This is a genomic window from Halorientalis sp. (genome assembly GCF_028275115.1).
In the GTDB taxonomy this organism is placed as follows: Archaea; Halobacteriota; Halobacteria; order Halobacteriales; family Haloarculaceae; genus Halorientalis.
Genome location: NZ_JAQCNH010000092.1, coordinates 1 through 57,671, shown reverse-complemented (window position 1 = coordinate 57,671; position 57,671 = coordinate 1). Strand labels below are relative to the sequence as shown.

The window sequence follows — 57,671 nt, the reverse complement described above, 5'->3', positions numbered from 1 at the left end:
GTCGTCGACGACGAGTTCGTCTCTGGTCTCGGTGCCCGAATCGGCGTGGTCCAAAAAGTCCCTACAGGCCGGGAACGCCTCGGAGACGTGCATTCCGAGGGCGTCGCCGGACTCGTCGAGCACGTCCCGAGCGGCGGGATTCAGGTCGACGATCCGGAGTTGGTCGTCGAGTATCATGTACCCGTCTCTGATGTTGTCGAGGACGGTGTCGCGGGCGACGGGGACCAGATCGAGCAACCGGTAGCGAAAGAGCGCGATGCCCCAGACGAAGCCGAGAAAGCCCAGCGTCAGCGGCGTGTAGTCGACAGACGTCAAGCCGAGCACCCAGGCGATGTTCGCCATGAAGGCCGGCACCGCGCCGGCGAGCAGAGCGGTCCCCTGTAGACGGTAGTGCTGGCGCGAGTCCAGCGCCATCCGGAGACAGAGAACGAAACCGGCCACGATCAACGCGTAGTTGTACGTCGTGTTGACCCAGTACCACGGCCCAAAGGAACGAGTGAGGACGGCGATCGAGCCGAATTGTTCGGCGCCGACTTCGGTGTAGATCAGGTGATGGAGCGAGTTCGTCGGTGTGAGGACGACGGCCACGAACAGCGGTTCGGCCGCCAGCAGGGCGACCGTCCGGCGCGTGGCCCACTCGCTGTACCCCGTGTACGTCAGCATGAACACTAGAAAGCCGACCGGAACGAGATTGTGACCGACGTACCCGACGGTCCGCCAGAGCAACATCCACGTGAGGTCGTCCGACGCGAACTGGAGCGCGTGCGCGCTCGCCCAGACGGCGGCCGCCAGCATCAGAAAGGTGAACTCCCGAACACTGCTCTCCTGGCGGCTCTGTCGGGCGACGACAATTAACCCGACCGACAGCGCCGCCGAGAGCAGAAGAAGGGGGACGATGAGTGTCTGGAGCACCGGCATTGCGTAGCTGTCGGCAGAAAAACGGAACAGAGTATCAAAAAGCTACGTACGGTTCGACGGGTCGATATCTGCGACGCTGGCGGCTCAATCCGTCACGTCGACGAGTCGCATCAGCGGATACCCGTCTTCCATCTCCATCCGGGTCCGGACGGCGTGGCCCTCATAGTCGATACGCATCTCTACGTCGAGAAAGCGCCCCGTGAGTTCGGTGTAGTCGGCCGGGCCGTCCGCGAGGGTGCGTTCGAGTTCGTCGGTCAGAATCTCGACCGTCACCGCCTCACAGTGCGGTTGGTTCTCGATGGATGCCTCCATAGCGCGGGCGAGCGAGTCGGCGCTCTCCGGACTCAGCGGCGTGCCCGCGAACTGATGATATAGGGAGCCGAACTTGATACCTGCCTCGAAACAGGCGGCCTGTGCGTCGGTCGGGTCCATACCCAAATCGGGGGCTGGCGTAGGGAAGTGTGTTCCGGGAGGCGACCGGCAGGTTCACAACCGGCGGTTACGGAGGACCAAGGAGAAAGCCCCGCCGTTTATTATGAGGATGAATCCGACAACTCTGAAGCCAGCCACCACTCGATGGCACAGCCGGATATTCCGCGCTTGAATCCATTCTTTCACGTATTGTCTACATAGGTTACGTGTGGCGAAACAGGTCGTCACACGCACCTACACTGCTTCCACACAGAATCAGCAACAGGTGTTTGACGGCCTCGATTCGCTCGGGTTCTCAGCCTCGAAACTCTGGAACGTCGGACGGTGGACAATCAGCCGTGTTTGAGATGAAATCGACTACATCCCCGAACGCGACGAAATCACCGCCTACCTCGAGTCGCACGAGGGTTATGATGACCTGCAGTCTCAGTCGAGTCAGCGAGTTTTGCAAGAACTCGCTGAGGCGTTCAACGGCTGGTAAATAAACGACGCAACGGAGACACACGGGCGAACCCGCCCGGCTACCGCAAACACGGAAACGACCACCCGCGTTCAACGGTCACGTGCAAGGACAAAGGGTTCAAACTCGACACTAAGTATAAGCGAGTCCGACTCAGCAAAGACTCGAACCTGAAAGAATACTGGTCAGAGTTTATTCTCTGCGAGTTCAATAATCTCGTCGCGGGGCGATCCTCGTCTGAGAGTCGCCAGTCGATCCGCTCACGGTCGGTTCCAACTTCATCCAGACGGTCCACAGCGCCGCGGACGAGAAACTCACCGTGACTCGAGTCGCTGTCCTCGGCCACGGAGTGAAAGAACGTGATCGACGCGTCGTTCACTCGCATGACACTCGCAAGCAGCGATACGATCCGTTCGAGATTCGTATCATCGCGCACCGGGACGAGAGCCGTTTCGATACGCTCGACCTCACATAGCGTCAGAATGGCATCACAGCGATACTCCTTAGCGACGCGGTCGATACTCTGCTCCCGGTCGTGTGTGAAGACGAGAATGTCGGTTAAGTCGATACCACTCGCACGAAACGTGTCGGCTGTGTTTTCCAGTGTCGCTGTTGCATCGGATTCGTGATCCTGCCTGAGCTGTGCAGAGGCTACCTGATCGGTAGTGTTCAGATTAGCTGATTCCATGCGAGGGCGGACGATTGGAGCCAGTCGTCGGCTGTGTCTCGCTCGGCGTTGCTGAAACAGTTTGAGAACGAAGAGGTACGTCTTTTTACCCTATGAAAAATACGTTCGACACTGTTCCGATTTCCGTGGCGTTCGTGTCTGAAATCGAGGCCGTGTCGCTGGCAGGCGTCTTTTACCGGTGCTGCGCCATCGACGAGAAACATCGCATCGTCCACGTCGTGTTTCTCGCGGAGTTCGCCAAAGAACGCGTGAGCGAGCGCGTTCGTCCTCACCGGTTCAAGCTTTGTATGGAGTAATTCGTTCGCGTCGGGATCGACCGCAGCGTACAACCAGTAGCGCTCGTCGTCGAGTTGGATCACGGTCTCGTTAATCCAACGTGATCCGGACTGCATCCAGTTTCGGGCTGTAGATCTGCTTTGTGAACCCAATTATGCACGGTGGATCGCGCTCGGTCGACACCGAATATATCAAGAACGAAAATGGTATTCGAAAGCGAGAGTCCGGCGAGATGCAACTGAGTACCGAGCTTCATCAGCAGTCGCGGTGTCGCCTCGCGTTCAACAAACTCTACGTCGATCTGGTCGATACTACCGCCGAGACGTGTGTTTTCGGGCATGGACACGCAGAAAACACACCGCCTCGCTATCCATCCTTATGTGAACACCGCCGGCTGGACAGAGCTTAAATATAATTGGGCAAATAAAACGTATGGATCGACGACGACTACTTGTTGCAGTCGCCGGCGTCACATTCTCCGGTGTCGCTGGATGCGCCGAGTTGGAACCGGGCGACAATACGACGACGGCAGAGGTGACCGACACGCCAGCGAGTGAGCAGGCGGACATCAAAACGGAGTCACAATCCGAAGAGGAGTCGACCGACGACGAGACAGGGGATACCGATGTCGGTGAGACAGAACCAGCTGCTGTCGTCGACCAAGCCAGGGTCGCACTCAACGAGGCAGACGTCGACACGTACAACCAACTCATCTACGGCGACGGCCCACTCGACCCGATCAAGCCGGATGAGTTCGATCCGGCAGAGAACTTAGAGTCCATCGAACTGACCATAGAGGAGATTAGCCCATCGACCTACGAGTCACGGACGGGAGAGACGTTCGATCAGCAACAGGCCGAAACACGACTCACCGAGATTGGTGCAGACGAGTTCGCAGTTGTATGGTGGGAAGAACAGTACCGAGCCGGCCAGGATGTCCCAATCGACTCGCTGGCCGTCTATCTCCTCTATCGCGTCGACGCCGAGTGGCTCCTGTACGCTTCAATATCTAATTCGGAACAGATTGCAGTCGAGGACATCAACGAACCGACGCCACCGTTCGCGAACTCCCCGACCGGCGTTGTCGAGCAGTTCTATGTCAGCGCGCTCACCACTGGCGATGCGGACGCAGTGAACGAGGTCCTGTACCCCGAGTCACCACAGGAGCAAGTCACCGACGACGATGTCCAGGAAACCGACCGACGTGCACTCGTCGGGGCCGAAGAGCGGTCGGTCGAGAGGGCTGCCGAAGCAGCGTCGTTCTCGGACCCCGAGGACCTCGAGATGGCTGGCCTACTCGCACAGGATCGATACGGCGTTGAGTGTCAGTTTGTCGTCGTCTCGACTGTCTCCGAGGGAGATAGATTTGTCAAGCGGTTCCCCGTCCTCACCGTGATGGACGATGGGGACTGGTTCGTACACAGGATTGATTTCGAATAGTCCGGACAGTCGACGGCTTCTACATCGCCGTCATTGATGACTAAACCGAGCACACACCAGACGTTTCCGCCACTCATATAACGAGCAAATGCAGTACATGATAGCCACGTTGTGCAAGATACGCCTGCTTAGTGAACCGTGTACCCCCCGTTTCTCATTCTGAAACACGGTTATCGGGATTAATATACCTGCTACAACTCATTAGTTATGAGCACATTCGGAACGATTGTAGCCACGCTGTTTTATTTTGGAGTGGGTTGTTTCATTTTGTTGTGGTTCCTGAACGGAAACGATGGCCTAAGCAGTGAGTGGCGGAGGTGATGTCAAACTTCCTTGCACTATTCTCCCGCTGTCGATCGACTCGAGCAGCACTGATTTCGGCACCTCACAGTGACCGATACGCGCGATGTATGCAGCGAACCTCACTCTACATCCATCGTAGCTGAGAGATATTCGCGGACGGAACCACACTCTGGTCCGACGCCAGCAGATTCGGAACAATCGGTGATTGATTACCTCTTTCCCCGGCGTCGGTCGGCAGCGAAGGCACGAAGACGGTGGCTCGCGCCCACAAGCTGGAGGCACGCCGACGAGCCGGTATCAAATCAAATCACGTATGAGAAACGCACGAGTGCCCTTGCTTGGCCTGACTCAATGGAGTTAATAATTCTGTCATGGGCCCTGGCGGATTTGAACCACCGGCCGCCCGGTGTCTCACAACCCTGACCGAAATCAGTTGGTTGGTATGAGCCGGGTGCTCTAACCAGACTAAGCTAAGGGCCCTGTATCCGGTGATTTCTCGCGCCTCGTCTTTAGCTTTCGGAATCACGCTCCTGGAGTTTGTGTCGGAAGGCTTTCAATGCGTTCTCACCGGTCTCGGTGAGGGTGGTCTGCTTCTGGCGGCCGACGGACTCCACGCGGACGTACGATCGTTCGACGAGCGGTTCAATGATGTTGGCGTTCAGTAGTGCGAACTTGGCCTTGTCGTTGGCGGGGTCGGCTTCGGTCATATAGGACAGCTGTTCCGCTTCGGAAAACTCGATGAGGTCGGATTTTTTCGGGGTGTAGGCCTCGGTCGTGATTCGCTGGATGTGGTCGAGGATGGCGACCTGGTCGGTCGTCGGCGTCTCGACGGGATAGGAGGGGAGCACTTCCACGTCGGCGACACCTTCGGTCAAGGGTTCGCGTTCGAGCGGCGGGACGTGTGATTCGGGATGGACGTAGTAGGCGGTGGCGTCGGTCGCCATGCAGGCGATGGCACAGCCGATGTCGGCGAGCTTGGCCCCGCTGGCGACGTTGACACGGACGATGTCGTCGTCGTGGTCGGCGGCGATCGTCGTGACGATTCCTAGTACCGCGTATACGTCGTCCAGGTCGACCGACCGTCGGGTCACGTCGACGCCCTGGCCTTCAAGTTGCTCGATCAACGCCTCGTGGTAGCTGGCGTGGTCGGCGGCGTTCTCGGCGGCCAGCAGGTACACCTCGTCGGCGTCGTATGTCCGAATCGGCTCCAGTATCCGGTCATGCTCGTACCCCAGCGGTGCGATGTGAATCTCCCGTATCTCGCGCATGGACTCACCGACCGCCGGCGGCGAGCCGTCGGTCGTTCGTGTCGTCAGTACAGAAAGTAATGAGAGTATCGATACTATTGTTCGTACGAGTAGTAGCCGGCCAGTAGCTAATACCCGGGCCCGGGTAGCTGTGCGTGCATGCCGGGTGACGTTGACACAGCGACGGCATGCACGGCCGCCCACCGCTGACGCGGGTGGGTCGGGGGTCGGGACGCCCCGAACCGCCGACTCACCGCTCTCTCTCGGGAACACCGTCGAGCACGGCTTAACGAGCCCCCGGTCACGGCCCCGGAGACGCCGCAGAGCACGGCTCTCCCCACGACCGGCGTGACGGGTCCGCGCCGCTCATCGCGACCGGCTCGCCGCCGACCGCTCTGCGCTCGACGCAGCACCTCTGCACGCTCGTTCGAGCGTTCCCGAAGGCCGTGACTCGTGGACCGGTGTCGAGAGAAAAGCGCCACCGCCAGGGTTCGAACCTGGGACAACCTCGTTTCTGCGGTGAACAGGCGTGACCTCCACACCGTAACAGCGAGGTGCTCTACCAACTGAGCTACGGCGGCACGTTCGCAAGCACTCCTGAGTAGCCGGAGTTATTTAATAGGGCTTTCGCTTTCGGGCAGCATCGACACGCTTTCACGGGGTCGCCGGATACGGCCCTGCATGAGTGCGGAGTTCGACGCGGTCGTCGCCGCCGTCCACGACCGCGTCACACCCGACGACGACGAGCGCGCGCGACTCGAGGCGGTCACCGAACGCCTCACCGAGCGCACCGAGGCCGCCGCCGCCGAACTGTCCGTCGAGACCGACGTGGTGCTGGTCGGCTCCACCGCCCGTGGCACCTGGCTGGCCGGCGACCGCGACGTGGACCTTTTCGTCCGCTTCCCCGCCGACCTAGAACGTGAACGCCTCGAGGAGTACGGCCTCCGGATCGGCCGCCAAGCCCTCCCCGAGGGCCGCGAGGAGTACGCCGAACACCCCTACATCGTCGGCGAGTTCGAGGGCTTCTCTGTCGACCTGGTGCCCTGTTACGATGTGGCCAACGCCACCGCCATCCAGTCGGCCGTGGACCGCACCCCCTTCCACACTGCCTATCTTGAGGAGCGACTGGACGACGATACCGCTGCCGACGTGCGCGTCGCGAAAGCCTTCCTGAAGGGGGTTGGCGTCTACGGCGCCGACCTGAGGACCCGCGGGCTCTCTGGCTACCTGACGGAACTGCTCGTGCTGGAGTACGGCGGACTCCACTCCATATTAAAAGCCGCCGCCGACTGGCACCCGCCGGTCGAACTCGACCCGGCAGCCCACGGGGAGGCGACGTTCGAGGACCCTCTCGTCGTCATCGACCCCACCGACCCCGAGCGCAATGTCGCCGCCGCGCTCTCTCCCGCGAACGTCGCCCGTCTCCAGCATTACGCCCGCGAGCTGCTGGCCGACCCTCGCGAGGACCTGTTCGAACCCGACGAGCCTGCCCCACTCGATGCCGCTGCTGTCCGCGAGGCCGTCACCGCCCGCGGGACGACGCCGGTCGCCGTCGCCTTCGACGCACCAGCCCTCGTCGACGACCAGCTCTGGCCACAGCTCCGAAAGTCCCGCCGGGGCGTCGTCGCCGAACTCGACCGACGCGGGTTCGACGTGTTCCGTAGCGCCGCCTTCGCCGACGACCGGGCAGTCCTCTTTCTGGAACTCGCCGTCGCCGAACGGCCCACAGTCGAGCGCCACGACGGCCCGCCAGTCCACGTTCGCGACCACGCTCGCGAGTTCTACGGGAAGTACGCCGCGGCCGGCGCCGAGACGGACGACAGCAACCGGACGCCGCCGAACGGGACGCACGAGGAACCGCCGTACGGTCCGTTCGTCGCCGACGACCGGTACGTCGTCGAACGAGAACGAGCGTTCACCAGCGCCCGTGACTTCTTGACGAGTGATGCGGTCTTCGAGGTCGCGCTTGGCGCACGCATCGGGAACGCGCTGGCGGACGGCTACGAGGTGCTGGTCGGTGACGACGTCGCGACACTGGCCACCGACTTCGGGACGGAACTCGCCCGTTACTTCTCGCCGAAACCCTGATAACGCAGGTCCGCAAACACCGTTTTCGCGCGGTCTTTGACCTCCTCGTCGGTCGTGACCGGTTCGCGTCCGTCGAACACCTCGTGGACCATCGTGACGCTCTCAGCGAGCGTATCGAGGCCGTAGCCCCCCTCCAGCACGAACCCGAGGCCGGCGCCGGCCTCGTCGGCGATGTCGCGCATCCGGGCAGTGAACGCGCCATACCCCTCCGTCGAGACGCGCATCCGCGAGATTGGGTCGTGACGATGGGCGTCGAAACCGGCGCTCACCAGGATCAGGTCCGGGTCGAACGCGACGAACTCCGGGCCGACGAACTCGTCGATGGCGGTGCAGTAGTCGGCGTCGCCACAGCCCGGCAGGAGCGGCACGTTCAGTATCGTTCCGTCACCGTCGCCCTCGCCGGTCTCGTCCACGTCGCCGCTGCCGGGGTAGAGCCCGTCCTCGTGGATCGAAGCGTAGTACACGTCGTCGACGTCGTAGAAGATGTCGTGGATACCGTTGCCGTGGTGGACGTCCCAGTCGAGGATGGCGACGCGGTCGGCGTCGCCGTCGTCGGTGGCCGCCCGCGCGGCGACGGCAGTGTTGTTCACGAAACAAAAGCCCATAGCATCGGTTTCGACGGCGTGGTGACCCGGCGGGCGGCCCAGCGCGAAGGGCGTGTCTCGGCCGTCGTCGCCGGCCAGTGCGCGCTCTCCGGCCCACACCGCCTGGCCGGCCGCGGCCAGCGCGGCGTCCCAGGTCGCCTCGACGGCGACGGTGTCGTCGTCCCAGTCGCCGCCCCCGTCCTCGCAGAATTCCTTGATTGCGCTGACGTAGCCGGCATCGTGGACGGCGGTGACGGCCGACTCGGGAGCGGGATCGGCGGCGACGTACTCGACGCCGTGCTCGCGTGAGAGCGACCGCCGGATCGCCCGGAGACGGTCGGGGCTCTCCGGGTGGCGGTAACCGGTCTGATGTTCGAGACAGTCCTCGTGATAGCCGAAGTTCATCCGAAATACTGTGCGAGCTCGAAGTACGTCTCGACGTCGTCGGCCTTGACGGTTCGACGTTCGGCGTGGCGAGCCAACGCGGTCGCGGCGGCGGCCACGTCGTCGGCGAACGACTCCAGTCGATCGGCCAGCGCGATCCGGGCGTCCATCGATACCCGATAGGAGTCGTCGATGTCGAGCCGCGCAATCCGGTCGACCGGTGCGATAGGGAGCTCGAGCGCATTCTTGTCTGGCACAGACGAAACGCCGAAATCCGACGCCATCAACGTCTTCCGCCCGTCGGCGGTCGCTCGCTCGGCGGCGTCGATGGCGAGGCGTGCACCCCGTTGCTGGATCCGCCGCGCCAGTTCCTCGGCCGCCTCGGCGCTGACCCGAAGCGTCCCTGCGTTCCGTCGGATGACCGTATCGACCGGCGCGAACGGGAGCTCGACGCTCATACCGCATACCGGGACTGTCGCAGTCTTAAGACTTTCCGTGAGTCAGTTCGCGCCCGCTCAGCCACTAGAACACGTCGTCGGCGTCCAGTCGTCCGTCCGATAGCTGGCCGCGCGCGGTCACTTCCTGTCCGAGCTGAAGCGTCGCGCCCGTCTCGACGCTCATCGTCTGCTCACCGTCGTCGAGTACGACCGGCTCACCCGTCTGGACGACCGTCCCGGTGAACTCGACGACCTCTCCGGCGTCGCTCGTGTCGTCGCCCGCGTCGCTCCCTGCTGCCTCGAGTGTGGTCGCCGCCGTCCCGCCGTCGCTCTCGGCCGACTCTCCGTCGGCGAACGCGTCCAAGCCGGTCTCGGCAGCGCCCTGTTCGGCTGCGGCACCGCTACCGCTTGGCTTGGTCGTCGCCCCGTCTTCGAGGACGACCACCGTCGACCGCCAGTTCGCGGAGGCCTCGAGGTCGTCCTGCCAGCCGTCGTCGATTTCCACGTCTGCGAAGAAGACCTCGTCGCCGGGCTGAATCTCCTTGTCGGCCTTGTCGCCCCACAGCGCCACGCGGATGTCGCCTGTCTCGTCCTGCACGCGGACGTTGCGAACCTGCCCCTCCGAGCCGTCGTCGCGGTCGAAGGTCCGCTTGGGGTCGGCACTCCGAATCACGCCGCCGATATCGACGGACTGTCCGATCTCGATGCTGTCGATAGGTGCCGTCTCGGGCGTGAACTCGACGGTCTCCTCGACTACCTCGACCGCGCCACGCTCGCCGACGTGCAGTTCGAGGTCCCCGTCACGCTCGCGGACGTAGCCGTCGACGACCTCGACGGCCGTTCCGGCCGATAGCTCCTCGGCACGGTCGGCTCGCTCGTCCCACAGCGTCACGCGGATTCGCCCGGCCTCGTCACCCAGCGACAGGTTCGCGACCCGACCCTCCGTGCCGTCGTCGCGGTCGAAGGTACGGACAGACTCCGTATCGAGGACGAGACCACGAACGTTCACGTCGGACTGGCCCAGTGTCAGCGCCTCGATATTCGTCGTTCCCCCCGGCTGGACGTCGATTTCCTCGTCCTGGTCCGGTTCGGCCTTGTCGACGCTGACTTCCAGCCCGTTGTAGCCGTCCGTCGGTCGGCCTTTGATCCGGAGGACCGAACCGACTTCGAGCTGGCCCTCGTCGACAGAGACGGCCTCCGCATCCCAGAACGAGAGGGTGATCGAACCGGTCTCGTCCGCGACCTCGACGTTGATAACGCGACCGTCCTCGTCCTCACCGTCGCGCTCGAACGTCCGGAGGTCGCCGACGGCCATCACCTTCGCGATAAACTTCACCTCGTCCATCCCGGGTTCGATGTCCGCGACCCCGTTTACCTCTCCGTCCGCGAGCTCGTGAGCGATGAGCATGGCCGCGGTCTCCTCGTCCGCGAGGCCCCCCATCTGTTCGATCTTCTGCTCGACGGCCTCCCGGAACTCCTCCTCGGATACCTCGTCGGTCTCCAGATCCGCGTAGATGTCCTCTAGCGCGCCCATCTGTCTGTCCCAGTGCACGGCTGGACTCCGTTTAAGCGTTGCCGTCGGCGTCTCGACCCGTCTCCCTCCGGCGGTTTCGACATGCTCCGAGCCATATCGAAGACTGCCTCGCGTTCGGATTTAAATCTACGTCTGGCACCGCGCGGTCACTCCGTGGTAGTCGTCGGCTGGACGGTCGCCGACACGCTCGAACTCTCGTGGGCCGCACCCGCGACGACCTGCCCGTCGTGGCTGACCGTCACCTCCGACGGGAGTTCGCCGTCGACCTCGAAACGTCCGTCGTAGTCGATACCGACGAGGGCCTGTGCGCCCGCCTCACAGCCCTCGATGTCCGTGGTCTCGACGCTGACCGTGAGCTCTCCCGCCGACTCGTCGTATTCGAGCGAGCCGAGAGCCGCCCGCCTGCAGCTGTTGTTCCCACTGACCGTCCCGTCGACGAGCACCTCGCCGGCGTCCGTGTCGAAAGTGACCTCGGCCACGTCTCGATTCTCGCCGACCGCCGGACTCCGTGAACTGAAACCGTAGGTGACGCCGTCTCTGCGGCCACCGCCCCCCCAGGCCTGCTCGCTCGCACCCCCGGCGCCGTCGCCCTCGCCGCCCGACGTTTTCGTTTCGGGCGTGTCCGTCTCGGTTCCGCTGTCCGTCCCCTCCGGTTGGCTCCCCGGCCCGCCGTCACCGGGACCCGTCTCCGTGCCGGCGTTCCCGCCTCTGTCACCGGACTCCTGTGTACAGCCGGCGAGACCGAGTGCGGTTGTGGACGCGGTCACTGCGAGAAATCTGCGTCGGTGCATAGCTGTCCCGTCGCTCGCCCAGAAAAAGGGTATTGTGGAGGCTCAAACGCGCGTTTGTGTCACTGGCTGGTGACCGTCCAGTCGCCGTTCCCGTCGACCTCGACGACGGCGTCGAACAACCCGCGGACCGTCTCCAGCGTCTGCTCGTCGTGCGCCTCGGGGTCGAGGTGGTAGTGTCCGACGGCGCCGGCGGACCTCACCCGGCCCGTCACGACGTGGAGGAACTGGAAGGCACGCTCCAACTCCACGAACTGCAGGAGGGCGGTCAGCGAATCGAAACAGAGCCGCTGGCGCCTCGACTGCTCGTCCGTCGTGAGGTGTTGGCTGAGCGTGACGCCGAGTGCGGTCAGGTCGCCGGCATGCTCGACGGCCTCCAACGTCCACTGACTCGCCTCCGCCTCGGTCTCGGCACCCCAGTCGCCGACGCTGATGACTGTTCCGTCGGCGGGCGGCGTCCCCCTGTCCCGCTCGTAGTCGGCCGCCCACTTTCCCGGCGACTGCGTGTACGTTAGCCCGAGTACCGACGTCGCTGCTGGGTCGTCACCGCCGAGAAAATCGACGCAAACGCCGGCCGCGCCGTCCGGAAACGACGGCGCCATCACCAAGATGTTCGACGCGTCGGCCAGCCGTTCGGTGACCGACGTTACACCCTGCCCCGCGACCTGTCTGGTCATATCAGAGTTCCAACTTCTAGTTTCATAAGAATGCTGATTTCCAGAAGAAATGCACCTTCTCACGGCCACCGTGTGAACCCGAGTCCGCGACGAACCGGACGATGGGTGAACCGTAACCCATTTATTCACAACTACGATATTAAAAAGTGAGTCCTGGTAGGGTAGTGGACTATCCTCTTGGCTTGCGGAGCCAGGGACCGGAGTTCAAATCTCCGTCAGGACGTTCACTCCTCGCGATTACTCACCCGGTGAGCGCTCGTTCCGTTGTTTACGTACTGACGGGCCCCGCCCGCTACGTTTGCGGAGACCCCCTCAGGACAGTTTTGATGCAGTGTAGTATGTATCGCTCTATACTTCGGAGTGCCAAACGTAGTCTAAAATATAAGAATTACAATATGTTTATCTGGAATCAGAAATCAGGATACGGTGATGCTCTACCGGAGCGCTCCGGGGCCGACCCTGGCACGACTCGACGGGCCGACAGCCGCGAAACCGACGAGTCTCGCGGTGTTGGCGGATCCGCACGTGACGCCGTGGGCGACGGGGACGTGGAAGGTCTTCCATCGGACCGTCGAGCGACTCCGGACGGCTCTCACGGCGGCCAACCGGCTGGACGTGGACGCGGTCGCTGTCGCAGGCGATCTGACCAAAGATGGGGCACCGCAGGAGTTCGACCGAGCCGCGGCGCTGCTCGACGAGGCGAACGCACCGGTCCTGGCGGTCCCGGGTACGCACGATTTGCCACGACCCGAGGACGGACACCGAACGCCGCCGGTCGGGACGTTTGCCGACCGCTTCGCCAACAGTCGATACCCGTTCGTCGAGCGTGTGAGCGGGGTCGACCTCGTGGGTATCGACACCGTGACAGCTGGGGCCGACCGCGGCTTCGTCTCCCCGACGCAGCTCGACTGGCTCGAATCAATCCTCCCCGCGCTCGAACGGCCGGTCGTCCTCTGTCACCATGCGCTGACTCCCGCTCCGGGCGACGACCCGCCCGTGGCCAGGCCGACCGGGAACGCTCAAGAGTTGGCACGCGTTCTCGAGGCGGGCGGTGTCGAACTGGTCGTGTCGGGTTCACGCCACTGGCCAGGGACCGGCGCACTGAGTGGGGTCCGTGAGGTAATAGCCCCTGCGGTCTGTTCGCTCCCACAGGCGTTCCTGCACGTCCGGGTCGGCGCCAGCGGCACGACCGTCGACTTGGTCCCACTGGCGGACCGCACTGGATTCGAGGAGGCTTACGCCTCCGCCAACGACGGTGACAGCAAAGGGCAGTGGGTCGCCGACCGCGCCGATCGCGGCGCGTTGAGTCGCTTTCCGCTCGTCGACGACCGGTCCAGTACGACCGCTGCCACCGGCGAACGAGCGTCCCCCAACCAGTGAGATGTCGGGGACGACCCACCCGCTCGAACCGCTCGACGATGCTCGGCACCGGCTCCGGGTCCGCCGTCGTCACCTGGTCGACGAACGCGACGCCTTCGACCAGTTCTGTCGGCGCGTCGAGACGCTGCCGACCGTCGAAGCCACCGACGCGCCCGGCTCCGTCCTGTCGATGACGGCCCGAACCGAACCCGGACCGCCGGCGCTCCGCGCCGCCTACGACGGAACCGTCATGACAGTTCCACACGCCGAGGAAGACGACGCGTCGGTCCCCGCCTTCGACGACCTGCTCCCCCGGCCGACCCGGGCCGAAATCCGGTGGGCGGCCCGCCTCACGCCCGCGCTACAATCGGCGGTCCTCGACGCCGCGACCACGGCCCACGAGCACCGCGTCGACCGAATCGAAGCCATCGACGCGGAGCTGGCGACGCTGGACCGGACGGAAGCCGTCGCTCGTGACCTGCTCGCGGTCGAATCCAGCACCGACGAGGCTCGACTCGCGTCGCTCGACCGGCGCTGTCGTCGCCACGCCGCCAGGCGACGAGCGACGCTCGCGAACCGGGCAGAGACCGACGCGCCGGCGCTCCCGGCAGACCTGTACACCGACATCGAGGTCGAGGATCCGGTGTTGTCGGCACTCGAGGCCGTCCGCGACCGCCTCCCGCGGGACACCGAGGAGGCCGACTGACCGGCGCCTCCCCGCTAGCGGTCGGGCCCCCCGACTCAGTCGAAGTCGTCGACGACCCGGTCGAGACAACCTTCTCGTCCTGTGAGTAACTGTAGTGGTTCGCGACCCGGCCGGCAACGTCGTGGTCGCTGTAGCTGTCGGCAGTCGGTCCACACGCCCCGTCGACGCCCAGTGCCCCGTCGCCGAACTCGGCCGGTCGGTACAGCACGTACGCACCGATGTTCTCGTGTATTGATAGGTCTGACCGGCTTCACACCGGCGCGCAGGCGGAACCGAAATACCCTTTTTTTGTTTGTGCGAACGCCCGGATATATCGGTGGACGGTCGTAGAAAAGAGTAAAATAGTTTTAAAAATATTTATACGAGCGAAGATAAGCCAAACGCTTACCAGAGACGAAATCCACGGCGACGTATGGAGACGGCGCTCCGTGCCGGCGTCGCGATTTTCAACGCGGGCGATTACCACGAGGCTCACGACGCTTGGGAAGACCACTGGCTCGCTCTCGACAGCGGGACCGACGACGAGCGGTTTCTCCACGGTCTCATCCAGTTTACCGCCGCCGTTCACCACGCCAGCGAGCGCAACTGGCCCGGTGTGACGGGGCTGACCGAGAGTGCCCGCGACTACCTCGCCGGACTACCGGCCGACTACCGCGGCGTCGACCTGGCCGGCGTCCGAGCGTACCTGCAGGCGCTGGCCGCCGACCCGGAACGGATCGAACGCGCGCGGCCGCTCGAACTGACCCACGAGGGCGAGGCGCTCGCCCTCTCGGAGCTGGACTTCGCGGAGAGCGCCGCCGCCGCCGCGGTCTACGCCGAGGACGGCCAGTTCGACGAGGTGGTCGTCGAGCAGGGAATCGAGTACGCCCGCGACGCCCTCGACGACGGTGCAGGAACCAGCCCGTTCGTCACGTTCGTCATGGACTTCGCTCGGGACCCGGCCCACCGTGGTATCATCTACCAGCGACTCTCGGAGCACATCCAACGACGACAGCGGCGAGAGTCGGACGTCGACGGCCTCTTCTAAACGGTACGTTCGTAGTCGGCGACGTGTTCGTCGCCGTCCCACTCGGCGGAGTTGTCCTGCGGGTCGTAGCCCAGCGCCTCCTCGGCGCGTTCGATGGAGTAGTACTTCCGGTCGTTGTCCGAGATACCGTAGACGGTCTCGTACTCGTACTCGGCCTCCAGCGTCCGCTCGTGAAGGTGGGCACAGTCGGGGTAGGAGAGCCACATCGCCTGCCCGCGCTCGTAGTCGACTGGCGGGTGGCCCTCGGTGAGATTGCCGATCCGGACGTTACAGACGTCGATCCCGTGTTCGTCGTGGTAGTACCGGCCGATGACCTCGCCGCTGGCCTTCGACACGCCGTAGAGGTTCCCCGGACGCGGCAACTCGGTCCCGTCGAGTCGGTGGCCGTCGTCGGCGCGGTACATCTCGGGGGTACGCTCGTCGGTCTCGAACGCACCGACGGCGTGGTTCGAGGAGGCGTAGACGAACCGCTCAACGCCGGCCTCGACCGCGGCCTCGTACATCTTCTTGGTCCCGTCGATGTTGTTCGAGAGGACGCTCTTCCAAGGTGCGGATGGCCGCGGGTCGCCGGCGAGATGGATGATCGCCCCGACGCCGCCGACGGCCGCCCGGACCGTCTCCTCGTCGATGACGTCGCCGACGAGATACTCGTAGTCGGGTTCTTCGCCCGGCGGATTGTGATAAAGGAGCCGCCAGTCGTACCGCTCGCCGAGGCCCTGCAGGATAGCCTCGCCGACGCGTCCGCCAGCACCCGTGAGCAAAACCGGGTCGTTCATTCGAGTATACATCAGCGACGGCGCGAGTAAGTAAGATGCGGTTCGCTACCCCTCAATCAGGTAATTAATTCTGCTCGAGAGGGCGGCCGAGAAACGACGGCTCGTGACCCGTCGGGGGATTACTGCACCGGTCGAGCGAAAGCCAGCGTCCCACTGATGTTGTCGATGTAGACCTGCACTACGTCGCCCTCGCTGGTACCGGGGACGAAGATGCGGTACTTGCCCTTCTCTGCGACGCCGTCGCCCTTGCGGCCCATGCCGGTAATTTTGACCTGGTACGTCTCGCCCTCTTCCAGCGTGGCGGTGCTGGTTTCCGTGTTAGTTTTCGTCGAACGGTTGTCGACCGGGCGGAAGGCACCGCAGGCCTCACACCGGAGCATCTGGGTCCGGTCCTCTGTAGTGAGTTTCGTGTCCGGGAGGCCACACTCCGAGCAGACGACGTACTCCTCGGAGTAAGCATCCAACACGGCCTCGAAGTCCGCGGCGGAGAAGGTTCCGTTGTAGCGGCTCCGGTCGCCGTCGAACTGCCCGTTTGTCCCGAACTCCCGCTGGACGTAGCGGTGGACGTGTTCGGGGTCGCGGGACAGGGCGTCCGCGATGGATTTGAGATTCGTCAACCGGGTGAAAGCACCGTCTTCCTGGGCGGCGGGGTCGGGAATCTGGAGTCGCTGCTGGCTCGCTGTTCGCTCGGGCAGGGCCTCGTAGGCACGGTCGAGCGCGACGTCGTAGTCCATACATACCGGAATCAGCCGACACCGAAAAGCGTTCCGTGCTGAACCATGGCTCGACATCCTCCCCGCGCTGAGGGGCGAGGATTCCCGATTGCCGTTGGGATAGTGTGGTTTAGGACGTAGCCTGTTCTCGCGGTGTGAAGCATCCGCTCTGTAAACTACCCCTCCCTACTCCCTCGGCGCATACGCGCCTCGGTCCTTGAGGGAGGGGCTTTGATGTGGACTCCCGGCGATCAACTGTCGGCAGTTGGCCGATAGCCGTCGCTGTTCAACATCCCACTATTTATACGCACGTCTACTGGTGCGTCTGCGCTCCCCGACGTGGGCGAGGAACGCAGTCCGTGTTGTCGCTTCCGCATGTACCGCAATCCGACGTTTTTCGCGCCGTTGTAGTCCGCGTTGATCTCGTATCCACACTTCAGACACTGGAACTGCTCGCCGTCGCGGTTATCTTCATGGGTGAAGCCACAATCGGTGTGCGAGCACCGCTGGCTCGTATGCTCTGGCTCGACCTCCTCAACCGCCACACCCTGTTCAGGAGCCTTGTACTCGACGTATTCGTACAGGCGACGGAATGCCCAGACGTGATGCCAGTTAGCGTGGGGCAGCCGCTCTCGAATATCAATCAAGTCCTCGAATACGATCACGTCGCACTCGTGGGCAACCGCTTCGGCAACAATCTCGTTGGCGACTGTGTGGATATACTGTTTCCGCCATGCTCGCTCTCGCTTTCCAAGCCGCAACAAGGCGTTGTGAGCAGCTTGTGTCCCACGCTGTTGCATCTCTGCGCGGCGCTTCTCAAACTCCTGTATCCAGTGGTCGTACTCGTCACCACTCCAGAACGTGCCTGTTGACGAAACAGCAAGGCTGTTCACGCCGAGGTCGATCCCGAGGACAGTTTGATGCCCGGTATCGTCCGAACCCTCAAGTTCAACAGCCTCGCCTTCGTCGTCTACTTGCCGCGTTTTGACGTGGAAGTAGAACTCGTCAGTCGCTTGGTCGTACTGGAGTGTACTCGTCCGAAGCTCGTAGTCGTCGGAAAGCACGTACTCCTCGTATGGTGTTGGACTGTCCGCTGGCAACTCAAACTCACACTCGATGCGCCCGTTCACCGTCGAAAGCGAGATCTTGTTCCGGTAGAACGTCGCACTCCGCTTGTCGTAGACCATACTCCACGAGGTGAACTCTGGTTTGTTCGTCCGTTTGCCTTTTTTCCAGCGGTCAACACCACTATCGACGGCGTGGACGGCACGCCGAATGGCTTCTTGAACGAGATTCGCTGTCAGGTCTGTTTCCTCGCGGAGTCGGTCGTACAACGCATCTCTGGCTGTCACGTTCGAGGTGACGCAGTCTTCGTAGTCGGCGTTGTCCCAGCAGTAGTCACTCGCCTCATTTGCACAATAGAGGAACTGGTCGGCAGTTTCGTGGAGGTCGTCGTGGTATTCGTCGGGAACAACGAGTTTGACCGGCGCGGTACGCCTAACCTCCATATTTCAGGTGTGGTTCCAGCGGTACTTAAAAACTTGAGAGTCGGTCGACTACTGTCTCGTGGTTTGCGTCACACTGTGTCGGCTTCCTCCCCGGCCTACTCGCGTCGTGCTTCCGACCAGTCGGAAGCCCTCGCTCCTTGAGGCCGGGGGCTCCGCCTCGAAACTGCTGAGGCACTCGGCACGCGTGTTCACACGATTGGGTCGACGTACTCGGTGACGGTCTCGACGCGGTCGATGCCCTCTGCTCCCGGGACGAGCGGCACCTCTCGCACCGCTGGCTCCAGCGACCCCCGCGCTTCGTCGAGGGCCGCCTGCTGGTTCTGGTGGCGCGGCCAGCAGGTCGGACAGTCTTCAGAGGGGTCCTGCAGCACCTTGTTGGCGAGGACGTGGTCCACCGTGATTCCCGACGACCCGAGTTCGTCTACCAAGCGTTCGGTCTCGGTGATGGCCATCGGTTCGGGTATCGTCACGACCCGAAAGCCCGTTCGAGAGCCGTCACGCAGGCGGTCGGCAACGTCTTCCATCCGGGTCTGGAGCGTATCCATCTGCTCGGAGTAGGAGGTGTCGGCCTCGTCGTCGTCGCGGCCGAGCATGCTGGTGATAGAGTCCGTCACCGAGCGCAACTGCTCCCGCATATTGAGGAGCGTGCCCATGGTCGAATCCATCACGTTCGGAAGTTCGAGCAGGCGGAGCGTGTGGCCCGTCGGTGCCGTGTCGAAGACGACCACGTCCCAGTCGGGGTGGTCGTCGTACTCCGCGAAGAGATCCACGACCGCGATCTCGTCGGCCCCGGGGACCAACCCCTGTTCCGTCACCGACTCGACGCCCGCCTCTCCGAGGTTCACGCCCAGTGATTCCACGTCGTCGAGCATCCGCTCGAACACGTCGCCGTAGCGGCGCTCGAACCGTTCTCGCGGGTCGATCTCCATCGCGGAGAGGGGGGACTCCTCGACTACCCGTGTCGGCGTCTCCTCGACCGGCGACTCGTAGGCATCGGCGATGCTGTGTGCCGGGTCGGTGCTGACGACGAGCGTCCGTGCGCCCTCGCGAGCGGCCCGCATCCCCGTCGCCGCCGCCAGCGTTGTTTTTCCAACCCCACCTTTCCCCCCGTACAGCACGAACTCCGTCATAGCCTTCTGTTAGGGCTCCTCGTATATACCCGATTTCGTCTCGCCGCGGGACTCGGCCTGAGAGTGACGCCTACCGGGGTCCGCGTCCGAGTCGTCCAGGCGGGGGTGGAGTCGGTGTCCAGAGTGGCGTCCACGGGACGCCTCTCGTTCACGATTGCACCCAGACGGTTCGACTGGCAGAGGGCTCGTGAGTGGGGGGCGGAGGCCGTCTCGTAATGTCATTTCGGCTCGGTCGACTGCGGCCACGCGTTCGCGTGTACTGGTTCGACGACGGGTCGTGGTCGGCGGGTGCGGACATCCCGGTTTCAGTCGGTACCGTGGCGCGCTCGGTGGAGAGTGACGGTGAACACGCTGCCCTCCGGGTCGTCGTCCTCGAGGTGAACGTCGCCATCGTACATGTCGACGAGGGTGTCGACGAGGTACAGTCCGATTCCCGACCCGGGGCTCTGGAGCCCCATCTCACCGCGACCGAAGACCTCGTCGCGCTGGCTCTCGGGAATGCCCGGACCGTTGTCAGCGATGCCGACGGTGACTGTCTCCGGTTCGACTTCGACGGTGACCGTGACCACGGGCTGGTTCGAGTCGTTGTGTATGACGGCGTTGTTCAGGAGGTTGCGAAAGACCGACGAGAGCAGTTCGGTCGCAGCGACGTTCAGGCCGTGCGGCAGGTCGCCGGTCACCGAGACAGTCGCCGACTCGTGTGCGGACCGGGTCTTTTCGATTTCGGTCTCGAGGAGTCGTCCGAGGCCGATAGGCTGTAACTCGGGTTGCTTGTCGCCTTCGAGAATCTCGAGGAAGTCCCCGACCGTCTCGGCGATGCCGGTGATGTGGTCGCCGGCACTCATCATCCGCTCGAGGTACGGTTCGCCGGCCGGGTCGACGTGCTCCCGGAGGCCGTCGCCCCAGCCGAGGATGACCGTCACGTCGTTTTTGATATCGTGACGCACGATCTGGTTGAGAAGCGCCAGTTCCTCGTTACGCCGCTTCAGTCGTCGCTGCTGGCGCTCGCGCTCGACGGCGTACCGGACCGTCCGCTGGAGGAGTTTCGGCGTGAGGTCGTCCTTGACGAGATAGTCCTGCGCACCGCGCTCGACGGCATCGACACCGACGCGTTCGTCGTCGAGACCCGTGAGTACGACGACGGGTTCGTCGACGGCGGCCGAGAGCATCCGCTCGAGCGTGTCGAACCCGGTGCTGTCCGGGAGTCCCAGGTCGAGCAGCACGAGGTCTGTGTCGTCGGTTCGTGCCTCGATGGCGTCGACCAGTCGGTCTACTTGGGTAATCGTCGGCTTCCCGTCCAGTTCCGGCCATGACTGTTCGTCGACGTACTCTTCGATCAGGCGCACGTCGGCTGGGTTGTCCTCGACGAGCAGGAACCGTTCGGGCGGGGTTTCAGTCATCCGTCTCGGTCACCCCGGGAATCCAGAACTGCACGGCGGCGGCGACGGCCTCGATGTACTCGTCGGGGTCGGCCGGTTTCGTGACGTACGCGTTCGCGGCGTGCTCGTAGACGCCCCGGACGTCGTCGGGATTCTCGGAACTCGACACGACGATGACCGGCACGGTGTCGAACTGCGTGTCGTCTCGAATCGCCTGGAGGACCTCCAGTCCGGACTTTCCCGGCAGGTTCAGATCGAGTAGCACTAGATCGGGATGGTCGGGTGCAGGTCCGCCGTCGCCGGTGAGCCGCTCGATAGCCAGTCTGCCGTTGTTACACACGTGTAGCTCGAGGCTCGCGTCGGCGGCTCCGACACCTTCTTCCAGGAGTCGGACGTCGCCAGGATTGTCTTCGACGGCTAGCACCTGTGCGGCGGACGCCTGGTGGGTCCCGTCAGTCACGTGTGTCCACCTCTACGGGCAACGTGATGAAGAAGATTGAGCCCGTGTCGAGCGACGATTCGACCCGGATGTCGCCGCCGTGACGGTCGACGATCTTTTGACAGAGCGAGAGGCCGATGCCGGTGCCCTCGAACTCCGCACGGGTGTGGAGTCGCTGGAACACCTCGAAGATGTCCTCAACCTGGTCGGGCGCGATGCCAATGCCGTTGTCCGTGACGGCGAACTCGAGCGCCTCGTCGTTGCGTTCGACCGATACTTCGACCCGCGGGTCGTCCTCGCTGTACTTGATACCGTTCTCGACGAGGTTCTGGAACAACTGGACGAGTTGGCTCTGGTCGCCGACGACGGTCCCTGCGGCCTCGTCCTCTGGAACGTCGACGGTCGCGTCGGCCTCCTCGATAGTCACCGACAGGTTCCGCGTCACCGCCTCGAAGACGGTAGCCATGTCCGTCGGCTCGAACGCGTCGCCGCGCGTCCCGACACGTGAGTACGCCAGGAGTGCCTGTATCATCTCCCGCATCCGGTCGGCACCGTCGACGGCGATGTCGATGAACTCCAGCGCGTCCCCGGAGAGGTCGTCCCGATGGCGTCGTTCCAGCAGTGTGAGATAACTCGAAATCGTCCGCAGGGGCTCCTGGAGGTCGTGGGACGCCGCGTACGCAAACTGTTCCAGATCCTGGTTCGACTGGGTGAGACGTTCACGGGTTTCCCGTAACACCTGCTCGCGCTCGGCTCTGTTCAGCGCGTCCTCAACGGTCGCCGAGAGGATTTCGAGCAGTTCCCGGTCGGTCTCGGAGAACGCCCGCTGTTGTCTGGAGCCGCTGATCAACACCCCGTGTTCACCGAGGGGGACGATGACCTCGGATCGCATGGGCGTCTCCTCGTTGTACACCTCGTCGGCGGCGTGTACGTCGTTGTACAGTCGTGTCTCGCCGTCGGCGAACGCCTCCCAGGCCAGTGAGCCACCACCGTCGAACGTCGGCTGGGTGTCGATTACCGCCGCGGCCTCGTCGGTCATGCCTGCGGGGACGAGCGCGTCGGCCGATTCCTCGTACCACCAGACGCCCGTTATCGGCAGGTCGAGTACCGCACTCGCGCTCTCGGTCGCGGCCGACCCGACCTCGTCGGCGTCACCGGTCGCCAGCAGTCGCTGTGCGGTCTCGTTGAGTTCCCGGAGTTTCGTCTCGACGGCGTTGCTCTCGAGTTCGTAACTGAGCCACTGGACGAGTAACTCGACGAAGGCTCGCTCTGTCTCGTCGAAGGTCTTGGCACGGCTATCGTCGTCCGCGAAACAGAGTGTCCCGTACACGTCGCCTTCAACGATGATTTTGCCCCCGATGTAGCAGCCAAGCTCGAACGCACCGTGGGCAGGGTCGTCCTCCCAGCCCCCAGCGGCGGCGTCGGCGATGTCGAGCACCGTGTCCTGCTCGATCGTATTCCGGCAGTACGTCTCCGAGAGCGGAGCCGATTCGCCGGGCTGGAGCCGTGGGTGTGTTCCCGTCGCTTCGACGACGTGCTGGGTGTCCTCGTCGATCCGGTTCAGAAATCCGTACGAGAGGTCGAGTCGCTCACAGCCGAGTTCGAGGATCGCCTCCAGTTTCGGCTGGAACGCACGCTCCGTGTCCGAGGCGATTTCCGTAACCTCGCGGAGCGACCGTTCGCTGTCGCGGAGCGACTGTTCGAGTTCTTTCCGTTCGGTAATGTCGATGAGATAGCCGAGATAGTGTGTGACCTCCCCGTCGTTGCGGATGATCTTGGTGTGGTCTTTCACCCACCTTACCGCTCCTTCGGCGGTGACCATCCGGTAAGGGTCGTGACCGAACCGTTCTGTCGTCTCGTCGCTGTGTCCCTCGACTTTAGCGGCGACCCGCTCGAGGTCGTCGTCGTGGACTAAATTCATGTACGGTACGTCGCCCGATTCGAGTTGGGCCGGCGTGTAGCCGAACGTCTCGGTGACGTTGTCCGAGACGTACTCGATGGGCCACCCGTCTGCATTCTGCCACTTGAAGACGACAGCCGGCCCCTGTGCGAACATGTCTCGCTCCTCTTCGAGGGAGGTCTCTGTCTCCTTCTGGTCCGTGACGTCGAGGTGGATACCGACCGCACGGACTGGCTCATCGTCTGCGTCCCGTTCGACGACCCTGCCGACGTCTCTGATCCACTTCCAGTCCCCGCTTGCAGTCTGCATCCGGTGTTCGCAATCATACAGCTCCGTCTCACCGGCCACATGTGCCTCGAGTGCCGCCTCGACGCGGTCCGTGTCGGCCGGGTGGACCCGCTGTTTCCACGTCTCGAACGTCGGTTCGATGTCGTCCGGCGAGAGCTCGAGCATCCGCGCCCACTGCTCGTTGAAAACGATGGCGTCGGTCTCGACGTTCCAGTCCCAGACACCGAGGTTCGCACCCTCGACGGCCAAGTCGAGTCGCTCCGTGAGTTCTCGCAGGTCCTGCTCACGTTCTTTGCGCTCGGTGATGTCCTGAAACGTGCCGAGAGCGCCGACGACCTCGCCGGCTCCGTCGAACTGTGGGTCACCGATCGTTCGCACCCAGCGCACGTCGTCGTCGGCAGTGACGACTCGAACCTCGAGGTCGTACGACTCGCCCTCGGTCCGCAGTTGCTCGAACGCCGTAGTGACCGTGGGTCTGTCCTCGTGATGGACGTACTCGAACCCGTCGGCTAGCGTGGGGTCGGCGTCGAGTGGCAGGTCGTGGATGCGGTAGACCTCGTCGGTCCACTGCAGGTCACCCGTTCCGAATTCGATCTCCCACCCGCCGATTGCGGCGCTTTCTTGGGTCTTTTCGAGGAACTCACGGTTGCGTTCGAGTTCCAGTTCGCGAGTCTTCCGCTCACTGATGTCGCGGGAGACCGCGACGAATCGCGGCTCGTCGTCGACCTCGGTCTTGGCAATCCAGACCTCGACCGGACAGACGAGGCCGTTCGATTGACGATGTTTTCCCTCTGTTTTGAGTGTCTCGCCAATACTCATGTCGGCCCACACGTCACGGAGGTCCGCTCGACTCAGGCCGACCTCGAACTCCGACACGTTCATCGAGAGCAGCGTTTCCCGGTCGTAGCCCAGCATCTCGACCTGTGTCTCGTTCGCGTCGACGATGGCACCGTCGGCGTCGTGAACGATGATGCTGTCGGGCGAGTCGTCGAACAGTGCCCGGGTTCTGCTCCGCTGGCGCTCGAGTTTCCGTTCGCGCGCTCTACGTTCCGTGACCTCCCGGGCGACGACGACCGCCTTCCGCCTGCCGTCAGAACGGAACGACGACGGCTGGTACTCCATAACCGCCGTCCTCGTCGGGAGATCTAGCGCCACCTCCAATCGGTCCGGCGCTGTCCCTCCGTCCAGAGTCGCCTCGACTGCCCCGACGAGTCGGTCCGGGTCCTCGTCGTTCGTCGTCATCTCCTCGGCGAGCGTCTCTATCGACCGACCGGCGAGGTCGTCGACTGTCGCTCCCGTGTACGAGGCCGATGCCTTGTTTGCGTACTCGATGCGACCATCGCTGTCGACGACGAGTGCGGCCTCGTCCATGCTCTCGACGAGTGCCTCGTACCGTTCGAGTTCCTGCTCACGCTGTTTGCGCGCGGTGATGTCCCGGTTCGTACAGATCAGTTTGCCGTCGTCGAGCAGCGAGAGTGTGATCTCCTGGTAGACTGGGCTGCCGTCCCGTCGCATCCCGACGGTCTCGCCGCGCCACTCGCCCGCACGTTCGAGCGTCGGGAACGCCGTCTCCTCGATCCGCTCGACCTCGTCGGCGTCGTAGAGCCGTCGCCAGGAGCTGCCGATGAGGGCCGCCGGGTCGTAGTCGAACACGGCGGCGTGGGCCTCGTTCATGGAGATGTACTCCCCGTCGGTGTTCAGGATCGAGATGCCGTCCATCGACGCCTCCATCGCCGCCGACTGGACCTCGAGTTCGACCTCACGTGCTTCGCGTTCGGTAATGTCCGTCGAGACGCCCAGTACGGCGTGACCGTCCGCATCGACGGGGTCGTAGGGAATCTTCGTCGTCTCCAGAACACGCCGCTCGCCGTCGGCGGTGGTCAGCGATTCCGCTGGAATGTGTTTTGGCTCCCCGGACTCGATGACCGCACGGTCGTCTCGACGGAACTGGTCGGCCTCCGTCTGGGAGTCGGCGAAGTCGGCGTCCGTGCTCCCCTCGAGGTCGGCGACCGTCGTGCCGTAGGCCTCGGCGACGGCTTCGTTCGCCAGCAGGAACTCGCCGGTCTCCTTCTTTGCGAACACCAACTGTGGCAGCATGTCGATAATCTGGCGCAACCGGCGGCGACTCGCACGGGCCCGCTCTCGCTGGCGGCGACGACTCAACTCTTTGCCGACCCACTGTGCCAGCACGCGGGCGAACGTCTCGTCGCTTTCGGTGAACGGTTCACCGCGTGGCGTCGGCCGAGAAAAGCTCAGTGTCCCGTAGCGGTCACCGTCCACGACCACGGGCGCACCCAGATACGACTCGACGCCTCGGTCCTGGCACGCGGTGTGGTCCGTGACCTCGCCAGTAGTCACACCGTCGAAACTGACGACACGGTCTGCGTCGACGACGAACTCACAGAACGTCTCGTCGAGCGTGACCGCGTCACCAGGCGCGGACGAATCGCCCGACGAGACGGACGCCTCGACGGTGTACTCGTCGTCGTCGACGGCGACGAGACGACCGACGTCGAGGTCCAGGTGGTCACAGCAGAGTTCCAGCACCGCCGTCAGTCGTCGCTCGAAGGACCGCCCGGAGTCGGTCGTAATCTCGTGGAACGACCGGAGTGCCGCGTTGCGCTGCTGCATCCGTTCCTCGTATTCGATACGGGCGCTCACGTCTCTGATCGAGGTCAGGAACGCGAGCGCCTCGCCGTTGGGTCCGTCCAGCGGCGTGGCGACTGTCTCACCCTCGAAGGTCGTACCGTCCGCGCGCTGGTACTCGGCGACGTGGCTGTCGCGCCGTTCGCCCCGGCGCTCGTACTCGTTCTCGTCGGCGTACAGGAGTGACAGACTCTCGTCCTGGGTGTCGACGTCGTCGTAGCCGAACAATCGTTCCGCAGCGGGGTTGAGCTCGGTGAGCCGACCGTCCGGGTCGGCGATGACGAGCGCGTCGTCGGTGTCCTCGAAGACGGTCTCGAACAGTCGTTGTTTGCGCTGCAACTCGAGCTGTTGACCCCGTTCGTCGGTGACGTCGTAGAAGCAGATCGTAATCCCGTCCGCGTCGGGATAGGCCCGAACGGAGTACCACGCGTCCCACGGTTCGTACTGCATGTCGAATCGCGCTGGCTCACCGGTGTCCATCGCGTCGCGGAACGTCTCGTACGCCTCGGTGTCGGCGACGGCTGGGAACGCGTCCCAAATCGTCTCGCCGAGCAGGCTGTCGGGGTCACGTTCGAGTATCTCGGCTGCCCGGTCGTTGATGTACTCGAACTGCCAGTCGGTGTCGAGTGCGTAGATAGCCTCGTCGACCCGGTCCAGTACCGCTGCCGGCGAACTGTTCCGTATCGCGCCGGTGTCCAATTCGGAGCTCATCGGGACGGGTCCACCCCCAGCCGGTCCAGTGTTGGTGCTTCGATGTCGTCGTCCTCGTCGACCTGCTCGCGGGCGTCTTCGAGCCGCGCTTCGAGTCGGCTGTACTCCTCGCTCGCCGCGAGTTCCGGCTCCGGATTCTCGGCTTCGAGCACCGCGAGTTTCGCCTGCAGTGCGAGGAACTGTCTCACCTCGCGGTCGTACTCAGCCCGGTCGAAGAGGTCCGAGACCACCGCACGGAGGTCGTCTTTGAGGATTGGCTTGGCGACGTACTCGTCGAACCCGAGGGCGACGGCGTCCAGGTCCGGCTCCTCGGAGGTGACGAGGGCGACCCGGCAGTCGTACCCCTGCGACCGAATCCAGTCGAGCACCTCGTCGCCGGAGAGCCCCGGCATTCGCCGGTCGAGGACGACGACGTCGACGCCCGTATCGAGTTCCCGAAGCGCCTCTTCGCCGTCGTGTGCGGTGTGGACGGTGTACTCGTCTTCGAGCCAGACCGTGTGCATCTCCGCGATGCGTCGGTCGTCCTCTGCGACCAGCACCACCTGTTCCTCGTCGTCGGGCGCGAGATACTGTTCGCCCCAGTCGGCCAGCGAGTCGATGACAGCTGCGAAGTCCTGCCCCCGCTCGGTCAGCGTGTAGTCGACGCGGAGCGGCTCCTGGCGCACCTCCGTGCGGTCGAGAATCTGGTGGTCTCGCAGTTCCTCCAGTGCGTCGGTCAGTACTTTCGCCGAGATGCCGTTGAGTCTGTTTTCGAGGTCACTGAACCCGAGACCGTCCCCGGCAGCGACACATCGCACGATCGCCGGATGCCACTTCTTCGACAGGAGCGCCGCGCTCTCGACCAGATAGTCCGGCACACCGGAACTGTCGGCAGAACTGTCGAACGAATTCATAACAATCTCACGCTCCATCGACAGATAACAGTTCTGGCGGAAACGTCGCCCACTCGAACCAGAAGGCCGCCAACCGCTCGATGCCGTCGACGTACCGCTCGACGTCGTCCGGTTTGCTGAAATGGGCGTTCGCGCCCAGGTCGTAGGCCCGTTCGGCGTCGGTGTCCGTGGCCGCAGTGTGCTCGTCGCTGTCACTCAGCGTGACGACTGGGACCAATCCAAGTCGCGGACTCGATTTGACCGCGTGGAGAATCGTCTCGGCGTCGAGGGGTCCGATGGCGAGGTCGAGGACGATGAGACGTGGGAGTCGGTCGTCGGTTCGCTCGTCGCTCGCGGTCGAGAGTCGCTCGATTGCCGTTCGCCCATCCGGGGCGACATCTGTGGTCACGGACTGTCGTTGGAACCCACACGAAATCAGTCGGGCGTCGGCCGGGTCCGCTTCGACGAGCAGGACATCCGCCCAGTCCTGTCGGCCGCCGCCGTCGTCGTCTGTCACACCCATTCTCTCCCCCAGCACGGCGGATACACTCTGTCGTGGTCCATGCTACGCTCGTTATTTGGTATCGAATAAGAAGACTCGCTAACGAGGCCGATAGCCGCCGACTTACCGGCTGGTAAGCCGGACTTCGGCGCCGTAGCGCCACTCGACGGTGTCGGTCAGTCGGCCCGACTCCCGGTGCGATAGACCGTCCCGTCGACCGCGTGGAGCCAACCGCTATCGAGCAGACGGCGCAGGGCTGTCGTCGCGTCGGCGACGCCGTGTACCGGCGCAACCTCCACGACGAGAATTCCGCAGGCACGCTCACGGGCGAGTCCGTCGGGACGCCCCGCAGGCACGGAATCGAGACAGTGGTCCGCGCCTCGAATCCAGCGTGGAAGCATCGGGACGTTCGGCATCGGTATATCCGAGTTCGTGTGACGCGTGACCGTTCGCTAGAGTCTGTAGGTCGCGATTTCGTCCGACCGGCAGGTCGGACACCGACTGTCGGTCTCCTCGACCGTCGTCCCGCACTGCCGACACTCGTGAACGGCTTCGCGTCCGCAACCAGACAGAATCGTCCGGAGACGCCCGATCATCGGTGGAGTATCACCCTCGGACTCCGGAACGGTCGCCGGTGCTGTCGTCCCGGTCGGCTCGCCGGCGTTTGTGTCCGGGTCCGTGCGGGTTCGGAGTCTCGGTTCCGGCCGTGAGCGTCCGGTCTGTCCTGTCTGCGGTCCCCGCCCGGTCGTCCGTCACGACGACACTCTCGCTGGCCTCGCCCGGCCGCCGTGGGGGGGTTCGGGGGAGCCCATCGACCGTGTTCGACTCTCGAGTCTGCGACCAGCCGACGGCGACGAGGAACGCAACGAACGGCGACGTCCGGCACTACGAGTCGTGTCCACTCTGCAGTCCGATCCACAACAGAGATGGACAAGTGAATACACAAATCCGTTCGCTTACTTGAAAGAAAGCCTGCCACTGACCGCGAGGTGCGTGGGCCCCCTAACGGCGAGGTAAGCACCTCGCAAACAAATAAGTTAGCTGATGGTTATCCGGCGTCGTCGACTCTGTTCGAATGCAATGGCACGAATCACACAGACGTTACTCGTGGCCGGACTCGTCCTCGTTGCAGCGACGGCGGTCGGTGCGAGTGCGTTCACCGCGGCGACGGTCGAGCGACAGGCGAACGCGGACGTCGTGGCCGACGAGAACGGTCTGCTGGCGCTGATCGACGGCAATTCCGGGAACCTCGTCTTCCAGGACCCTTCGACGGAGCAACTCAAGATCGACTTCGAGAACGGGTCGGCAACCGGTGCGAACACCGACGCGCTCTTCGAACTCGGCGACCCTGCGAATCCGGGTACCTCACACGCGTTCCAGGTCAAGAACAACGACGACGAGGCGCACGTTATCAACGTCGCATACACACACAACGTGGACGATGGTAACAGTGACGCCAACCTCAAGTTCCAGATTTACAAGGACGGTTCACAGGTCGGCACCGTCACCGAGGAAGGCCAGACAGCGTCCCTCGACGCGGCCGCCACTGACGCCTACGATGTCGTGGTCGTCGTCGATACTGGCCACAACGGCGCTGCGACGGTGACCTCAACGGACGACCTCTCGGGCACCCTCGCGTTCACCATCGACGACGTCGACGAAGGTGGCTCGGTCTCCGACGGGACCTGATCACCGGCTATCGGCCGTCGCTAACCGACAGCCCCCCTGCTGTTTCGATTCTCACCAAACCCACCATTTCAGTACATGATGCGCACGCTCGTCGGTCTCGCGGTCGTCCTCGTGGTCGCCCTGCTGGTCGCGCCAGCGGCCTCACCGGTCCAGATTTCGTACGTCACGTCCGACAGTATGGCACCGACCATCGAGCCGGATGGCGGGTACGTCCTCGTGCCCGCGGGGGCTGTCGAGGCCGGTGACGTGATTACGTTCTACTCCGCCGAGCGCGGGAGTTACGTCACCCACCGTGCGATGAGGGTGACGGACGACGGTATCGTGACGAAAGGCGACAATAACCCAAGCACCGACCAGGCGGCTGGCTATCCGCTCGTCGAGCGGTCTGCGGTGTCGGGACAGGTGCTGACGCTCGGCGGCGGGCCGCTCGTCGTTCCGCACGTCGGAACGGGGCTCTCGCTGCTCCGGACGTACTGGTACGCCGTCGTGACAGTACTGGGCGGCGCGTTGGCAATCAGTGCCGCTCGGTCGTCTCGACGGCGTGTCCGGCCTGCGGTCCTTCGTGGCCGTGAGGTAATCTTGCCGGCACTCGTCGTCGCGGTCCTCGTCGGTGTCGTCCTCGTGTCGATGGCGGCCGTCCATCAGACGCAGACCTACCGAGTCACGGCCGAGGACTCGAAGGACCTCGGGGTGCTGTCCGTCGGCGAGGAACGAACGGAGTCACTCACCGTCCGATCGGCGTCGACGCCGTTCACCCACCTCGTGACTCGGGCCGACGGGATGCGAATCGACGAGACCACACCGGTCGCGGCTGGTCCGAACGGCACTGTCGCCGAGCGGGGTGACGGACTCGACCGGGTCCGGCAGCGACTCCTCGACACCTCGGAACAGAACGTCACGGTCACCGTTCCGGCACAGGAAACGTCCGGCGTCCACGCGGCCACGCTCCACATGTATCCGTATCCGGCGACGCTACCGCGTGGCGTCGTGACGGCACTACACAGTGTGCACCCGCTCCTGGCAGCACTGGCGACCGTCCTCACCGGAGTCGGACCGCTGTACCTGTGTTACTGGGCGCTCGTCGACCCGTTCGCTCCGCTCCGGGGCACCCGTCGTCGGGTGTCTCGCCGACTGGGTGGTGAGCGATGAGACGCGGTCGCCGGTCGCGCTCGCGCGGCGGGAAGGGGCGGGTGTACACCTCGCTACTCGCGGTGACCGTTCTCGTGGCTATTCTCGGAATCCTCACCATCGGTCCGACTGCCGCGTTCAGTTCGGGGACCCTCGAGCGGGGAGCCACGGCAGCTGTGGCCGACGATGCGAACGGCCTCGTCGGTCTCGAGGTCGCCGGCAGTGTGACCGCCGGTGACAGGAGCCGGCTCGTCACCGTGACGAACGGGCTGGACCGGACGGTGAACGCAGCGGTCACGCTCGAAACCGCCTCGGGGTCGCTGTCGAACGCACAGACGACGCTCGCGCCGGGGGAGTCGGCGACGACATCCGTAACTGTCGGCTGTGAGTCACCACCGGAGACTGTCGCGTTCACCGTCACCACGACCAGCGGGTCCCGGTTCACCGGGACGGCGACGCGGTCGACGACGGTCGATGCGAGCGGCTGTGCACAGAACACCGACGGGTTCCGTCTCACCGATATCAACGCCAACGCCCGCGGCAGTGAGTTCGACAATCTCGACGACGAGTTCCTCGTGTTCACCAACACCGGGAGCACGACACTCGATATCTCCGGCTGGAGTGTTCGGGACGAGGCGCAGGCACCGTACGTCGTTCCCCAGGGAACGACCGTCGCGCCCGACCAGAAAGTGAAGCTAATAACTGGCACGGGGACCGACAGCGAGACCAGCGCTCGAATCGACCTGTATCAGGACTCGGGCAGGCCGATCTGGAACAACGGGAAAGACACTGTCGTGGTCGAAACGGCGGGCGGACGCGAGGTGCTCAACGAGACGTACACGGGAAGCGACCCCCGGCGCTGAGCGGCCGACTCGCCCAGCCTCGTTTCGGGGCGGCTGGACGCGCTCGCTCCACGGTGGTAGGCGCGAACCCACCAGCCAGCGAGACCGGAACGGGGCCACCGACGGCCAGACGGACACCGTCACCGCTCGAACCGTCGCTTTCGCTCGGGTAAGTGCCCCGCCAACCAGGGGGTTAGCGCGCACATTAGTGTTCGACCGGTGAACATTATATTATGAGCGAGTTCGTCGGGTTCCAGAGGCGTGCGACATGAGCGCGGGATTACCGCTCAGACTGAAATACGTCTGCGGGCAGTACGGTCGAGTGCTGGTGGCAGCACTCGTCGTCGCCAGCGCGTTCGCCTTCGCCGGCGCGGCGGCCGGGGCAACCGACACACCCGACCCACAGCGGACGACGGTCCAGACCGACCAGCAGGCCGTCAGTACCTCGCTCACTGCGACGGCGACCGTGACCGGGAACACCACGCTCTACGACCAGGGGGAGACGGTGTCCGACCGTCCGGTCTACCTGCTGTCGGCGGCGCCGAATCTGACGCTTCGCGTGGGGACTAACGTGCCAACCGACCAGGATGTGGTCGTCACCCAGGACGTCGTGCTGGAACTCTCGGCCGCACGCGACGAAGCGGTGTTCTGGTCCGAACGACGAGAGTTGGCATCGACCACCCGCCGGGTGACAGACGGACGTTCCCGGACCACGGTGACACTCGACGTCCGACGCCTCGCACGCGAGCGACTGGCAGCGGTCAAGGCCGCCGCGGACGAGGTCGGCATCGTTCGAGTCCGGATCCTCGTCAACGCGAGTTACGACACGGGAACCTACGCCGGGCAGGTGAACCTGAGCTCCCCGGTTTCGGTCTCCGGCCGCGCCTACGAGTTCGACACGCCACAGGTCGTCGAGCGGAACCACTCGACGACCGTGGCTCGGCCGGTCAACGCATCTGTCGCCACCGCCGCCGTCGAGTTCCCCGGGACCGAAGCGAGTCTGCCCAGTCGGTCCCTGTGGTGGGTCGTCGCCGGTATCGGCGCGTTGGTGCTCGCGGTGTTCGTCAGGACGGTCGACCGACGCATCGAGGATTTCGAGACGTTCGAGAAGTACTACGAGAGTGTGCGGTACGCCGACTGGATCTCTCGCGGCAAGCTCCCGGACTCGGGGGAGTACGCCCGCGTCCCCGTCGAGACGCTGCTCGACCTCGTCGACGTCGCCATCGACTCGGAGAAACGGGTCATTCACGACCAGGCACAGGACGTCTACGCCGTCGTCGACGACGGCGTGATGTACGAGTTCCGGGACGTCGAGACGTCGGGACGGATGTACGAGTTCGGCCTCGCCCCAATCGACGAGACGACCGCGACGCTAGAACAGGAGCTACAGGAGGCAGAGGCCGCCGCATCGAACGGCGAGGAGGGTGAGCCGACCGAGTCTTGGAGGGACTGACCCCGCCGTTAGCTGGCAGCGAACTCGATGGTTTGCCACCTGGACGCGGTGAGAGAACCCAGCCGTTCACGCCGGGCGTAAATCACGTACGCTCCGGTAACCAGCCAGGCACCTTTTCCCGGCGTCCCGTCGACCGGTGTTCCGGAGACCGCGGCGCGTCACTGTGTCGAACGACCCGCGAGCGGTGACGGCGTCCCGAGTCGTGAGTCGTCCGATACCGTCCGTGCTGGCTAGTCGCCGGTGGTGCCGGTTTCCACGGTCGACGTCGTCGCGGTGGGCCGGTGGTCGGACTGGTCGGCCGGTACCCACGTCAGGTCGCCGTCGTAGTGGAACGCACAGTGGTCCTGCTCGGGGTCGACGACCGTCAGCGAGAGCCAGTGGTTGTCCAGCAGTTCCGTCACGTTCTCGTGGTCGGCGAGGATGTCGGTCACACGCTCGACCGGCGCGTGGATGACAGTCGAGAGCCGGAGGGGTTGGTGGTAGGGCTCGTCGTCGGCGGCCATGAGCGACTGGAGCGGGAGGCCGGTCATCAGGTCGCCGCCGTTGCCCTGGTAGACGCCGACGTTACCGACGGGGTTATGTGTGACCTTCGACCCGCTGCCGTAGACGTCGTTGTCGACGGTGGCGAAGTAGTACTGTGTGTTGATCCACTGCGTGACGACCATGGGGCCGGTCACGATAGCTTCGAGCGCGTCACCGCCGTCGTCGGTCGTCCAGTCGTAAGAGTGGAGGAACGACCGACCGCCGAGGTCCAGGTCGTCGGTGAGGGCGCGCGGGCCGACGACGAAACCGGCGTTGCCGGCCAGCCCCCACTCCGGACGCGTCTCGGCCCAGTCGGCCGCACGGCGCTCCGTCTCGCGGACGCCGCCAGCGCCCCCCGAACCCATCGACTCGGTGCGCTCGGCGGCCGCGCCGGCACGAGCGGTTTCGAGGTCGGCACGGAGTTGCGCGATGTCGTCGGCGTGACTCTCGGGAACCGGTCCGTCGTACAGTTCCACCTCGTCGGTGGTGGTGTTGTGTTCGCCGGCGAGGAAGACGGTGTCGTCGGGAATCTCGATGCCGCGCTCGCGGAGTTCGGCCTGGACGTCCGCGTCGTTACAGATGGCGGCGAGGACGCGGGCGTTCGGGCCACCGGGGTTGCCCGCACAGGCACCGCAGTCGAGACTCGAATCGAACGGGTTGTTCGCGGTCTGGCTGGCGTGGCCGGCGAAGACGACGACACGAGCGAACTGCTCCCACCCCATCAGCTCGAAGGCGGTCGCGGCGTAGTCGGCCCGCTCCGCCACGGTGAGTCCCTCCCGGAGTTCGGTAACGGCGTCGGGGTTGTAGTCGACCGACGGCTCACAGAACTCGTGGGCGTCGGGGACGCGCTCGTCGGTGGCGTCGAGAACGTCGCGGACGCGGGTCGGCAGGAGCGTCCGTGCGGCCAGCGCCAGCCCGTAGCCGCTGCCCGCGCTCTCGACGTAGCTGAACGCGGTCGCGGCGTTTTCTTTGAGCGACTTCACCAGCTTGCCGCCCGCGTCGCGGACGTTCGACCAGCGGTCGTACGCCGCCTTGTCCTCGGGGTCGGTCGTCGGGCGGTCCGTGATGCGGTGCTGAGCGTCGAGGATAGGCGGGCACGCGTCGACCGTCACGTCGACGTCGTACCCCTCGTACCGCATCGGGATGCCGAAGAAGCCAGCGTAGCCGTGTGTGTCGTAGTCGCCCGTGGCCTCGATGTGGCGGCGGATGATCTCCGACCGCGTGTCGATACAGAACACGAACTGTGCGTCGGGCCGGCCACCGTCGGCTTCGGCGGCCAACGCGCCGGCATCGGTCACGGCGTCGACCAGTTCCGAGCGGTAGCTGGCCTCCCACGCGGAGAGCCAGACCTCTTCGAGCGGAACGGCCCCGTCGCCGGTCACGCTGGACTCGGTCGCCTGCTCTGGTGGCGTGATCGGCGCGTCGAACAGTTCCGAAAGTGTGAGCCGAACCGCGAGGTACTCGGCCAGTGTGATCGGGTACGTCGACTGCCACGCGTCGTCGTCGGCGGCGCGTTGCTTGATGAACCCAGCCCAGCCGGGAAGCGCGGTCAGTTGCTGCTCGAGTATCGTCGGCCACTCGTCTTTGGGGTGCTCGTCGAGGACGCGCTCGATGGCGTCCTCCGGGTCCGCGGGCCACGCGTCGGCAGCCCCGTCCGGGATGTCGCCGTCGTGGGAGGCCACCGACCGGACGGCGGCGTAGAATCCCTGCTCGCGGTTAGGCATCGGCCAGGTGGCCGTCCCCTGATCGAGGAAGGCCGCGAGCCACTTCGTCAGGACGGCGTCGACGCGTTCCGCGGGCGTTTCGGCCGTGTCGGCGTCCGGCGTCTGGTCGGCGGTCGCGTCCATCCGGTCGAGTAGTGCCTCGGGGTCGTCGTCGTAGCCGTGAGCGTCGAGTTCCTCGGCCAGGACGTGCGGGTCGATGCGGCCCGTCTCCCAGGCCCGGCGGAACAGGTCGGGGCTCGGGTAGCCGTCACCGCCGAACAGGCGTTCGGCCTGCTGGACGGCCTCGTGGAACGGCTGGTCCTCGAACCCGGCGAGCGGGTTGGCCGTCACGAACGAGTGGAGCGGCCAGACGGGACCGACGCTGTTTGCTGCCAGTTCGACACTCTCGGTTACCGCGGATTCAGTGTTCATTGTACTCCTCCGTCGAAGTCAGCACGGTTCCGGTCGCGGGCTGTGAGGCGTTCACCAGCGCCACGTACAGGCGGTGGCTCCGCCGGTAGAGGCCGGTCTCGATGGCGACGTACGCGGCGAGAAACGCCACCGCGACGACACCGTGGACCGGTGTCAGGTCGGTCGGCACGGTCACGAGCGGGACGCCGGCCAGGACGGTCGTGACCGCGGTGTAGACTCCTGCGTAGACGGCGACGGCGGGCAGGAAAATCAACGGGACGACGCCGTATCGGACGGTTGCCTGGAGGTCGGTGTTCCGGACGGTGGTCCAGGTCGCGTGCAGCGTCGTCAGCGAGATCAGACCCGTCAGCAGGAGGCCGCTGTCGACGTGCGTTCCCTTGCCGGTGACGAGCGCGAACAGAACACCACCGGCGACCGCGGTGAGTAGCGTCACGACGCCGCCGAGGAGCGTCGTCGTCCCGGTCGCCGACTTCTTCGGGCTGGTGTGTTCGACCTGGCTCCCCGTCGAGAGGAACAGGTAGGCCTTGTAGAACCCGTGGAGGATCAGGTGGGTGATGGCGGCCCCGAAGAAGCCGAGACCGGCCTGTGCGATCATGAATCCCATCTGCCCGGTCGTCGAACAGCCGAGTTTGCGCTTCACGTCGGACTGGACGGCTTTCAGGAGTTTTCCCAGCAGTGCGCTGGCCGCGCCGACGGCCACGACCAGGAGCATGAACGTCGAGTCGACGGTGACGACGGGGGCAAATCGGAGCAGGAGAATCCCGCCCGCGTTGACGAACCCGGCGTGCATCAGCGCCGACGCCGGCGTCGGCGCGGTCATCGAGGAGAGCAACCAGGTGTGGAAGGGGACGAGCGCGGACTGGACCATCGCCGCCAGGACGAGCAGGCCGGCCGCCACGAGCGAAACCCACTCCGGGGCGGCCGCGACGTTCGCCAGGATAGCCGAAATCGTCGTCGCACCCGTCGCCCAGGACAGCGTCACGAGTGCGGCACCCAGCAACGCGCTACTGGCGAGGAAGTACCGGCGGGCGAGGGTCGCGGCGGTTCGTGCCTGTGGCCAGCCGCGGACGGTTCCGATCAGGTCCGCCATCACCAGCCCCATCGCCAGCCACGCGGCCCCGAACAGCGCGACGTGGTCGGCGGCGACGAGACCCATCACGACCAAGGTGAAGACGGACAGCCGGGCGAAAAAGCGAGTGAGGTGTTCGCTGCCCGCCATGTAGCGCCGCGAGTAGCTGTGGACGATGCCACTGAAGAAGGAGACCACGACCCACAGTAGGACAGTCAGGCCGTCGACAGCCACCAACCCGGCGACCGTCCACCCGCCCTCGGTCCAGAGTCGCGCCACGAGTGCACCGAGACTCGCAACGAACAGCGCCCACACGAGTCGTGTGAGCACCACCGGCGCGAGCGGAGTCGACGGCGACGTGTTCGGGAACTGTCCCACGGTCTCGGTCTCTGTCTGGTCTGTCATCGGTTGGCTCGTCCTGACGCCACCCCACCTCGGAGCTTCGACGACCACTCCAGCGGACTGGTGTCGGTTGTCTTCACCCATTAGTACGAACGAACTGTGTATTAAAATCTTCTATACTAACAAACTGTTCTCTATAGAAGTAATTATAGAACATTATGGTCTTAATATTGGGGACGGTTCACACGGGGTACGTCGCTCGCGATGCGACCGAGTACGCCGTCGGAGAGTCGGGAGTGTGGTGTCTCCGGGTCGATTTCCCCGTCGACGGTCACAGAGGAGTGCCGTCGCGGGGGAGCCGTACGGACCGTCGTAGTGGACGCGCCCGCTTCGAGGTGTTGTTTCGCTTGCTCGTCCGTTCAATATCCATCAGAAACCCATATTGTTATTCAGCGGAAGAGAACTGTATGGAGGAGCTTGAGGGGACGGTCGTGGCCGGGTCGTCGCTGGAGCCCATAGAGGGGACGGTCGTCGTCGAAGACGGGCGAATAACGGCCGTCGAGCGGGACGGCACCGACTCCACCGACATCGTCGTGCCGGCGTTCGTCAACGCCCACACCCACGTCGGAGACTCGGTGGCCAAGGAGGCTGCCGTCGGCCTCGGGCTCGAAGCGGCTGTCGCACCGCCGGACAGCCAGAAACACCAGCGGCTGGCGGCCGCCGACAGAGAGACACTCGTCGCCGAAATCCAACGCACACTCCGGTTTATGCAGCAGACGGGAACGGCCGCGTGCCTCGATTTCCGCGAATCGGGTCCGTCGGGTACCCGCGCGCTCCGGGCCGCCGCGGACGGCGAGTACGTCGCTCCGTTCGTCTTCGGGAGCGGTCCGGCGGACGTCCTCGACGTGGCGGACGGGTACGGCGCGAGCGGTGCGAACGACGACGATTTCACGACCGAACGGGCAGCCGCCCGGGACGGGAACGTTCCGTTCGCCATCCACGCTGGCGAACCGGATGCGACCGATATCCACCCCGCACTGGACCTCGAACCGGACCTGCTCGTCCACATGGTCCACGCGGCGGAGGCCCACCTCGAACGGGTCGCCGACCAGGCCGTCCCAGTCGCCGTGTGCCCACGTGCGAACCAGGTCCTTGACGTGGGTCGCCCGCCGGTCCGTGCCCTGCTCGACCACACGTCGGTCGCACTCGGCACGGACAACGTCATGCTCAATCCGCCGTCGATGTTCCGCGAGATGGCGTACACTGCAAAGCACTTCGACGTGACCGCACAGGAGGTTCTCCGGATGGCGACGGTAGCCGGTGCCGACGCGGTGGGACTGAACTGCGGCGTCATTGAAGCAGGTCGGGACGCGGCACTACTGGTGCTCGACGGCGAGTCGAACAACCTGGCCGCCACGGTGGACCCGATTCGGGCCGTGGTCCGCCGGGCGACGCCACTCGACGTGAAACGTGTGGTCCGCTGAGTCAGGACTGCTCCCCGGAGACGAACCCGCCGAACGGCGTCGTCTCGTGGCTCCGAACGAGTACCTCGTCGGCGACGGTCAGCCCCATGTCGAGCAGTTCCTGTGCGACCGGCGTGATGTCGCTGTCGGACTCCCCCACAGCGGTCACGAGCAGGTTCTGCTCGCCGGTAACCAGTTCCTGGACGGAGATGACGCCGTCGATAGCGAGGACGTCGGAGACGAGTTCCCCCCGTTCGGGAATCGAGGCGGTACAGAAGAGCAGCATCCGGAGCGGGAACCCCGACGCTCCGTAGTCGACGTCGGCGCTGTACCCCTTGACGATGCCGTCGGACTCCAGTCGCTGGATCCGCTTGCGGACCGTACTGTCAGACGTCTCGGTCCGTTCCGCGATGTCGCCCGAGGACATGTTCCGCGCGTCCTCCTGGAGCGCGTGGAGGATCGCCCTGTCCACGTCGTCGATATCCTCGCTGGCCATGCCACGGGCTTGATTCGTCTCTGTGAAAGGTTTTCGGCTGTGAACGTGACGACGAGTGGTGACGGGCAACGAAAACGCAGCCTTCGGGTATCGGCCCGGCGCGAACTCGCCCGAACGCACAAGTCCTGGCGACTGGTAGTGACGTCCGAGCCGGCGAGCCGCCCGGCCCCGACCCATGGACACAGACCTGGACTTCGAGGAGGTGTTCGAACTCGAACGGGAGTTGCGGGCCGTCGAGCGGGAGCTGAACGACCAGCGGAGCGAGCTTCGGACGGAACTGACGGCCGCGTTCAGGCGGGCCAACGCCGACACGCTCCACGACGCAGCCGAGCGGGAGTACCCCCTCAGCAGGCCGGAAAAACGGGCAGTCAGGCGGGAGACCACGGGACCAGTCAGGCTCTTTCCGGAGTGGGAAGACGCCTACCGCGAGCTGGCCAGCGACCAGCGAACGGCCCGGGAGCGTCTGTCGGCCTTCCACCACGACGCCGTCACCGAGCTCGCAGGGGGAGAGCCGTACACAGTGACTGTCGAGACCAGCGGTTCGGGCCTGGACCAGTCGTATCTCGACGTTCGGGCCCGAGACGGGGATAGCGTAGTCGTGCTGGCGGTCGACAACCCCGTGACCGAGGGTTACGCGTACCGGACGACTGCGGAGTACACCGAGCGGGACGTGGAGAACGCGCTCCGACTCCACGAGAGCCTCCCCGACATCGACATCGAGCGGTTCGGGTTCCTGACCCACGACACCGCGCTGGTCGACGACATCGGGGCCGACACGGCCGATCCGGAGCGAATCCGCGCCCACGTCCGCGTCGAGATTCTGGACGGACTCGACGCCGTCGACTACGAGTACGTCCGGACCGACGAGAGTCCGCTGCTATTGTTTCTCGAAACCATCACGAACCACGGGTCGGTCGAGCGGTGAGACCGTCGAGCACAGCCCGCGGCAGCGACGCCGCGGGCGAGAGCCGGCTGTCGAACCTACCGGAGACGTCCCCGCCCCACCGTCTCGCCCACACACCCAAGTCCGCCAGCACGTCGGAGGGTTCCACGCCCCTCTCGATGAGGCTGTACTCAACCACCACCGGCGGGTCCGCTTCCATCCGGCCGACTCGGCCCCCGCTCCGACTCCCTTCTGTGGCTCGTCCTCGCCGACGATCACGCCGTGCCGCAGACGACGCCGGGTGGCTGTGTGTTCGGCGGCACCTGTGCCCCGAGACGGTAGCGGAGCACACTGCTCGGGTTTAGGACCGCGAATCGCTTCTGGTCGGCGCTCTCCTCGTGACGGTCACCGTCGTCACCAGGACGGGTGCGCCGGGCGATGACGCCCAGGCCTGCCCGGGACCGCTACTCCACGTCAGGCGCGCGCTCGTCGGTGCGGCCCGGGAGTTCCAGTTCGATCTCCAGTTCGGGGTCGCCCATGCCCTCGAAGTCGATCTCCAGTTCGACGGGTTCGCCGAAGCCGAACGGGAGTTTCCACTCGTCGGTCGTGACTGTCAGTTCGTCGCCGCTGCGGAGCTGTTCGCCGAGGTCGATCAGGAACTGGCCCGCCTCGGCCGCGTCGAGACGGTACTCCTGTTCGAATTCGCGGCCGCTGCGGATGAGCGTGCGATCGTCGGCGTCCGTTGACGAATCGTCCTCTGTCATGGCGGGTCGCCGATACTACGCCGACGCTCACGTGGCTTGCGGTTTGTCGGTGTCGAGTCCGGGGTAGCTGACGGGGGCAACCGATTCGTGAGGGAGGTTTTCCCCCCCTCACGGGGACCGTGCAGGCACGCGTCGTGCAACCAGAGAGAGACGGGTTCCCGTGACGGCCCCGGATTCATTTCGTAGACACGAATATGTGGTACTGTCACGTTGTGGTTCGGTATGTGACGCAGTCGAGCCAGGACCGCGGGTCCGGGCAGAGCGGGGTCGACCGGCGAGGAGAGTGGGTTGAGCCGGGACTTCGCTCCTGGCTGCCAGCAGGGCGACTGTCACACCGAGTCGGACGGAATCGCCCGCGGCGAGGAACTTACGACGCTGGAGTCCCTATCGCTGACGATGAGTGAGAGCGAACGGGCGACCCTGGCGGGCGGCTGTTTCTGGTGTATCGAGGCTGCGTTCAAGCAACTCGACGGCGTCGAGTCGGCCGTCTCGGGCTACTGTGGCGGCCACGTGGACGACCCGGCTTACGAGGCCGTCTGTCGCGGCGAGACCGGTCACGCCGAGGCGGTGCAGGTGACCTACGACCCCGACGCGTTGGCATACGAGGACCTGCTCGAAGTGTTTTTCAGCGTCCACAACCCGACGACGGAAGACCGCGAGGGACCGGACGTGGGAACGCAGTACCGTTCGGCCGTCTACTACCACGACGACGCTCAGCGCGAGGCCGTCGAGCGGTTCGTCGAGGAGCTCGAAGCCGACGGCGTCTACGACGACGCCATCGTGACCGAAGTCGAGTCACTGGAACGGTTCTGGGAGGCAGAGTCGTATCATCAGGACTACTTCGAGAAGAACCCGAACAAACCCTACTGCGCGGCCAACGTCCGACCGAAGGTCCAGAAGGTCCGCGAGAAGTTCGCCGACTGACACGGGACGGCGATACGAGTCGCGCCCGCGTGTTCGCACACGCGGATTAGTCGCACCGAGCGGCCCCGGCGAGGACGAGGACGAGCACCACGAGCGCGATGACGGGTCCGAACCCGTCACCGCTGGCGTCGGTGAGCCGATCTCCCGACTGCGGCCGCGCCTCGACGGTGTCCGGTGATATCGGGGCAGTCGTCGGCGTGTCGGTCGGCGGTACAGTGGTCGGTGGTGTGGTCGCCGGCGTGTCGGTTGGCTGTGGCGTGGCGGGTGTGGACTGGTCGAGGTCGACGACCGTCGAGACGCGCTCGCCGTCTTGACGGAAGGGCCGGTCTGGGCCACCGCGCACGAGGAAGCGGTCACCGTCGACGTCGACGTAGGCGGTCACGACCGCCGAGTCAGCCGCCGCTACCTGCCGGTACCGGACCGTCAGCGAGTCGTACTCGCCGGCCTCGACGTATCGGTTCGCAACGAGTGGCCCGTCCGCACCGTCCCTGACCACGAGGAAGCCGTCGGTGGCAAAGGAGACGTTTCGGAGTCGAAGTCGGGTCCGCGGGTCGTTCGTCCCGGCCGTCATAAACGTGGCGTTCAGTTCGGCCAGCCGCCCCCGTGTCTCGGTGATGGACTCTCCGTCGAACCTGGCCGTGACCGTGAGCGGGGTGCCCGCGTGCGCGCCTGTCAGGTTCAGCGAGAGGTTGGCGAACGACTGCTGTCTGCCGGTGACGGTCGTGGTCCGCTCGGCCGCGAAGGGACGTCCGACCCCGTCGAGCGAGACGGTGAGCGTCGTCCCGGGCGCCAGCGGGGTTTGCCCGATCAGTCGCTGGCCGGGCAACGGGTACAACACCACACCGTCGTTCGACGGCGTCGAGAAGGTGACGGCCGCGGGAAAGAAACCCACCGGCGACGCCGCGGCGGCGCCGTCGTGGGTGAACGCAACTTCGAACACCCTGACGGGCACGACGGCCGTGCCGCCGTCCTCGTCTGGGCGGCCGTTGCCGTTCGTGTCGTCCGTCGCGCGCAACTGGCCGGTGTCGTAGATCAGATCGAACGTGTTCTGACCGGCGCGACGGACGACGAGTTGCTCGGCCCGCAGGTCGGCGGTTCGCGGCGGGTCGTCGCCCGACGTAATCTCGACACCGGTCAGGGACGCGTCGGGGCTCGACAGTAGCGCCCGGAAGCGTGCAGTCGTGGTGTTGCCGGGCTGGTCGGCCACCGTCGTCCCCAGGTCGGGACTCGACACACGCACCACGAGTGCGTCCGAGAGTGCCACTCGCTGTCGTCGTGTGAGTACGTCAGTGGCCGTCCCGTCCCGGAGGGCTTCGAGCGTGTCGCCCGGCGCGACGAACGTCGTCAAATTGGCGCCGTCAGTCTGTGCCGCGTCGGCAGTCGGTGACGCGTTCACAACGCCCGTGCCCGCGATGAGCGCGAGCAGCGTTAGCACCGTCGCCACCGCCGTCCGACGTCGGGACATCTACCACGCCCGTTCCACGAGCGGACATATCAGCCTGATGGACGGGTGGAGGGCCGTGACGCGAGACCAGCGGTACAGCCTCGCCGCTCTGCGGTCGAGCAGTCCGCCGGCGATGGACGCGTCGACAGCACCGATTATGTAGGGCCACGAACAATCGGCGCGTATGACGACCGAACCGCCCGAGTCCTCCGACGCCACGGCGAGCGAGTTCGACTGGCTCACCCTCGACGACGGCGAACAGAGACAGTGGTCCGGTAACCCTCACGTCTACAGTATCGTCCCCGCGCTGATCGTCGGACTCCCGCTGGCGCTCTTGCTGATCGGGATTCCCATCGTCGTCGGCGCGTACCGAATCGTGTATGAGAACTGTTCGGCGCTGTATCCCCTCCCTGCTCGCACCCCCCGTTCGTCGGCGCTCGCTGAGGAAGGGGGCTTAGCGCCTCAATTCAGCTAAACCGCGAGAACACGGTGTATCTGCTGACGAACGAGGCGCTCTACCGGAAAAGCGGCATCCTGTCGCGGGACGTCCAGAAAATCGAGTTCGAGAAGGTCCAGAACATCTCCTACTCGCAGGGGGCGCTGGGGAACTACTTCGGCTACGGCACCGTCGACATCTCCACGGCCGGTGGGACCGGCGTCGAGATGACGTTCCGTGCCGTCCCGAGTCCGAAGTCGGTCCAGCGGCGCATCGACGAACAGAGCCGGCGGTCCCGGGGCAAACGCGGCGAGGACGGACCGACGAGTCGCGGCCCCGACGAGGTGCTGGACGAGATCCTCACCGAGTTGCGTGCGATCCGCACCGCCGTCGAGGCCGACAGCAACGACAGTACACCGAGCGACCCGGAGGGCCGAGATGACCGACGGAACTGACGGCGGGACCGGCGCGAACGGTCCCCCGCCGGCGTGGCTCCCGCTGGCGAGTGACGAGACCGTCCAGTGGCGGGGCAGTCCGCGTATCCAGACGGTCATTCGGTCCCTCGTCGTCGGTCTGGCGTTCGTCCTCGTCGGACTGGGCGCTCTGTGGTACGCCGCGACCCAGGTGGGAAGCGTCGTGCTGGTAGCGCTGAGCGTGCTGGCCGTCCTGACCGGTGTCGTGATGCCGATCTGGACGCTCATCCGTGTCAGACACACCGAGTACGTCGTGACCGACAGCCACCTCTACCGAAAGAACGGAGTTCTCGGGCAGCGGGTCACGACTGTCGGGCACGAGACGGTCCAGAACGTCGCCTACGCGCGGGGAATCACCGGGACCCTGTTCGACTACGGGACAGTGGCCTTCGACACGGCGGGTGGGTCGGGGACCGAACTGGCGTTCAGCAACGTCGACGACCCGAGTGTCGTCCAGCAGTTGGTCGAGAGCCAGCGCACTCGATACGGCGGCGGGGACGAGTTCGGTGGTGTGACCGAGACCGGTGGCGACGGAGCGCGCCCCGGCACGGCCGAGCAGTGGGCGGCCGTCCGCGAGGAAGTTGTCGCGCTCCGTCGAGCGGTCGAGCGCCGGCGCTCTTAGAGATTCTCGCGCTGGTAGGAGCCATCGTAGATTCCCTCGTGGTCTGCGGCCGCGAGCGTCAGCTGTGCGATACGGGCACCTGTCTGGAGTTCGATCTCGTGGTGAACCTCCAGCAGGCCCTCGCCGCGGCCCTCGTAGCCGGCGTCCCAGACCGCCGTGTCGAGCATACAGGAGTTGCGAAGCAGTGAGGACCGGGGGTAGAGGAAGCCGACGTGTTCCTCCGGAATCCGGATACGCTCGGCGTACCGGACGATGTACCCGCCCGGTTCGAGACGGTAGACGCCGTTGCCGTCGTCGCCGTCGGGGTTTGGGTCGAGTTCCCGGCGGTCCCCGACGGTCTTGTCACCCCGCTCGATCCGTCCCGGACGCTCCTGCTCGAAGACGGTCCCGAGTGTGAGGTCGACGCCGTTTGGCTGGACCTGTGACTCGCGCAGGTCGTCGAGGTGGTCGGCAAGGAACGCGCCGCTTCTGAACATGCGGGAGTGGCCGGCGAGCGCGTGCAAAACGCTGGCGGTTTAGACGCGGGTCCCCGGCGGTCGTCGGGGGTCGGCCGCGACGGTGCCATCTGCGGTTCCGCACGACAACGGGTGACATCAAAGGGGTACTAGGGATACAGAGGACCTGATATCGGAGACTCGCATGATTTATGTCCGCGGACAATCGACCAACAGACGTTATGGGACAGACGCTTACTGAAAAAATTCTCGACGATCACCTCGTCGAAGGCGAATTGGAGACCGGCGAGGAGATCGGTATCGAGATCGATCAGGTCCTGACACAGGACACGACTGGCACGCTGGTGTGGCTGCAGTTCGAGGCGCTGGGCCTCGACGAGGTTCAGACGGAACTGGCCGCGCAGTACTGCGACCACCAGACCTACCAGTTCGACTTCAAGAACACCGACGACCACCGTTTCCTGCGTTCGGCAGCTGGCACGTTCGGCGCGTACTTCTCGCGTCCGGGCAACGGTATCTGTCACAACGTCCACAAGGAGAACTTCGCCGCACCCGGCAAGACGCTCTTGGGCAGTGACTCTCACACGCCGACCCCCGGCGGTCTCGGTCAGCTGGCCATCGGCTCGGGTGGACTCGACGTGGCCGTCGCGATGGGCGGCGGTGCCTACTACATCGAGATGCCCGAAGTCGTCGAGGTCCGTCTGGAAGGCGAACTGCCCGAGTGGGCCACCGCTAAGGACGTCATCCTCGAGATGCTGCGCCGCCTCAGCGTGAAGGGCGGAGTCAGCAAGATCTTCGAGTACACCGGGCCCGGTGTCGAGAGTCTCAGCGTCCCCGAGCGGACGACCATCACCAACATGGGGACGGAACTGGGCGCGACCTCCTCGATTTTCCCGACCGACGAGAAGACCGAGGACTACCTCGCGCGACAGGGCCGCGAGGACAAGCACGTCGAGCTCCAGCCCGACGAGGATGCCGAGTACGACGACCAGCTCACCATCGACCTCTCGGACCTGGAACCGCTGATCGCCGAGCCGTCGATGCCCGACAACGTCGTCCCCGTCAGCGAAGTCGAGGGCGTCGAGGTCAACCAGGTCATCATCGGCTCCTGTACGAACGGTGGGTACGAGGACATCCTCCCCGCCGCAAAGATGCTGGAGGGCCGGACGATCGACCGTGCGAGCGAGATGATCGTCGCGCCCGGTTCGAAGAAGGCGAGCGAGATGCTCGCCCGTGAGGGCTGGACCGCCGAGATGATGGCGGCCGGCGTCAACTACTCCGAGGCGACGTGTGGTGCCTGTATCGGCATCGGCCACGTTCCCGGGTCCGACTCGGTCTCGCTGCGGACGTTCAACCGCAACTTCGAGGGCCGCTCGGGCATCGAGGACGACAACGTCTACCTCTGTTCGCCGGAGGTCGCCACCGCGGCGGCGATCAAGGGCGAAATCGTCGACCCGCGCGACCTCGCCGACGAGCTCGACGACATGGAAGCGCCGGGCCTCGAACTCCCCGACCAGTACGAGGGTGCAGAGAACGACATCATCACGCCCGACGACCCCGTCGACGACGACCTCGTCAAGGGGCCGAACATCGGCGACGTCCCGCTGAAGGACGAACTCGACGCCGAACTCGAAGGGCCGGCTCTCCTGAAGATGGAGGATAACATCACGACCGACCACATCATCCCTGCGACCCAGGACATCCTGATGTACCGGTCGAACATTCCCAAACTGAGCGAGTTTACTCTAAGCCGTGTCGACGACGAGTTCGCCCAGCGCGCACTCGGCAGCGACGGCGGCTTCCTCGTCGCCGGCGAGAACTACGGTCAGGGCTCCTCGCGCGAACACGCGGCGCTCTGTCCGATGTACCTCGGCGTCGAGGGCGTTCTCGCACAGAGTTTCGCCCGCATCCACAAGGCGAACCTGTTCAACTTCGGCCTCCTACCCCTGGAGATCGACGCCGAAGACTACGAGCAGATCGAGCAGGGCGACGACATCGAGGTCGTCGACGACGTCGCCGAGGCCGTCCGGACGGGCCAGGAAGAGTTCACCGTCCGCGTCAACGACGACTGGGAACTCACCGCCACGCTGGACGCCTCCGAGCGCGAGCGCGAAATCCTCGCCGACGGTGGGAAGCTCTCCCACACCAAAAAGAAGGCCGACAGCGGGAGCGGTGCGACGCCCGCCGACGACTGAAGCGACACCAACCGACTTGTTTTTTGCCGGTGGCAGTACGGGTAGTCGCTGTTCTGTCGGCCGGGGCAGAGAGCCGAAACGGGCCGGAATCGGCAGTCCGGCACGGGGCGGCCATTCGGTGGTCGGTTCGCGTGGCTTCGGCGGTCGAATCGCCCACGCCGTCCCCAACGCGCCTGGGCCGCCACCGTCGCGAGTCGCAACTGAAGATTTATATTTCTTCCAGTTGAGAGTTGATGTTATGATTAAATCCGGGGAACAGGGGTGGCTCGATTCGGAACGGGAGTACACAGACGAGGTGACCGGAGACGGTACCGTTCCCGAGATGTTCGCGGAGAGCGTCGAACGCAACGCCGACGGCGAGGCACAGATGTACAAGGGCGGGATCTATCCGCGTTCACTGACGCCCGAGGTCGTCGACGAACCCGAGGCTGGGACGTACACGTCGATTACATACGAGAAGATGGGTGAGATCGTTCGGTATCTGGCTGCAGGGTTCCGTGAATTGGGCGTTACGTCGGGAGACCGCGTCGGGATCATGTCCGACTCCCGCATGGAGTGGGCGCTGTCCGACTTCGCCACCATGTCGGCCGGCGGTGTGGTCACGACGATATACACGGAGTCGTCGCCAAAACAGATCAAGTACCTGCTCAACAACCCCGACGCGGCCGGTGTAATCGTCGAAAACGAGTATCTGCTCGACCGCCTCGTCAGAGTGCAGGACGACCTCACTCTCGACTTCGTGGTCGTCATCGACGAACTCGACAGGTACGACCACGTCGACCAGATCCGCACGCTCAGGGAGGTCTACGATACAGGCGTAGACCACTACGACGACGGTGCGTTCCGCGAATGGCTGGACGAACGGGGGAGTCACGATCTGGCGAGTCTCGTCTACACCTCCGGGACGACGGGCAGGCCGAAGGGGGTGAAGCTGAGCCACCACAACGTCCGGTCGAACGTCAATCAGATCTGGAGGCGCGTCGGTCCGAGACCGGACAAGGACGACGACATGCCGGTGCTCGATTCGGACAAGCGGGCCATCTCGATCCTCCCGCTGGCGCACGTCTTCGAGCGGACGGTCGGTCACTTCCTGATGTTCGCCGCCGGCGCGACCGTGGGGTACGCACAGAGTACCGACACGGTCGACGAGGACCTCAAGAAGATCCAGCCACACGGCGGTGCGAGCGTGCCGCGAGTGTACGAGCGCATCTTCGCACAGGCTCGCGAGCAGGCCAGCGGTTCGGACGTGAAAAAGCGGGTCTTCGAGTGGGCCGTCGACGTGGCCCGCCAGTACAGCCGCGCCGACGACCCCGGGTTCGGCCTCAGACTCAAACGCGGAATCTCCGAGCGGTTGGTCTACGACAAAATCAAGGAGGAACTCGGCGGAAATATCATCCTGATGGTCAGCGGCGGCGGCAGCCTGAGTGACCGTCTCGCGGAGCTGTTCGACGGTATGGGAATCCCCATCTTCGAGGGGTACGGGCTGACCGAAGCGGCGCCGGTGGTGACGGCGAATCCGCCGGAAGACCACCGAACCGGAACGCTCGGCCCGCCGCTCCCCGACATCGATATTCGGGTCGACCCGTCGAAGGTGTCCGACGAGCAGTTTGCGGACGCCGAGGGGTACGTCGGGGAGTTACTGGTCAAGGGGCCGAACGTCACGGACGGCTACTGGGAGATGCCCGAGAAGACCGAGGAGGCGTTCACTGCCGACGGCTGGTTCCAGACCGGCGACATCGTGGAGCGTATCGACGACGACTACCTCATCTACCACGACCGGCTGAAGAACCTGATCGTGCTCGACACGGGGAAAAACGTCGCCCCGGAGCCCATCGAAGGCGAGTTCTCGACCTCGTCACGGGTCGCACAGGTCATGGTCATGGGCGACGATAGAAAGTTCGTCAGCGCCCTGGTCGTGCCGAACTTCGACGGCATCAGGCGGTGGGCCGACAACCGGAATCTCGACCTCCCGACGGGCCGAAACGCCATCTGTGAGGACGACCGCGTCAGGGAGTGGGTCGCCCAGGACGTGAACCTCGTCAACCGGACCCTCGAGAAACACGAGAGAATCAAAGAGGTCGAGCTCGTCCCCGAGGAGTGGACGCCGGAGAACGACCTGCTCACCCCCTCGTTAAAAAAGAAACGCCGGAACATCCTGGCCGAGCACGCGAGGAAAGTCGACCGAATCTACGGGGACAGCAAAGCACGGCTCGCGGACTGAGTCGCGACGGCTAGTTCGGCCCGTTGCGGTCGGTCGTCGAGACGGCCGTGCTGTCGAGGGAGACCGCCTGCTCGACGGCGTCCATCGCCCGGTCGAGCCACAACGCGAGTTCCCGGATCATCAGTGCGGCAGCGGTGTCGTCGGTCGCGAACACCTCCGAGACCAGTTTTTGTCTGACCGCGTCACACCGGGACTCCAGATCCGTGATCGCTGCCCTGGCGTCGTGGACGGCGTCGACTTTCCGGTGAGCGGGGGCGGAAAACAGGTCACTGACGGCCGCGGACAGCACGCCAACCGCCTCAACGACGATATCACCCATTCTGGCGAAATCCGCAGTGGCGGCCGCCGAGAGCGTCGACTCCATCGCAGCCAGTTCGCCGAGGAACGTCTCGACGTGGTTGGCGGTCTCGTCTGTGCGAGCGAACAGTTCGAGAACGCCGCCGGGCTGGAAGTAGACGCGGGTGAAGTTGGGACTCATCGACTGCCCGACCGTCCGCCGCACTGTCGCGAGGAGGTCGTCACAGTCCGATTCAACTCGTCTGGCGCGTTCGAGTTCACCACAGAACGCTCTCTCGTCGTGTTCGTAATACTCGACGCAGTCGGCGAGTGCGTCGGAGTAGCGGTCGGAGACATCGGTGAACTCGGTCCGGAACGCAGTGGTCGGTGTCTCGCTCGTCACCGCCGACCTTCTGATTCGGCATGTAAGCGGTTGCTACGAGCCGTCTACAGTGTGGGGGACCGCTATTGTGCGACTGCAGTTGCAAAAAGGGTCGGCGTAATTAAATCAAGCTCAGGACAGCTCGAACTCGATGGCTGCGCCCTGTCCGAAGCCGACACACTCGGTCGCGAGGCCGAGTTCGGCGTCGCGCTTGTTCATCTCGTGGATGAGCGTCACGGGCAGGCGGGCACCGGAGGCACCGAGCGGGTGGCCGATGGCGATGGCACCGCCGTTGACGTTGTAGCTGTCGTCGTCGAAGCCCAGTTCCTGCTGGCAGTAGTAACACTGGGAGGCAAAGGCCTCGTTGAGTTCGACCAGGTCGTAGTCCTCGGGGTCGCGACCGGTGCGCTCACACAGGCCCTCGACCGCGGGGATTGGGCCGATGCCCATCACGGTGGGGTCGACACCGGCGACGTTGTTGCCGCCGACCTCGGCGAGGATTTCCAGACCCTGGTCCTCGGCGAGCGTTTTGCTCGTGAGCATGGTGGCGGCCGCGCCGTCGGAAATCTGGCTGGAGTTCCCGGGCGTGACGCTCCCGTCGGCCTTGAATACGGTCGGGAGGCCTTCGAGCTTCTCGGCGGTGGTCCCCGGGCGCAGTCCCTCGTCTTTCTCGACGGTGACGTCGTTGCCGTCGTCGTCCGTTCCTTCGATCGGAACGAGTTCGTCGTCGAAGCGACCCTCTTCGGTGGCCTCGACGGCGCGTTGCTGGGAGCGAGCGGCGTACTCGTCCTGGGTGTTCCGGGAGATGCCGTGCTCGTCGGCGACCTTCTCCGCGGTCATCCCCATCTGCAGGTTCATCACGTTGTAGTGGTCGTTCAGACGCGGGTGGACGTTGGCGGTGTTTTCGCCCATCTCGACGCGGGACATGCTCTCGACACCACCGGCGATGAGCACGTCACGCTGGCCGGCGCGGATGGCGTCGGCCGCGGAGATAATCGCCTGTGCCGAGGAGGCACACCAGCGGTTGACCGTCGTCGCGGGCACGCTCTCGCCGAGGTCGGAGAGCAACGAGATGACGCGGGCCATGTTGTTTCCCTGTTCGCCGCGCTGTTGTGCACAGCCCCAAATCAGGTCGTCGACGTCCGCGCCCGAGAGGCCGGTCTCCTCAAGCATCTGGTTGATCAGCGGAATCGAGAGGTCCTCGCTTCGGACATCCGAGTAGACGCCGTCTTCTTTCCCCTGCGGTGTCCGGTACGCTTTGACGACAACTGGCGTGTTATCTGCCATGTGTAACTCATCAGGGTCGTTGGTGTTAAATCCCGTCGAACTGCCAGCGCCGGCACTACCAGTTGTCGCCGGTGGCACGGCCTCATGTTCCGATGTTAACTGCCTCGTATAGAGGGCTTACAGTTGAAATGTTGTTCGATTTGTTGTGAACAGTTCACATAGCGGTGGGGGAGGTCCGGCGGGGGGAAACGGCGGTCGCGAGCGGAGTCCGGGGGGCTTATATTAGTCGCGGTCGAATCACAGTGGGAATGAGTGACCCGGAGCTGGATGTCGTCGAGTTCCTGCTGACAGCGACAGCGTACAACGACGACCGCGAGTTAGAGCCGGACGACCTTCCGCCGGCATACAGGGGTGTGTTCTGGAGCGAGGGCCGTATCGAGCGACCGCTCTCGGTGACCGCGACGACGGCCGCGGATGCGACCGACGTCGAGCGGGCCTGGGACGCCGTCTCCGGTCTGATGTTCACAGATCGCGACGACTTTTCGGGGGATATCGAGTTCACCGACCGTGGGATGGCCGAGGAGTGGTTTCTCGACCGCGTGGACGACAGCCGGATCCGCGCGAACCCGACGCTGGCCGCCACTTACGGCGACGAGTTCGACGTGGACTACGAGCAGGCTCACGAACTGAACCGGCCGGCCCGGGCCGACCGGGCCTGGATCGACAGCCTGCTCGACGAGTACTTCGACGACGAGGAGGAGGAGGAGATGCTGGACCTCGTGGATATCCGCGCCCCGGAGGAAGTCGAGATAAGCATGAACGATCTGGTTCTCACCGAAAATCAGGAGGGTGAAATCCACAAGATCGTCAAGGCGATCGAACACCGCGATTACCTCGCGGATATCGGCCTGCGGGAGATCGGCAAGTTGCTGTTCGTCGGCCCGCCAGGCACCGGCAAGACGTCGGTCGCCCGGGCGCTGGCCCGCGAACTCGACCTGCCGTTCGTCGAGGTGAAGCTCTCGATGATCACCAGCCAGTACCTCGGCGAGACGGCCAAGAACGTCGAGAAGTCCTTCGAAGTCGCGCGGCGACTCTCGCCGTGTATCTTCTTCATGGACGAGTTCGACTTCGTGGCCAAGACCCGTTCGTCGGACGAACACGCCGCGATCAAACGCGCCGTCAACACCCTCCTCAAGAGCATCGACGACATCAGCCTCATCGACGACGACGTGTTGCTGATCGGGGCGACCAACCACCCCGACCAACTCGACGCCGCGGCCTGGCGACGCTTCGACGAGATCGTCAACTTCCCCAAGCCCGACCGGACCATGCGCTCGGACATCCTGCAGATCGTCACGCGAGAGATGGACGTCGACGACTTCGACCCCGTGACGCTCGCGGAGATGACCGAGGGCCTCACGGGGAGTGATCTTCGACTGGTCCTCCGAGAGGCCGTGCTGGACGCCCTGACCGAGGAACGGACCACCCTCACACAGCAGGACCTCGAAGACGCCGTCGCCGACTTCGAGGAGCGAGACAACCTCAAGAACCTCGACATGATCGACGGCGACGCCGACGCGCTGGTCGCCGGGGGCGACATCTCGGGCACCGACGAGGAAGAGACCGCCGCCGACGGGCACGGCCACGATCACGACCACGATCACGCGGACGACTGAACGGCAGGGTCGGTCACCGGTAGTTCTGCGACCGGGCATTCGCCGTGTGACTCGGGCGCGACTGACCACCGCCTATCCCAGATAGAAGTCCAGACCGTCGTCGGCTCGAAGGACGGTTTTAGCGGCACAATGCCGTCGGGGCCAGAGGCGGCGTCGGCACGAGGGCCCTCGACGCAGCCGGTGGGGTCCGGGCCACTACCGTCGGCCGTACCGAAGCCGTCGCCGCCCGTGCGGCCGTCCGCGTCACAAAACGGGCTGCGTCAGCGGACGCCCGAGCTGGACGCGACCACCACCAAACGGTAGGTGACCGAACGGCTGACCGAGCTGGATGTGTCGGCCCAGTAAGGCGAGACGTTCCCGCATCGGCTGGATAGTGGTGATCTCGGGCAGCCCCGAAGCCGAGGGGTTTAGGCGCTCGGGACACCTCATAAGAGACGAATGGAGGTCACGCTGCTTGGAACCGGCGACACGACCGGCACACCGACGCCCGGTTGTTCCTGTGACACCTGCGAGCGGGCGCGCGAGCGCGGCGTCGAGCGCACCCGCTACTCCGTCCACGTCCGCAACGAGCGAACCGACGAGTCGTTGCTCGTCGACGCCAGCCCGGACTTTCGCCACCAGTTCCTCGAACGCGACGTGTCCCTGCCCGACGCGGCGGTCATCAGCCACGTCCACTTCGACCACCTCGACGGACTGGGCAACGCCTACCGGCTGTTCTCGGAACTCCCCGTCTACGCCGCCAACGAGACCGACCCGAAGACCGGCGAGAGCGTCGCCGAGACGGTCCGAAACGACTACCACTACCTCGACACCATCACGGTCTCGGCCGAGACGCCGTTCGAACCGTTCGAGACCTGCGGGTTCGAGGTGACGCTCGTGCCCGTCGACCACCCGCCGCTGGTGTGTTACGGCCTCGCCGTCGAGGACACCGAGACGGGCGCGAAACTCTCGCTGTCGGGCGACACCAGCTACGGGGTTCCCGACGAGTCCCGTGCAGTGCTGGCCGACCCCGACCTGTTGCTGGCCGACGGAATCGTCCCAGCTCACCTCTGTGAACACCATCCCCTCGGCGGCAAACACGAGAACGACGACGGCGTCTTCCGGACGTTCGGGACCAAACACATGACGATGGAGGGCGCACGAGAACTCGGTGCGGAACTCGGTGCCGACCAGACACGAATCGTCCACCTCTCACACTTCATTCCGGCCGACGAAGCCTTCGGGGAGGACCTGGCCATCGACGGCGAGCGATACGACCTCTGAGCGTGAACCTGACCGGAGATTTTTGCCGCAGACGTGCCTGGAACCGGTGATGAACAACGCAGAGACGTTCGCGACGGACCACCCGCTGGCCGCGACTGCGATTATCGCTGCGGTCGGTGCAGTAGGCTACGCCGTCTCGACCGCGCTGTTCGGGCGGCCCGTCGAACCGGTGCCCGTCGTGGCGTTCGTCGTAGCCTTCACCGCGTGTTACATGGGTGCAGTCGTCGTGTCTCGACGGCTGGGTCTCACGTGAACCGGTCCAGCCCGGACTGGCGGCGCTTCCGGCCCTCGGGGTCGGGGTCCCACGGCTGGCCGTCGGCACGCTCGGCGGCCGCGTCCACCGCGGGCGCATCCGCCGGGTCGTACCCGCCACAGTCCGGGCCACACTCGCGGGCCGGGTTCACGAAACGACCTTTCCAGGCGCAGTATGGGAGACCACCGCGGTCGAACCGCTCGGCCGGTTCGACTTCGGCACAGCCGGGAAAGTCGTACGTCCGCCACCCCTTCCCGTAAGCGCGTTCGGCCACGCGGCGGCGCTGCTGTCGCTTCTCGGCGGCAGTGACCACCGCCACGTCCGTCCGGGCAGTCCGTCTGTCGAGCACGTCGATTCCGGCCTCGGCCGGCGCGAGCGGGTCGGGCGGTCGAATCACCTCACGCTCGCCGCTGTCGGGGTGGAATCGCCAGACGCCCACTTCGTCCGGAATGCGATTGAGGTGCGCGCCGGTGACGTGTGACTCGGTCGCGAGGACGACGCCGTCGAGCAGACCGAGGCTCACGTCCTTGCGGAGTTGCGTTTCGAGGTCGCCGGGCCGGCCGAGGTCGGGCTTGTTCTCGATGCCCACGAGGGAATCGTACCAGTCGTCGGGATACCGCGCAGTCTGGCGGACGTAGGTGCGGCCGTTGCGGCGTTCCCGCTCGAAGAAGCCGAGTTCGACCGCCCGCTTGACGACCGTCTCGGCGCGGTCGGGACTGATGTCGAACGCGTTTTTCCAGTAGCGGGCCTGGCCCGGCCCGGCCGCGCTCTCGATTGCGGACGCAGGAATCCGCTCGGGCGTGATGGCGGCCCGGTCGTCAAATCCAGGGCCGGGTTCGATGAGGACCGTGTCCATCACCCGGTTGCCGTGGCAGGCGGTGCCCAGCTGTCGGGCGACGACGGCCTCGCGCTCGCGCTCCACGTGGGCACACAGCGCGACCTCGAAGGCGAACTCGGACACGTTTGAACCTGTGGCGCGGCGAGCAAAAGGGCCGCGCTCGGTCGTCGGCTCAGGCGTCCAGCGCGTCCGCGAGGCCGTGGAAGTCCGCCACCGTCAGGTCGGGGTCGCCGTCGAAGGTCACCTAGGGGTCGTCCCTGCGGTCGACCCAGACGCCCTGCATACCGGCGTGGGACGCGCCCTGTACGTCGAACCAGCCCGCAGTGGCGTGGGCGATCTCCGCGATGGGTGTCCCGGTCCGGGCGGCGGCGTGACGGTGGAGCGCCGAATCGGGTTTGAACGCCTCCACTTCGTCGGCGCTGATCCTGTCTTCCAGCAGGTCGTCGACGCCGGCGTGGGCGACCATGGAATCGAGCATCTCGGGGTTCCCGTTCGAGACGATATAGAGATCGTAGCCGGCCTCTGCGAGCCGCTCCATCCCGTCGCGCACGTCGGCGAACACGTCGAGTTCGTGGTAGACGGCGAGGACGTCGTCGCGTTCCGCGGTGGTGTACTCGACGCCGAAGACGTCCAGCGCGTGGGTCAGAGCGTCCCGATTCATCTCGTAGAACGGCTGGTAGGCGTCGACGTAGTTGGCGACCATCGTGTGAACTCACCCCGGGGTCAAGCCCCGGGGCTTCCTGGTTCAATGACCCGCTTTGCACTCACTTCCTCCCGGTGAGGCGTGAGCGTAGGGAGCGCAGTCTGCACAGGCGTTGACGAATCGCGGAGCGATTCGTTCGCACACCAGAAATCTTCGATTTCTGGGGACGTTGATTCGGAGCGTCCCGCTCCTAACTGCTTCAAACCGCGATTGAGAATATTCTTCGCCGCGTTGAGGTCGCGGTCTTCCGTATGGCCGCACGCTGGACACGAATGTTCGCGTACCCATATTGGCTTGGCCGTCTCAACACTACACACAGCGCACTCTTTGGCCGTTCCTGCTGGCTCTACTTTTTCGACGTGTGTGCCGTGGAGGTCAGCCTTGTATTCCAGCAGGTCAAGAAACCGTGACCACGCGGCGTCTTGCTTTTTTCGCGCTCTGGCTGCCCTCTAACATCGGCTTCACATCCAAGTCTTCAACAGCGACAACATCGTACTCTGTGACCAGCCACGTCGTGAGTTTGTGCTGGTAGTCTCGCACCTTCCGCTTGATTGCCCGTTTTGCTTGGGCTACCTTTCGCCGTTGCTTCTCCCGGTTAGCAGACGCGTGTTCTTTCCGGTCGAGTTTCCGCTGTTCGCGTGCATATCGGTCGTACCCATCGGACAGGTCGAGTGTATCAACAGACAGATTCTCCGAAGTGTGGGTGTAGCTGGTGATACCAAGGTCAACGCCCACGCAATCCTCCGGCTCAATCTCACTAAGTGGCGGTTTCTCGGGTGTGTCTTCGACAGTGGTGACGAGTGAGACGTACCATTCACCAGTCGTCTCTTTTTTCAGGATTACCTCATCAATGTCCTCTGCTGGTGGTACGTCGCGGTCTGCACGGATGCTGAACCAGCCAATCTTTTCGAGTCGAAGTCGCACAGATCGGTCGTCGCCCGTGTTGTTATCCACGTTCCAGCGACGGGGTTGATTGTACGATACCGAGCGAAATTCACCGTTGCCTTGCCACTGCAACCGGCCAACATCGTAGCCTTCGTTTTGGCGTTCTTGCAGCGTCTCTAGGTCGCTGTGAAGCTGGCTGATAGCCTGTTGTGCGGTGTGTTGAGAGGGTTCGGCAAAGGTCGGCCACTGGCCTGTCCAGTTCTTGAGTTTGCTGTGTTGGTCGTAGTCAGATGGCTTGTCGTTGTAGTTACTGCCGTAGTAGTCACGGACAGCGTGGTTGCGAATCTGTCGGAGAATGTCGATTTGGTGCCACGCTTCGCTTGCCACGTCATCGGGCAGG

At 64.7% G+C, this 57,671-nt stretch carries 47 protein-coding genes, 3 tRNA genes and 4 pseudogenes (1 of these 54 running past the window's edge); 22 read left to right on the top strand and 32 right to left on the bottom strand.

Features of this window, described 5'->3' with window-relative positions:
- A protein-coding gene (locus Q0964_RS12560; protein ID WP_299268053.1) for a histidine kinase N-terminal 7TM domain-containing protein crosses the window boundary here: on the bottom strand, positions 1-918 show its start. 1,185 nt of this gene lie to the left of the window's left edge; the window shows 918 of its 2,103 coding nt (coding positions 1-918); its start codon is at positions 916-918; its stop codon lies off the left edge, out of view.
- Between the two features lie 84 nt (positions 919-1,002).
- Positions 1,003-1,350, bottom strand: a complete 348-nt coding sequence (locus Q0964_RS12555) for a dihydroneopterin aldolase family protein (protein WP_299268050.1) — start codon at positions 1,348-1,350, stop codon at positions 1,003-1,005.
- A gap of 208 nt (positions 1,351-1,558) precedes the next feature.
- On the opposite strand from Q0964_RS12555, the pseudogene Q0964_RS12550 reads away from it, so the two are divergent.
- Positions 1,559-2,073, top strand: a pseudogene (locus Q0964_RS12550) (nuclease/transposase family protein); the annotation flags it as partial.
- A gap of 406 nt (positions 2,074-2,479) precedes the next feature.
- On the opposite strand, the pseudogene Q0964_RS12545 reads toward Q0964_RS12550, so the two are convergent.
- Positions 2,480-3,114, bottom strand: a pseudogene (locus Q0964_RS12545) (IS6 family transposase).
- Positions 3,115-3,206: 92 nt separating this feature from the next.
- On the opposite strand from Q0964_RS12545, the gene Q0964_RS12540 reads away from it, so the two are divergent.
- Positions 3,207-4,214, top strand: coding sequence for a hypothetical protein (locus Q0964_RS12540; protein ID WP_299268047.1), 1,008 nt, complete (start codon positions 3,207-3,209; stop codon positions 4,212-4,214).
- 675 nt (positions 4,215-4,889) lie between these two features.
- Here Q0964_RS12540 and Q0964_RS12535 read toward each other — a convergent pair.
- From Q0964_RS12535 to Q0964_RS12525, 3 genes are all read right to left on the bottom strand, one after another.
- Positions 4,890-4,997, bottom strand: a tRNA-Ile gene (locus Q0964_RS12535).
- 29 nt (positions 4,998-5,026) lie between these two features.
- Positions 5,027-5,785 carry an HFX_2341 family transcriptional regulator domain-containing protein gene (locus Q0964_RS12530; protein ID WP_299268045.1) on the bottom strand — a complete coding sequence of 253 codons (759 nt, stop codon included), beginning with the start codon at positions 5,783-5,785 and terminating at the stop codon, positions 5,027-5,029.
- Between the two features lie 455 nt (positions 5,786-6,240).
- A tRNA-Asn gene (locus Q0964_RS12525) sits at positions 6,241-6,345 on the bottom strand.
- 100 nt (positions 6,346-6,445) lie between these two features.
- On the opposite strand from Q0964_RS12525, the gene cca reads away from it, so the two are divergent.
- The gene (cca, locus tag Q0964_RS12520) at positions 6,446-7,852 is read left to right on the top strand and encodes a CCA tRNA nucleotidyltransferase (protein WP_299268042.1); all 1,407 of its coding nucleotides are present in this window, start codon (positions 6,446-6,448) and stop codon (positions 7,850-7,852) included.
- Here the strand turns inward: cca and Q0964_RS12515 are convergent.
- The 5 genes from Q0964_RS12515 to Q0964_RS12495 all read right to left on the bottom strand — a co-directional run bounded on the left by Q0964_RS12515 (position 7,831) and on the right by Q0964_RS12495 (position 12,256).
- The gene (locus Q0964_RS12515) at positions 7,831-8,841 is read right to left on the bottom strand and encodes a histone deacetylase family protein (RefSeq protein ID WP_299268039.1); all 1,011 of its coding nucleotides are present in this window, start codon (positions 8,839-8,841) and stop codon (positions 7,831-7,833) included. The genes cca and Q0964_RS12515 overlap by 22 nt on opposite strands.
- A complete protein-coding gene (locus Q0964_RS12510; protein WP_299268036.1) occupies positions 8,838-9,278 on the bottom strand; it encodes a histone family protein in 441 nt (146 codons plus the stop codon). The genes Q0964_RS12515 and Q0964_RS12510 overlap by 4 nt, the downstream gene beginning before the upstream one ends.
- Before the next feature lie 64 nt (positions 9,279-9,342).
- Positions 9,343-10,791 (bottom strand): single-stranded DNA binding protein, encoded by a 1,449-nt coding sequence (locus Q0964_RS12505; RefSeq protein ID WP_299268033.1) that lies wholly within the window; start codon positions 10,789-10,791, stop codon positions 9,343-9,345.
- Between the two features lie 146 nt (positions 10,792-10,937).
- A complete protein-coding gene (locus tag Q0964_RS12500) occupies positions 10,938-11,582 on the bottom strand; it encodes a hypothetical protein (protein ID WP_299268030.1) in 645 nt (214 codons plus the stop codon).
- A gap of 59 nt (positions 11,583-11,641) precedes the next feature.
- Positions 11,642-12,256: a DUF7504 family protein gene (locus tag Q0964_RS12495; protein ID WP_299268029.1), complete on the bottom strand. Its 615-nt coding sequence runs from the start codon at positions 12,254-12,256 to the stop codon at positions 11,642-11,644.
- Positions 12,257-12,406: 150 nt separating this feature from the next.
- Here Q0964_RS12495 and Q0964_RS12490 point away from each other — a divergent pair.
- The 4 genes from Q0964_RS12490 to Q0964_RS12475 all read left to right on the top strand — a co-directional run bounded on the left by Q0964_RS12490 (position 12,407) and on the right by Q0964_RS12475 (position 15,348).
- Positions 12,407-12,479: transfer RNA gene (locus Q0964_RS12490), tRNA-Arg, on the top strand.
- 206 nt (positions 12,480-12,685) lie between these two features.
- Positions 12,686-13,636: a metallophosphoesterase family protein gene (locus Q0964_RS12485; RefSeq protein WP_299268027.1), complete on the top strand. Its 951-nt coding sequence runs from the start codon at positions 12,686-12,688 to the stop codon at positions 13,634-13,636.
- A 1-nt stretch (position 13,637) separates the two neighbouring features.
- Entirely contained in the window at positions 13,638-14,321 is a 684-nt protein-coding gene (locus tag Q0964_RS12480; RefSeq protein ID WP_299268025.1) for a DUF7260 family protein, read from the top strand.
- Positions 14,322-14,733: 412 nt separating this feature from the next.
- Complete coding sequence (locus tag Q0964_RS12475; protein WP_299268023.1) at positions 14,734-15,348, top strand: DUF309 domain-containing protein; 615 nt, start codon at positions 14,734-14,736, stop codon at positions 15,346-15,348.
- Here Q0964_RS12475 and azf read toward each other — a convergent pair.
- The 10 genes from azf to Q0964_RS12425 form a co-directional block, all read right to left on the bottom strand.
- Positions 15,345-16,124 (bottom strand): NAD-dependent glucose-6-phosphate dehydrogenase Azf, encoded by a 780-nt coding sequence (azf, locus tag Q0964_RS12470; RefSeq protein WP_299268020.1) that lies wholly within the window; start codon positions 16,122-16,124, stop codon positions 15,345-15,347. The two genes, Q0964_RS12475 and azf, sit on opposite strands and share 4 nt — an antisense overlap.
- A 119-nt stretch (positions 16,125-16,243) precedes the next feature.
- Positions 16,244-16,858 (bottom strand): translation initiation factor IF-2 subunit beta, encoded by a 615-nt coding sequence (locus Q0964_RS12465; protein WP_299268017.1) that lies wholly within the window; start codon positions 16,856-16,858, stop codon positions 16,244-16,246.
- 230 nt (positions 16,859-17,088) lie between these two features.
- A complete protein-coding gene (locus Q0964_RS12460) occupies positions 17,089-18,345 on the bottom strand; it encodes an RNA-guided endonuclease InsQ/TnpB family protein (protein ID WP_299268014.1) in 1,257 nt (418 codons plus the stop codon).
- A 188-nt stretch (positions 18,346-18,533) separates the two neighbouring features.
- Positions 18,534-19,475 (bottom strand): ArsA family ATPase, encoded by a 942-nt coding sequence (locus Q0964_RS12455; RefSeq protein ID WP_299268011.1) that lies wholly within the window; start codon positions 19,473-19,475, stop codon positions 18,534-18,536.
- 305 nt (positions 19,476-19,780) lie between these two features.
- Positions 19,781-20,875 (bottom strand): hybrid sensor histidine kinase/response regulator, encoded by a 1,095-nt coding sequence (locus Q0964_RS12450; protein WP_299268008.1) that lies wholly within the window; start codon positions 20,873-20,875, stop codon positions 19,781-19,783.
- On the bottom strand, positions 20,868-21,314 hold the full coding sequence (locus tag Q0964_RS12445) for a response regulator (protein ID WP_299268002.1): 447 nt from the start codon (positions 21,312-21,314) through the stop codon (positions 20,868-20,870). The genes Q0964_RS12450 and Q0964_RS12445 overlap by 8 nt, the downstream gene beginning before the upstream one ends.
- Positions 21,307-26,838, bottom strand: coding sequence for a PAS domain S-box protein (locus Q0964_RS12440; RefSeq protein ID WP_299267999.1), 5,532 nt, complete (start codon positions 26,836-26,838; stop codon positions 21,307-21,309). The genes Q0964_RS12445 and Q0964_RS12440 overlap by 8 nt, the downstream gene beginning before the upstream one ends.
- Positions 26,835-27,731 (bottom strand): winged helix-turn-helix transcriptional regulator, encoded by an 897-nt coding sequence (locus tag Q0964_RS12435; RefSeq protein WP_299267997.1) that lies wholly within the window; start codon positions 27,729-27,731, stop codon positions 26,835-26,837. The genes Q0964_RS12440 and Q0964_RS12435 overlap by 4 nt, the downstream gene beginning before the upstream one ends.
- A 7-nt stretch (positions 27,732-27,738) precedes the next feature.
- Positions 27,739-28,227: a response regulator gene (locus Q0964_RS12430; RefSeq protein WP_299267995.1), complete on the bottom strand. Its 489-nt coding sequence runs from the start codon at positions 28,225-28,227 to the stop codon at positions 27,739-27,741.
- 161 nt (positions 28,228-28,388) lie between these two features.
- The gene (locus Q0964_RS12425; protein WP_299267992.1) at positions 28,389-28,628 is read right to left on the bottom strand and encodes a hypothetical protein; all 240 of its coding nucleotides are present in this window, start codon (positions 28,626-28,628) and stop codon (positions 28,389-28,391) included.
- A gap of 664 nt (positions 28,629-29,292) precedes the next feature.
- Between Q0964_RS12425 and Q0964_RS12420 the strand changes: the two genes are divergently transcribed.
- The 4 genes from Q0964_RS12420 to Q0964_RS12405 all read left to right on the top strand — a co-directional run bounded on the left by Q0964_RS12420 (position 29,293) and on the right by Q0964_RS12405 (position 33,324).
- On the top strand, positions 29,293-29,901 hold the full coding sequence (locus Q0964_RS12420) for a hypothetical protein (protein ID WP_299267989.1): 609 nt from the start codon (positions 29,293-29,295) through the stop codon (positions 29,899-29,901).
- A 78-nt stretch (positions 29,902-29,979) separates the two neighbouring features.
- Positions 29,980-31,050 carry a signal peptidase I gene (locus Q0964_RS12415; protein ID WP_299267986.1) on the top strand — a complete coding sequence of 357 codons (1,071 nt, stop codon included), beginning with the start codon at positions 29,980-29,982 and terminating at the stop codon, positions 31,048-31,050.
- The gene (locus Q0964_RS12410) at positions 31,047-31,892 is read left to right on the top strand and encodes a lamin tail domain-containing protein (RefSeq protein ID WP_299267984.1); all 846 of its coding nucleotides are present in this window, start codon (positions 31,047-31,049) and stop codon (positions 31,890-31,892) included. The genes Q0964_RS12415 and Q0964_RS12410 overlap by 4 nt, the downstream gene beginning before the upstream one ends.
- 307 nt (positions 31,893-32,199) lie before the next feature.
- Complete coding sequence (locus tag Q0964_RS12405; RefSeq protein ID WP_299267981.1) at positions 32,200-33,324, top strand: DUF5305 family protein; 1,125 nt, start codon at positions 32,200-32,202, stop codon at positions 33,322-33,324.
- 230 nt (positions 33,325-33,554) lie between these two features.
- On the opposite strand, the gene Q0964_RS12400 is transcribed toward Q0964_RS12405, so the two are convergent.
- Entirely contained in the window at positions 33,555-35,981 is a 2,427-nt protein-coding gene (locus tag Q0964_RS12400; RefSeq protein WP_299267978.1) for a DUF2309 domain-containing protein, read from the bottom strand.
- A complete protein-coding gene (locus Q0964_RS12395; RefSeq protein WP_299267976.1) occupies positions 35,971-37,455 on the bottom strand; it encodes a proton-conducting transporter transmembrane domain-containing protein in 1,485 nt (494 codons plus the stop codon). Before Q0964_RS12395 ends, Q0964_RS12400 begins: the two co-directional genes overlap by 11 nt.
- A gap of 404 nt (positions 37,456-37,859) precedes the next feature.
- On the opposite strand from Q0964_RS12395, the gene Q0964_RS12390 reads away from it, so the two are divergent.
- The gene (locus tag Q0964_RS12390) at positions 37,860-38,876 is read left to right on the top strand and encodes an amidohydrolase family protein (RefSeq protein WP_299267973.1); all 1,017 of its coding nucleotides are present in this window, start codon (positions 37,860-37,862) and stop codon (positions 38,874-38,876) included.
- Position 38,877: 1 nt separating this feature from the next.
- Here the strand turns inward: Q0964_RS12390 and Q0964_RS12385 are convergent, their stop codons facing one another.
- Positions 38,878-39,351 (bottom strand): Lrp/AsnC family transcriptional regulator, encoded by a 474-nt coding sequence (locus Q0964_RS12385; protein WP_299267970.1) that lies wholly within the window; start codon positions 39,349-39,351, stop codon positions 38,878-38,880.
- A gap of 175 nt (positions 39,352-39,526) precedes the next feature.
- On the opposite strand from Q0964_RS12385, the gene Q0964_RS12380 reads away from it, so the two are divergent.
- Positions 39,527-40,276, top strand: a complete 750-nt coding sequence (locus Q0964_RS12380; protein ID WP_299267967.1) for a hypothetical protein — start codon at positions 39,527-39,529, stop codon at positions 40,274-40,276.
- Between the two features lie 422 nt (positions 40,277-40,698).
- On the opposite strand, the gene Q0964_RS12375 is transcribed toward Q0964_RS12380, so the two are convergent.
- Positions 40,699-40,998 carry an amphi-Trp domain-containing protein gene (locus Q0964_RS12375; RefSeq protein ID WP_299267964.1) on the bottom strand — a complete coding sequence of 100 codons (300 nt, stop codon included), beginning with the start codon at positions 40,996-40,998 and terminating at the stop codon, positions 40,699-40,701.
- A gap of 396 nt (positions 40,999-41,394) precedes the next feature.
- Here Q0964_RS12375 and msrA point away from each other — a divergent pair, with 396 nt between their 5' ends.
- Positions 41,395-41,922 (top strand): peptide-methionine (S)-S-oxide reductase MsrA, encoded by a 528-nt coding sequence (gene msrA, locus Q0964_RS12370; RefSeq protein ID WP_299268195.1) that lies wholly within the window; start codon positions 41,395-41,397, stop codon positions 41,920-41,922.
- 46 nt (positions 41,923-41,968) lie between these two features.
- Here the strand turns inward: msrA and Q0964_RS12365 are convergent, their stop codons facing one another.
- Positions 41,969-43,387, bottom strand: coding sequence for a DUF7282 domain-containing protein (locus Q0964_RS12365; protein ID WP_299267961.1), 1,419 nt, complete (start codon positions 43,385-43,387; stop codon positions 41,969-41,971).
- Positions 43,388-43,550: 163 nt separating this feature from the next.
- On the opposite strand from Q0964_RS12365, the gene Q0964_RS12360 reads away from it, so the two are divergent.
- The 3 genes from Q0964_RS12360 to Q0964_RS12350 are packed head-to-tail and all read left to right on the top strand — an operon-like array spanning position 43,551 to position 44,897.
- Positions 43,551-43,841 carry a hypothetical protein gene (locus Q0964_RS12360; RefSeq protein WP_299267959.1) on the top strand — a complete coding sequence of 97 codons (291 nt, stop codon included), beginning with the start codon at positions 43,551-43,553 and terminating at the stop codon, positions 43,839-43,841.
- Between the two features lie 14 nt (positions 43,842-43,855).
- Positions 43,856-44,257, top strand: coding sequence for a PH domain-containing protein (locus Q0964_RS12355; protein ID WP_299267956.1), 402 nt, complete (start codon positions 43,856-43,858; stop codon positions 44,255-44,257).
- Positions 44,241-44,897, top strand: coding sequence for a PH domain-containing protein (locus tag Q0964_RS12350; protein WP_299267953.1), 657 nt, complete (start codon positions 44,241-44,243; stop codon positions 44,895-44,897). Before Q0964_RS12355 ends, Q0964_RS12350 begins: the two co-directional genes overlap by 17 nt.
- On the opposite strand, the gene Q0964_RS12345 is transcribed toward Q0964_RS12350, so the two are convergent.
- Entirely contained in the window at positions 44,894-45,373 is a 480-nt protein-coding gene (locus Q0964_RS12345) for a deoxyuridine 5'-triphosphate nucleotidohydrolase (protein WP_299267950.1), read from the bottom strand. The two genes, Q0964_RS12350 and Q0964_RS12345, sit on opposite strands and share 4 nt — an antisense overlap.
- Before the next feature lie 200 nt (positions 45,374-45,573).
- Between Q0964_RS12345 and Q0964_RS12340 the strand changes: the two genes are divergently transcribed.
- Positions 45,574-47,547 (top strand): aconitate hydratase, encoded by a 1,974-nt coding sequence (locus Q0964_RS12340; protein ID WP_299267948.1) that lies wholly within the window; start codon positions 45,574-45,576, stop codon positions 47,545-47,547.
- 238 nt (positions 47,548-47,785) lie between these two features.
- Positions 47,786-49,768 (top strand): AMP-dependent synthetase/ligase, encoded by a 1,983-nt coding sequence (locus Q0964_RS12335; RefSeq protein ID WP_299267947.1) that lies wholly within the window; start codon positions 47,786-47,788, stop codon positions 49,766-49,768.
- A 10-nt stretch (positions 49,769-49,778) separates the two neighbouring features.
- Here the strand turns inward: Q0964_RS12335 and Q0964_RS12330 are convergent, their stop codons facing one another.
- Entirely contained in the window at positions 49,779-50,447 is a 669-nt protein-coding gene (locus Q0964_RS12330; protein WP_299267945.1) for a DUF47 family protein, read from the bottom strand.
- Between the two features lie 111 nt (positions 50,448-50,558).
- Entirely contained in the window at positions 50,559-51,713 is a 1,155-nt protein-coding gene (locus Q0964_RS12325; RefSeq protein WP_299267943.1) for a thiolase family protein, read from the bottom strand.
- Between the two features lie 248 nt (positions 51,714-51,961).
- On the opposite strand from Q0964_RS12325, the gene Q0964_RS12320 reads away from it, so the two are divergent.
- The 3 genes from Q0964_RS12320 to Q0964_RS12310 all read left to right on the top strand — a co-directional run bounded on the left by Q0964_RS12320 (position 51,962) and on the right by Q0964_RS12310 (position 54,845).
- The gene (locus Q0964_RS12320; protein WP_299267941.1) at positions 51,962-53,329 is read left to right on the top strand and encodes an ATP-binding protein; all 1,368 of its coding nucleotides are present in this window, start codon (positions 51,962-51,964) and stop codon (positions 53,327-53,329) included.
- A 438-nt stretch (positions 53,330-53,767) separates the two neighbouring features.
- Positions 53,768-54,592 carry an MBL fold metallo-hydrolase gene (locus Q0964_RS12315; protein WP_299267939.1) on the top strand — a complete coding sequence of 275 codons (825 nt, stop codon included), beginning with the start codon at positions 53,768-53,770 and terminating at the stop codon, positions 54,590-54,592.
- A 49-nt stretch (positions 54,593-54,641) separates the two neighbouring features.
- The gene (locus Q0964_RS12310; RefSeq protein WP_299267938.1) at positions 54,642-54,845 is read left to right on the top strand and encodes a hypothetical protein; all 204 of its coding nucleotides are present in this window, start codon (positions 54,642-54,644) and stop codon (positions 54,843-54,845) included.
- Here Q0964_RS12310 and Q0964_RS12305 read toward each other — a convergent pair.
- From Q0964_RS12305 to Q0964_RS12295, 3 genes and pseudogenes are all read right to left on the bottom strand, one after another.
- Positions 54,838-55,806 (bottom strand): DUF5787 family protein, encoded by a 969-nt coding sequence (locus tag Q0964_RS12305; protein ID WP_299267937.1) that lies wholly within the window; start codon positions 55,804-55,806, stop codon positions 54,838-54,840. The two genes, Q0964_RS12310 and Q0964_RS12305, sit on opposite strands and share 8 nt — an antisense overlap.
- Before the next feature lie 49 nt (positions 55,807-55,855).
- Positions 55,856-56,392 (bottom strand): annotated as a pseudogene (locus tag Q0964_RS12300) (HAD family hydrolase); the annotation flags it as partial.
- Between the two features lie 14 nt (positions 56,393-56,406).
- A pseudogene (locus Q0964_RS12295) lies at positions 56,407-57,670 on the bottom strand (RNA-guided endonuclease InsQ/TnpB family protein).
- Position 57,671 lies beyond the last annotated feature (1 nt).

Coding starts and splice junctions, on each gene's coding strand:
- Q0964_RS12530 (WP_299268045.1), bottom strand. CDS start 5,785: ATGCGCGAGATACGGGAGATTCACATCGCACCGCTGGGGTACGAGCAT.
- cca (WP_299268042.1), top strand. CDS start 6,446: ATGAGTGCGGAGTTCGACGCGGTCGTCGCCGCCGTCCACGACCGCGTC.
- Q0964_RS12435 (WP_299267997.1), bottom strand. CDS start 27,731: ATGAATTCGTTCGACAGTTCTGCCGACAGTTCCGGTGTGCCGGACTAT.
- Q0964_RS12335 (WP_299267947.1), top strand. CDS start 47,786: ATGATTAAATCCGGGGAACAGGGGTGGCTCGATTCGGAACGGGAGTAC.
- Q0964_RS12480 (WP_299268025.1), top strand. CDS start 13,638: ATGTCGGGGACGACCCACCCGCTCGAACCGCTCGACGATGCTCGGCAC.
- Q0964_RS12385 (WP_299267970.1), bottom strand. CDS start 39,351: ATGGCCAGCGAGGATATCGACGACGTGGACAGGGCGATCCTCCACGCG.
- Q0964_RS12315 (WP_299267939.1), top strand. CDS start 53,768: ATGGAGGTCACGCTGCTTGGAACCGGCGACACGACCGGCACACCGACG.
- Q0964_RS12410 (WP_299267984.1), top strand. CDS start 31,047: ATGAGACGCGGTCGCCGGTCGCGCTCGCGCGGCGGGAAGGGGCGGGTG.
- Q0964_RS12485 (WP_299268027.1), top strand. CDS start 12,686: ATGCTCTACCGGAGCGCTCCGGGGCCGACCCTGGCACGACTCGACGGG.
- Q0964_RS12345 (WP_299267950.1), bottom strand. CDS start 45,373: ATGTTCAGAAGCGGCGCGTTCCTTGCCGACCACCTCGACGACCTGCGC.
- Q0964_RS12325 (WP_299267943.1), bottom strand. CDS start 51,713: ATGGCAGATAACACGCCAGTTGTCGTCAAAGCGTACCGGACACCGCAG.
- Q0964_RS12455 (WP_299268011.1), bottom strand. CDS start 19,475: ATGACGGAGTTCGTGCTGTACGGGGGGAAAGGTGGGGTTGGAAAAACA.
- Q0964_RS12375 (WP_299267964.1), bottom strand. CDS start 40,998: ATGACAGAGGACGATTCGTCAACGGACGCCGACGATCGCACGCTCATC.
- Q0964_RS12320 (WP_299267941.1), top strand. CDS start 51,962: ATGAGTGACCCGGAGCTGGATGTCGTCGAGTTCCTGCTGACAGCGACA.
- Q0964_RS12540 (WP_299268047.1), top strand. CDS start 3,207: ATGGATCGACGACGACTACTTGTTGCAGTCGCCGGCGTCACATTCTCC.
- Q0964_RS12390 (WP_299267973.1), top strand. CDS start 37,860: ATGGAGGAGCTTGAGGGGACGGTCGTGGCCGGGTCGTCGCTGGAGCCC.
- Q0964_RS12460 (WP_299268014.1), bottom strand. CDS start 18,345: ATGGAGGTTAGGCGTACCGCGCCGGTCAAACTCGTTGTTCCCGACGAA.
- azf (WP_299268020.1), bottom strand. CDS start 16,124: ATGAACGACCCGGTTTTGCTCACGGGTGCTGGCGGACGCGTCGGCGAG.
- Q0964_RS12515 (WP_299268039.1), bottom strand. CDS start 8,841: ATGAACTTCGGCTATCACGAGGACTGTCTCGAACATCAGACCGGTTAC.
- Q0964_RS12310 (WP_299267938.1), top strand. CDS start 54,642: ATGAACAACGCAGAGACGTTCGCGACGGACCACCCGCTGGCCGCGACT.
- Q0964_RS12380 (WP_299267967.1), top strand. CDS start 39,527: ATGGACACAGACCTGGACTTCGAGGAGGTGTTCGAACTCGAACGGGAG.
- Q0964_RS12510 (WP_299268036.1), bottom strand. CDS start 9,278: ATGAGCGTCGAGCTCCCGTTCGCGCCGGTCGATACGGTCATCCGACGG.
- Q0964_RS12425 (WP_299267992.1), bottom strand. CDS start 28,628: ATGCCGAACGTCCCGATGCTTCCACGCTGGATTCGAGGCGCGGACCAC.
- Q0964_RS12350 (WP_299267953.1), top strand. CDS start 44,241: ATGACCGACGGAACTGACGGCGGGACCGGCGCGAACGGTCCCCCGCCG.
- Q0964_RS12395 (WP_299267976.1), bottom strand. CDS start 37,455: ATGACAGACCAGACAGAGACCGAGACCGTGGGACAGTTCCCGAACACG.
- Q0964_RS12365 (WP_299267961.1), bottom strand. CDS start 43,387: ATGTCCCGACGTCGGACGGCGGTGGCGACGGTGCTAACGCTGCTCGCG.
- Q0964_RS12505 (WP_299268033.1), bottom strand. CDS start 10,791: ATGGGCGCGCTAGAGGACATCTACGCGGATCTGGAGACCGACGAGGTA.
- Q0964_RS12400 (WP_299267978.1), bottom strand. CDS start 35,981: ATGAACACTGAATCCGCGGTAACCGAGAGTGTCGAACTGGCAGCAAAC.
- Q0964_RS12360 (WP_299267959.1), top strand. CDS start 43,551: ATGACGACCGAACCGCCCGAGTCCTCCGACGCCACGGCGAGCGAGTTC.
- Q0964_RS12495 (WP_299268029.1), bottom strand. CDS start 12,256: ATGACCAGACAGGTCGCGGGGCAGGGTGTAACGTCGGTCACCGAACGG.
- Q0964_RS12340 (WP_299267948.1), top strand. CDS start 45,574: ATGGGACAGACGCTTACTGAAAAAATTCTCGACGATCACCTCGTCGAA.
- Q0964_RS12500 (WP_299268030.1), bottom strand. CDS start 11,582: ATGCACCGACGCAGATTTCTCGCAGTGACCGCGTCCACAACCGCACTC.
- Q0964_RS12475 (WP_299268023.1), top strand. CDS start 14,734: ATGGAGACGGCGCTCCGTGCCGGCGTCGCGATTTTCAACGCGGGCGAT.
- Q0964_RS12415 (WP_299267986.1), top strand. CDS start 29,980: ATGCGCACGCTCGTCGGTCTCGCGGTCGTCCTCGTGGTCGCCCTGCTG.
- Q0964_RS12450 (WP_299268008.1), bottom strand. CDS start 20,875: ATGACTGAAACCCCGCCCGAACGGTTCCTGCTCGTCGAGGACAACCCA.
- Q0964_RS12420 (WP_299267989.1), top strand. CDS start 29,293: ATGGCACGAATCACACAGACGTTACTCGTGGCCGGACTCGTCCTCGTT.
- msrA (WP_299268195.1), top strand. CDS start 41,395: ATGAGTGAGAGCGAACGGGCGACCCTGGCGGGCGGCTGTTTCTGGTGT.
- Q0964_RS12555 (WP_299268050.1), bottom strand. CDS start 1,350: ATGGACCCGACCGACGCACAGGCCGCCTGTTTCGAGGCAGGTATCAAG.
- Q0964_RS12440 (WP_299267999.1), bottom strand. CDS start 26,838: ATGAGCTCCGAATTGGACACCGGCGCGATACGGAACAGTTCGCCGGCA.
- Q0964_RS12465 (WP_299268017.1), bottom strand. CDS start 16,858: ATGGACTACGACGTCGCGCTCGACCGTGCCTACGAGGCCCTGCCCGAG.